The organism is Kamptonema sp. UHCC 0994 (assembly GCF_029167235.1).
GTDB lineage: Bacteria > Cyanobacteriota > Cyanobacteriia > Cyanobacteriales > Microcoleaceae > Kamptonema.
On record NZ_JARFTR010000035.1, the window covers coordinates 1 to 57671 of the forward strand.

The following is a 57671-nucleotide window of genomic DNA, read 5'->3' on the forward strand; positions in this document are numbered from 1 at the left end:
GGGGGAGCAGGGGAGCGGGTGAGCAGAGGGGCAGGGGAGCGGGGGAAGATGGGGAAGATGAGGAAGATGAGTAATTAGCAATTAGCAATTAGCAATTAGCCATTACCAATTACCAATTACCAATTACCAATTACCAATTACCAATTACCAATTACCAATTACCAATTACCAATTACCAACTAACAATGAAAATATTACTAATTGGATTAATTAAGGGCTACAAAATTTTAATTTCTCCTCACCTACCTCCTGCCTGCCGATTTCATCCAACTTGTTCGCAATATGCAGTAGAAGCAATAGAACGATTTGGGGTTTTGCAGGGCGGGCAAATGGCAATTAGTCGCATCTTGCGCTGCCATCCTTTCCATCCCGGCGGTTACGATCCAGTGCCTCCGAAGGATGAAGAATGAAGAAGAAGGAATCAGGACTCAGAGGGACAAAGCAAATTTTATTTCTTTGAGAACTTACATAACGCCGCTCTCTGGGCGGTGTCTTAACCGCCCCAGGGGGCGGCGTTACGGATATATACTCTAACATTCTGGTCTGTTGCGATCGCAATTACCACTTACCAATTACCCTTATCCGAACTGATGTGTCGCAGCCTGTAGGTATAAGACCCCCCAGAAAGGCTTCTACGCTCACCCACCGTAACTTCTCTTTGATTTCTAAGGATTTTTACTATAATTTTAAGTAATCTGCCCTACAATCTGTAGCAGTGTCTATTGACAATTTAAAGATTGCGTAAAGTTGGATTGCCAAATACTTAAAGTGTAAGTTAATATTTAAAAATAGGGGGAATTACACAGCTATCCTAACTTCAGTGATATTACCGATCTCCCGACATCTAATAAATAATAAAATATCAATGGAGTAAGAGGTTGTGGATTAATATGTCAGCCACCGCTACTGGGTGCAAGATGCTGTCCGATACCCTGGCTGTACTTAGCCAGAGGCGGGCTACTGGAAAATTGCTCCTAGAGCACGGGGAGCAAAAATGGCAACTTTACTTTTTTGACGGGTGTATGCTCTATGCTACCGGGGGATTGCACCGCTCTCGGCGCTGGTACAGGGCGATCGCGGATCATTGTCCTGATTTTCGGGTAAATCTTCACCAAATGGCTGCGGAGGAGCTTTGGGAATATCAACTCCTACAACACGGGATTGCTCAAAGAGAGATGAGCGTCGAGCAAGCCAAGGGTATTATCCGCAGCAGTATTTATGAAGTTTTCTTTTCCATCGCTAATCAGTCAGGCTTGAAAAGAAAGTGGCATCTCTACAAACAGCCTCTTTTTCCAATTAATCCCCGTTTGCTGATCTCAAAATTAGAAAGCGAGCAAATGCTTTTGGATAATCAAGAACTTTGCCAAAAGTGGGAAGCGATGGGTTTGTCGCACTTAGATCCTGATCTCGCACCGATTTTAAAACAGTCTGCGAGTTTGGAAAGTCGAGTTAGTTCTGATTCTTTGCTGGCTTTGAGCAACCACTTCAATGGTCAGAATACTCTCTGGGATATTGCTTTGAAGAAAAAGCAATGTTTGACAGTGGCAACTCGCACTTTATATCACTTTGTCAAGCAAGGTCTAATTGATTTCCGAACGGTACAGGATTTGCCTTCGCCGCTGGAACAGTGGCGCTTAGCGGCGGCGATCGTTCAGCCGGTGCGCCCTTTAATTGCCTGTATTGATGATAGCCGTGCGGTTTGCGAGTTTTTAGAGCAAATTCTGGTACCTGCTGGGTATCGAGTTGTGAAAATCCAAGACCCGATGAAGGGAATAGCGACTCTCGCCGAGCAAAAGCCTGCTTTAATTTTTTTGGATGTGATTATGCCGAAGGCTAGCGGTTTTACTCTGTGCAATTTTTTGCGGCAAACTCCTGCATTCCGGGACACTCCGATCGTATTTTTGACGGGTCAGGATGGTATTGTCGATCGCACGCGAGCTAAGTGGACGGGTGCGACGGATTTTGTGAGTAAGCCTCCTACTGCGGAAAAAGTTTTACAAGTGGTTGAAAAATATTTGAACCTAGAGGGCGATCGCAGTCAACAATTAAGCAATAATCCGTTAATGAATCCTAGCGGGTTGAGTTTGGCTGGCTCCTAATTACTGCATTTCTGTCTTCTGGTTGAGTAACAGCAGCTTTGGTGGGCGCTAGTGCGATGATATTTTTCTACGGTAAATGAGATGATGGTAGCGCCCAGTCTACAATAATTTGTCCTGCCTTAGCCTTCTATTTATGACACCTTTGGTAAGCGTGGTAATTCCCGCCTATAACTGCGCCTCTTATATTGTTCAAGCGGTGGAGAGCGTTCTCGCTCAAACTTACTCCCAGTGGGAGATAATTATTGTCGATGACGGCTCAAAAGACGATACGGTTTCAGTTTTGCAGCCTTACAGTTCCCACATCCGCTACGTTTATCAAAAAAATCAAGGAGTTTCTATTGCGCGTAATCATGGCATTCAGCTAGCGCGGGGCGAATTTGTCGCTTTTCTGGATGCCGACGATTATTTTCTCCCTGACAAATTAGCGGCCCAGATTGGAATGTTTGAGGCGCAACCTAACTTAGGAATAGTTCATAGTGGGTGGCGCAAAGTTAATAGTAAAGGTGAATTTTTGCAAGACGTTAAACCTTGGCAAAATGTCCCGAAATTGGATTTAGAGATGTGGTTGCGGTGGAAACCTGTGTTGCCAAGTGCGATGATGTTTCGCCGAACATGGTTAGAACGTGCGGGTGGTTTCGATCCTCGGTTTCCTCCGGCTGAAGATACGGATTTGGCTTTGCGTTTGGCTTTAATGGGGTGTGAAACTGAGTGGTTAAAGCAGGTGACTGTTTGCTATCGGCAGCACGAACAGAGTGCTATGTTTAAAGGTTTACCGCAGGCTAACTCTCTGGCAAAAGTGATAGAAAATTTCTTTGCTTTGCCGGAATTGCCAGGGAAAATACGGTTGTTAGAAAAGCCGATTAAGTATAGTACATTTGTCTGGATTGCTTGGTATTTGCACTCGAAAGGCCATCGCGCTGAAATGGTGCAGTTTCTACAGCGTTCTTGGGGTTATACGCCTTATTTGCCTGTGGAAACTGTTATTAACTGGGTGGAAAGTTTCGCAGAATTTTATGAGAATGAGAGAGATGATTTTGATGTTGATATGTTGGGGAAATCTGCGGAGTGGCAGCAGTTGATGCAGTGGGTAATTGTTGGTGGTTAGTTGTTAGTGGTTAGTTGTTGGTTGTTGGTTGAGTTAGGCAAAGAAACCGGGTTTCTATGAAAATCTTGGGTTCTTAACTAGGTATCTACAAAGAAACCCGGTTTCTGACCTCAGCGTGCGTAAGTTTTGATCCTAAATTCGCAACGCTTACCTTACTCTATTTAGCTGAAGTCTTTAGGACTATCTCAATTACTTGGGTATATCCCTTTTGTAATAAGGGCATTTTTTCAGCCAATGTTATCCAAGCAGAAGCGACTTGGGGCACTTCTAATAATAGAATAATCGCAAAGGTAATTAAGCAGTGGCGCTTTTGAGGATGAGAGGTTTCGCGGACTTGTTCTTTAACTTGGTTGTCTTGAGACTCAGATTTAAGCTGCAACATAAGATTTTTCTCAACTCGATAACAGCATCTTAAGAGATAGAAAAATAGACCTCAAGGGCAGTTAGGTTTAAGTGTAATTATGAACTGCCCTATTTTTTAGGGCAGATAGGGCAGACAGACAAAAACTATCTGCCCTTTTCAAGTTACAATAAGCTTGCTATAGTTGGAATATTCGCGGTAATAGCTAGAGATTTGCCATGCTTGAATCTGATAAAGTTCAATCGAGTGAACAAGGAAAAGCTAAACTTAGAGAAGCCTATAAAGAAGCAGGACTGACTATTGATAAACTTGCAAAAATGGCTAGTGTTAGTGAAGATACAGTTAAGCGGCTACTTGGGACAAAAGAATGTCCCAATGGGGTTGAAAGATTGGGAGTTAAAAATATTGCTAAAGCTTTGGGGATAGAGCCAACGGATATTATCGATCCGAAAGATTGGTATCCTCAATATGAGCTACCAGCAGAGTTTAAATCTGTCATCCAAGAAAAAATTAAGAAGTTTTGCGGCCGCCAATTTGTCTTTGATGAAATTGACCAATTCATCGGCAAAGAAACCAAAGGATATTTTACAGTTATCGGTGATGCCGGTATGGGAAAAACAGCCCTTGCAGCCAAGTTAATTTATGACCGCCAATACCCCTGTTACTTCAATATTTTAGCAGAGGGTCGCAATCGCCCGGAGCAGTTTCTTACTAGCATTCGAGAGCAACTAATTCAGCGTTACCAGTTGCAGAATACAGCGGCCGATGATTTACCAACTTTACTGGAAAAAGCGAGTCAAAAACTGGCAACCGGAGCACGGCTAATCATTGTTGTAGATGCTCTTGATGAAGTTGAGCAAGAACCCGGATATAACTTGTTATATTTACCGACGACACTGCCAGATAGGGTTTATTTCGTGCTGACGAGACGGCCTTACATACTGGAGAAAAAGCGGTTATTGTCGCCTGGAGTTCCCTTTCGCGAGTTGGACTTAAGGGAGGAAGAGTATATGAAATTGAGCTACATTGATATTAAAGATTATATTGGATTGTTTCTCCAAGATCCAGAGCATCAAGAGAATTTGCAAAAGTGGATTCAAGACCGCAACACGACGGCGGAGGGGTTTGTTGAGCAGGTGGCGGTTAAGAGTCAAAATAACTTTATGTACTTGCGCTATCTCTTGCCAGCTATTGCTAATGGTCAGTATAATAACTTGGAATTAAAGCAATTGCCTAATGGTCTTCAGGAGTATTATCAAAATCATTGGGTGAGGATGGAAATGGAGTCTGCACCCAATGAATTTAAGGTGATTATTCTCTTTATTTTAAAGGAGATTAAGACCCCAATTACTAGCAGTATAATTGCTGATATTGCTGAGCAAGATAAATATGACGTAGAAAAGCTTTTAGAGCGCTGGGTGGAATATGTACCGCCGGTGCAATTTTTGGGAGCGATGTGCTACAAAATCTATCACACCAGTTTTGCTGAATTTTTGGAAAGGAAAAAAGAATTGGAGCGGGAACGAAAGTTATTTAAAGAAGTAAATCGACGAATTGCTGAGTATTTTAGAAAGTACAGGCAGAGCAAAAAAGAGGCAGGTCAAAGCAATGGATGATTTGCTGGAAAAGGCTGTTTTTGAATGCGCTTATCTGGGAAGCTTTGCTCACAGTCTAGTATCGTCTGGGGAGTTAGAAGAGTATTGCGAACTTCTAACAGATTTTGATTTCTTGTCTGAGAAAATTCAGCACCCAGACTTTGGGGTGCAGGCGCTTATTGAGGATTACGATTTACTGAGCGAAGCAGAGGTATTGGCCCACCCAGAGTATCACGCAGAAAAAGTCAAGGCGTTGCAATTAATTCAAGGGGCGCTGCGGCTATCTGCTCATGTTTTGGCGAAGGATAAGACGCAACTACCGGGGCAATTATTAGGGCGAATGCAGGGATTTGAAATGTTAGAAATTAAAGCATTGCTGTCCCAGCCAAAGCAGACTAAAACGACTTGGCTACGCCCCTTGACTCCTAGCTTAACTCCCCCAGGCGGACTACTGCTACGCACTCTTGAAGGTCATAGCAACGAGGTTAATGCAGTGGCAGTCACCGCCGATGGCAAACGTGCCATTTCTGGTTCAAAGGACAACACTCTCAAAGTGTGGAATCTCGAAAATGGTGAGTTACAGTTCACCCTCGAAGGTCATAGCAATTGGGTTACAGCAGTCGCCGTCACTGCTGATGGCAAACGTGCCATTTCTGGTTCAGAGGACAAGACTCTCAAAGTGTGGAATCTGGAAAATGGTGAGTTACAGTTCACCCTCGAAGGTCATAGCAATTGGGTTACAGCAGTCGCCGTCACTGCCGATGGCAAACGTGCCATTTCTGGTTCAAGGGACAAGACTCTCAAAGTGTGGAATCTGGAAACTAGAAAGCTACAATTCACCCTCCAAGGTCATAGCAGTTTGGTTAATGCAGTCGCCGTTACCGCCGATGGCAAACGTGCCATTTCTGGTTCCTGGGACAGCACTCTCAAAGTGTGGAATCTGGAAACTAGAAAGTTACAATTCACCCTCCAAGTTCATAGCAGTTCGGTTGAAGCAGTCGCCGTTACCGCCGATGGCAAACGTGCCATTTCTGGTTCAGATGACCACACTCTCAAAGTGTGGAATCTCGAAAATGGAGAATTACAATTCACCCTCCAAGGTCATAGCGACTCGGTTAATGCAGTCGCCGTCACCGCCGATGGCAAACGTGCCATTTCTGGTTCAGAGGACAAGACTCTCAAAGTGTGGAATCTGGAAACTAGAAAGTTACAATTTACCCTCAAAGGTCATAGCAGTTGGGTTTATGCAGTCGCCGTCACCGCCGATGGCAAACGTGCCATTTCTGGTTCATTAGACAAGACTCTCAAAGTGTGGACTCTGGAAAGTAAAGAGTTACAATTTACCCTCAAAGGTCATAGCAGTTGGGTTAATGCAGTCGCCGTCACTACCGATGGCAAGCGTGCCATTTCTGGTTCATTAGACAAGACTCTCAAAGTGTGGAATTTGGAAACTAAAGAGTTACAATTCACCCTCCAAGGTCATAAAGGTTCAGTTTTTGCAGTGGCATTCACCGCCGATGGCAAACGTGCCATTTCTGGTTCATTAGACAAGACTCTCAAAGTGTGGAATCTGGAAACTGGAGATTTACAATTCACCCTCCAAGGTCATAGCAAATCGGTTAATGCAGTCGCCGTCACCGCCGATGGCAAACGTGCCATTTCTGGTTCAAGGGACAAAACTCTCAAAGTGTGGAATCTGGAGACTAAAGAGTTACAATTCACCCTCCAAGGTCATAGCAGTTGGGTTTATGCAGTGGCATTCACCGCCGATGGCAAACGTGCCATTTCTGGTTCAGATGACAACACTCTCAAAGTGTGGAATCTTCTGGAAACTGGTGAGTTACAATTCACCTTCCAAGGTCATAGCAGTTCGGCTAATGCAGTCGCCATCACCGCCGATGGCAAACGTGCCATTTTTGGTTCAAAGGACAACACTCTCAAAGTGTGGAATCTTCTGGAAACTGGTGAGTTACAATTCACCCTCCAAGGTCATAGCGACTCGGTTAATGCAGTCGCCGTCACCGCCGATGGCAAACGTGCCATTTCTGGTTCAGATGACAACACTCTCAAAGTGTGGGATTTATCCAGTGGGAAAGTTATTGCCAGTTTCACGGGAGAAAGTGCTATAACTTGCTGTGCCGTTGCACCTAATGGAGTGACAATTGTAGCAGGTGAAGCATCAGGAAGATTACATTTCCTACGCCTAGAAGGAATGGAGAAATCACCATGAACACCACCCCCATTCCCACCGCCTCAGAATTTCAGCAACACATCCGCGATAAGATTCAAAACTTTAGTCATCGCGCCTTCATCTTCACCCAAATTAACCAGTTCCTCACCCGCCAACCTCGCGGCTACTTCACCCTCATCGGCGCACCCGGCACCGGCAAAAGTGCTATCCTCGCCAAATATGCCGCCGAAAATCCCCACGTCATCTATTACAGTGCCGAACTGACAGGCAAAAATCAAACCGCTGAATTTCTCCTCACCCTTTGCACCCAATTACTGAGGGAAAGATTGAGTGCCAATGGCATCACCAATCAGGCCGGCGAAACCATCACCAACCTCCCCGATAATGTCACCGAGGGGAGTTGGTTTCTCTCGCTATTACTCCAGAAAATCAGCGACCAACTCGCACCCAATCAAAAACTAATTATTACCATAGATGGCTGCGACAGAATTGACCGCCACAGCCAACCCCCAGGCTCAAATTTATTTTATCTCCCCCGCTATTTGCCCAACCGTGTTTATTTTCTCCTCTCTCGCCGCCCCTTTCCCAGAGATAAATCGGGTTTGTTAATCGAAACCCCTTATCAAAGTTTGGATTTACAGGAATATCCCGAACAAAACCGCCAAGATATCCGCACTTATATTGAGAATTACCTAACCCCCTACCATTTAAACGAGGAACAATTCTGCGAAAGACTCACCGATGAAAGTGAAAATAACTTTATGTACCTGAGTCAAATTTTACCAGGAATTGCTAATAATATTTATCCCGAACCCTTCCACTGGCAACCGCTACCGCCGGGATTAGAAACTTACTATCAAAGTCATTTAGCGCGGATGAAAAACCCCGATTTATCTGCCATTGAATTAGGATTATTGAGGGTATTAGCCGCAGAGAAACAGCCTTTATCTGTAGAAACGATGGCGGCGGCAATTAATGAAGATGAGTATGATGTGGAAGAAGTTTTAGAAAATTGGATTGAATTTTTAATCGCGGAATTGATAGAGGGTGAAATTCATTATCGGCTTTATCATCGCCATTTTCAAGAGTGGTTAGGCGGCTTGTTCCCATTTTTATAGCTTCAAAAGAGCATCTCCTAAAGTGTGCTAAGCTCCGAAGAAATTGGGATTAAGTTCGATAGCACGGCGGTAAGCTGCGGCCGCTTCTTCCCATTTTTCTAGTTTAGAAAGAGCATCGCCTATATAATAGTAAGACGAAGCGAAATCAGAGTTAAGTTCAAGGCTAAATCGATAAGCAGCAAGAGCTTCTTCCCACTTGTCCAATTTAAGAAGAGCATTACCTAAATTGTAGTAAGACCAAAAGTAATCGGGATTGAGATCGAGCCCAAAGCGGTAAGTGGTTACAGCTTCATTTAAGAGTCCTTTTGCTTGCAGAGCGTTTCCTAATTTGTAGTATAATTCAGATATATCTGGCTGGAGTTGAATAGCTTTGCGATAGTGAGCGATCGCATCATCCCACTGTTCCAGTGAAGTTTCAATTTCTGCTAATTTATAATAAGCTTCGTAACAACTTGGATTCAAATAAATAGTGCGGAGGTAACAGATAACTGCTCTTTCTACTTTATTTTGCGCCATCAAGCTAGAGGCGACATGGAGAAATGTTTCACCCGTGAAATCTGGCTCTAACATCAGAGCAATATACCAGAAATCTGCGGCTTCCTCTGGCTTGCCAATTTGCTCAAATAGTCTAGCTAAGTTGCGATAAACTCCCGCAAACTTGGGTTGGAGAGTTAAAGCTTGCTGGTAAGATGCGATCGCCTCTTGCCACTGTTCGAGGTTAGCATAGAGACTGCCAAGGTTAGCGTGGACATCGGCTAAATTCGGATCGAGTGCGATCGCCTTATTGTACCATTGCTTTGCCTCTTCTAGCTGACCTTGAGTTTGCAGCACCTTACCCAAGATTTTACAAGCTTGGGCCGAGTTTGGCTCAATTTGTAGAGCTTGCTTGCACGAAGCGATCGCTCGATCTAACTTTCCTTCATTTAAATCTACTTCTGCCTGTCGCAGCAAATCAAGCACTTCTGTTTCTGGATTCACTATTCTGTTATCCTATAGAGTTGCAAACGTCAGTAAAATTGTATTCTACAAGCTAAACAGGGATAAAAAACCCGTATAGCACGTCTAGATCTGGGTTGTGCTGCTTTCCTCTTCCCAATTACTTCAGAAATTCATGTTAACGGCAAATTCGACACCGCGCGTCAGTGTAATTATCCCAGCATATAATGGCGATCGCTACATCGCGCTAGCGGTAGAAAGCGTACTGAACCAAACCTATAAAAATTTAGAAATTATCATCATAGACGACGGTTCAACGGATAATACTCGCGAAATATTACAGCCCTATTTTAACAGAATTCGCTATCTTTATCAAGAAAATCAAGGGGCCGCCGTTGCCAGAAATCGTGCTTGTCAGTTAGCGAAAGGAGAATTTTTAGCTTTTCTCGATAGCGATGATTTATTCTTACCAGACAAACTAGCAAAACAGATCGCTTGTTTCGATGCCAACCCCGCCTTAGATATGGTACAAACAGGTTGGTTTATCATGGAGGAAAAGGGAGAAAATATTTCTGAAGTCAAGCCTTGGCAACAAGCACCAAAATTAGATTTAGAAAGCTTTATTTTATATAAATGTGTACGTCCCAGTGCCATGATGCTACGGCGAGAATGGTGGGAACGCTTAGGCGGTTTTGATGGTCAACTTCCCACAAGCGAAGACTTAGATTTTGTCTTACGTTTATGTTTAAAAGGTTGCCAAGCTGTATGGTTAGAAGAAATACTTACAGGTTATCGCCAGCATAGTTCTAACCTAATGTCTAAGGGATTCGTCGTTATGAAAAACACAGAAACCGTGATGGAAAAATTTTTTACTAGACAGGATTTACCACTTCATATCCGCCAGTTGCAAAATCAAGAACGCTATGAATCTTTAAAGTGGATGGCATGGCGTATGTATCGAGACTCGCATCTCCCAGAAATGGTAGAATGTTTAGAGAACATCTTAAAATATACGCCATTTTCACCCACCGATACTATTTTAAATTGTTTAGATACTTTCCGCATAGTTTCTCAACAATATGGCGAAAATTTTGATACCAATACCTTCAGTAAGTTACCAGAATGGCAAAGTATTGTTTTGATGATAATGACTAATTCAGTCAAATCCCAACAGAGTTATCGTGCCAAAGAGCGCAAAAAGCGAGCGCACATTTTACTCTACAATACCGACGACCCAGGTGTGGGTGGATTAGCCCAATATAACCATACAATTCTCTGCCATTTAGCAGCATTAGGTTATCAAGTAACCTGCGTACAAACCAAACATTCTAGCCCCTTAGTTGAACGAGAAAAACGGCTAGGAATACAACACTTATGGCTAGATTTCAGTAGTCATCCTAATCTAGCCAGAGTATTAAGAAATACCGAAGATGCCACCGAGACTTTTACCATCAATAAACCCGATTTAATTATCTTTAGCGATGGCTGGCCATTTTCCAACTTTGCCGCTAAACAAGTAGCAATCCAGATGAAAATACCCTACATAATGGTAATTGGTTTAGTCATGCCAGAAAACGTAAATTTTTCTTACGGAGATGTACCTTATATAGAAGGAGTATTATATCAATGTTTGCAAGCTAAAGCCGTAATTGTTGGCGCTTACGAACATTTGAATTTATTGCATCAAGATTTCAAATTACCCAAAAATCTAGGACAAGTAATTTATTTAGGACGTTCTCCTGAATACTTTACACCTCCTAATACTACCGTGCGTCAACGGTTACGAAAAGAACTAGAAATTCCCGAAGATGGGATTATTTGTTTCACAGCAGCGAGATTAGCACCCATTAAAGGACATCGCTATCAAATCGAAGCAATTAAGCAATTAAAACAGTCTCCGGTGTGGGAAAAACTGTATTTTGTCTGGGCAGGAAATAGCATCGGTAGCTATCAAGATGTAGAAGCAGAATTGAAAGTAACAATTAAAGAATTAGGCGTAAGTGATAGAGTTAAACTCCTTGGACAACGTTGGGATATCCGAGACTGGTTAGATACTAGCGACATATTCATTTTAACCTCCCTTGGAGATGCAGCACCTTCCTATGCAGTTATGGAAGCAATGGCCAAAGGATTGCCCGTAATTGCCTCAGCCGCCGGCGGCATTCCAGAAGGACTTGGTGATACTGGAAAATTGTTACCAAATCCCAACATTGACCCAGAAGGAACAGTTAGAGAATTAGTAAAAATCATAGAAAATTGGGCAGTAAATCCAGAATTAAGGCGAGAAATTGGTCGAAATTGCAAACAGCGAGCCGAACAACTTTTCCAAGAAGAAAGAATGCTTAGGGAATCAGTAGCAGCCATCGAAAAAGCTTTAGTATCTGATGACAAAATAGATAAATCTGTAACGCCTAAAAATGCTCGATGGATGGCAAAAATAGAGAAAAGATTGCAATACAACTTTTTAATCTGGCAAGCTTGGCAAGCGTACTATAAACGAGATAACAGCGGAATGCAAAACCTCCTTCAAGAATCATTAAAATACACACCATTTTTAATTACCGAAACCCTATTAAACTGGGTACAAAACTTTACCAACTTTGCCACAGAAAACGGAGAATCCCTAAATACATATTCCCTAATTAACTCCCTAGAATGGCAACAGATAGTTAATTCTACATTAGGACTTGAACCAATATCTTCTCCCTCCTCAAATACTCCAATCGTGCTAAATCAAACCTAACATCACCCCCCTCCCTACCTCTTCCCTCTGCGTCCTCTGCGCCTCTGTGGTTAATCAAAAAAATCCATAGCACAAAAACCAACTCATAATGACAAATATAACACCAAGAGTAAGCGTAATCATCCCAGCATATAACGGTGACAAATACATCATCCAAGCAGTAGAAAGCATCATCAACCAAACCTATAAAAACTGGGAAATTATTATCATAGATGACGGTTCCACAGACAACACCCGCCAAGTCTTACAGCCTTATTTAGACACAATTCGTTATCTCCATCAAAGGAATCAAGGAGTCGCCGCCGCCCGTAATTGTGGCATCCGAGAAGCCAAAGGTGAATTAATTGCTTTCTTAGATCAAGATGACTTTTTATTCCCCAATAAATTAGCCGCCCAAGTTGCCATATTTGATACTCAAACTTCCCTGGGAATCGTCAATAGTGGCTGGCAAATTGTTAACGAAAAAGGCGAAACTATTTTCGATGTCAAACCCTGGGAATACTTGCCTAAACTTAACTTAGAAACTTGGCTGGTTTATATGCCTCTCCTTCCCAGTGCCATGATGTTTTCCAAGCATTGGTTAGAAACATTGGGCGGCTTTAATTCTCAGTATGATTCCGTAGATGATGCTGACTTAATTTTGCGTTTAGCCCTATCTGGCTGCGAAGCTGATTGGTTAAAAGAAGTCACAGTAGCCTATCGTCAACATGGGCAAAATGTGTCTATCCAGAGAGCGCTTAAACAAGCTAACCTTTCTATTCAATTAAAACGAAATATATTTAATAGAACCGATTTACCAGAAAATATCCGTCAATTAGAAAAGCCAGCTTTTTACGAAGGACTAACCTGGATGGCATGGCAACTTTACTATAGCGGACATCCCGTACAGATGGCGGAGTATTTGCAACAATCTTTGTCCTATACTCCATACTCAGTGATTAGAACTATCATAGATTGGGTAAAGCGCCTCACCGCAATTTCTCAAGCTTACGGTTGTGAAATTGATGGTTTTACCCTGAGAAACTTACTAGAATGGAAACAATTAATCGCTAATATTTTACCCTCTAAAAAAGTCAGAGTTAGTGTGATTATCAATGCTTATAATTGTGAAAGCCATATTGTCCAAGCCTTAGATAATATTCTTAACCAAACTTACCAAAATTGGGAAATAATTGTCATAGATGACGGTTCCACAGACAATACCCGTAAAGTTTTATCACCTTATTTAGATTTAATTCAGTACATCTATCAAGAACATCAAGGCACAGCAATTGCTAGAAATCGCGGTTGCCAATTAGCCAAAGGAGAATTTTTAGCTTTTCTGGACGGGTCTGATTTTTTCCTACCAGAAAAACTCGAAAAACAATTAGCTTATTTTGATACCGACCCCACCTTGGATATGGTACAAACAGGTTGGCTAATAGTCGATGAGAAAGGGAAAGATATTCACCCAGTAATGCCTTGGCAACGGTTGCCCAAATTAGATTTAGAAAATTTTATTAGCCATAAAAATATTCTTCCAAGCGCCATAATGCTGCGGCGAAAGTGGTGGCAAAAATTAGGAGGTTTTGATGCTCAATTTATTGTAGGGTCTGATTTAGATTTTGCTTTGCGTTTGGCTTTAAAAGGTGGAAAATCAGCCTGGTTAGAAGAAATCCTGATTTGTGTTCGTCAACAAAAAGATCAAATCATATATAATGAATCTAACTCGATCAAAAACATGGAAAAAATTATGCAAAAATTATTTACCAGACCAGATTTGCCTGAGAATATTCGCCAGTTAAAAAGCAAAGAACGTTATGAATCCTTAACCTGGATGGCTTGGCAAATGTATCGCGATGGTCATTTTACAGAAATGGCTGAAGCTTTAGAAAAATCATTATCCTATAGCTTTTTTACCCCAACAGAAACGATATTAAATTGGGTGGATGCTTTTAAATTTTATTACCTAGAATCTGGTCAAAACTTTGATGCAAACTCCTTAAGTTCTTTACCAGAATGGCAAGCAGCAGTGACAATGGCGATGAATCATCCCCATCAATCTACCTCCGCTACCAGTTTAACTTCTCACAAGCATCATCCCCATATTTTACTCTACACCGAAGATCACGGAGTCGGGGGAATGGCTCAGTTTAACCATGCACTTTTATGCAAATTAGCTACGGAAGGTTACGACGTAACTTGTGTACAAACCGAAACTTCTAATCCCTTAATTGTTAAAGAAAAAGAACTCGGTATCCGCCATATTTGGTTAGGCTTCGACACCATGAAAGAGTTTTCCCGCATCGCCTATAATCAAGCCGATGCTGAAAACATTTTCTCCCAATCTTTCCCAGATTTAATTGTATTTAGCGACGGATGGCCGATGGCAAATTTTGCCGCTAAACAGGTAGCAATTAAAATTGGTATACCCTATATAATTGCTTTAGGTTATATCGATCCTTCATATTCCAAATTCTCCCGATGGGATAAAGTTTCTTACGTAGATGCTGTCTCCTATCATTATGCTATAGCTAAATCACTTGTAGCCGTTTCTTCTGAGAATTTGAAATTATGTAGAAAAATGTTTAAAATGTCTCAAAATTGGGGTAAAGTAATCTATTATGGCCGGCCAGATAGTTATTTTACCCCCCCCATGCCGACAACTCGTAAACGCTTACGAGCAGAATTAGGCATTCCCGAAGATGCCGTAGTCTGTTTCACAGCGGCGCGTCTAACTCCAGTTAAAGGGTATCAGTATCAATTAGAAGCAATTGCCCAATTAAAACAGAGTCCAATTTGGTCACAAATTTACTTTGTTTGGGCTGGCCCCGGCGCAACAACTCACGACAATCTCGAACCAAAATTGAGGGAAACTGTCATAAATTTGGGAGTAAGTAATCAGGTGAAATTCTTAGGTCAACGCTGGGATATTTCAGACTGGCTAGATGCCAGTGATATTTTTATCTTACCATCAAAAGCCGAAGGAATGCCTTTAGCAATCATGGAAGCAATGGCCAAAGGATTACCCGTAATTGCCACTGCTGTCAGCGGTATTCCAGAAGAATTAGGGGAAACCGGGAAGTTATTACCTAACCCAAATTTTAACCCCGAAGGAACAGTAAAAGAGTTAGCAACCACCATAGAAGCCTGGGTAGCTAATCCCGAATTGAGGCAATCTGTAGGCGAAAAATGTAAATTAAGAGCCGAAACAATGTTCCGGGAGGAAAGGATGGTGCAAGAATATATTGATGTCATTGCCCAAGCTTTATTGCCGGATAAAACTGAGGATAAATCATCCTTAAATCCCCGATTGGCAGCACAGATTAAATTATTAGAAAGCCGATTACGTTACTGTTCTTTGGTTTGGACTGCTTGGCAAGCTCATAGTCAGGGAAATATTGCTGAAATGTTTGATAATTTAAAAGAATCTTTAAATTGTACACCGTTTTTAGCAACAGAAACTATTTTCTATTGGGTGCAAAACTTTGCCAATTTTTATGCGGAAATTGGCAAAGAATTTGATAGTTACTCTCTCATAAATTCATCAGAATGGAAAGAATTGGTAGCTACTGTATTTGGGGATTTAGTCCCCCTAAATGTCCCTTAAAAGCGGGACTTTTCTTGTTTACCCCTTTTTAGGTATGTAGTTGCGCTTCAGCGCTCTTTCATACTCTAAGAGCGCTGAAGCGCAACTACATACCTGTAATTTCTTGTCAAATTAAAATTCACTAAACGTAATATGCAAAGAAATACAATCATTAAATTTTTCGCCAAAATCCCCCAATTTTTGTTAGCTTTTGTCACAACTATATTAATAGTATATTTCTGGCAAAACCCAACTTTTGGACAGTCACAAGCTAACGTAATAGTTGATTTTGCTGCACCACAAGCCACTAATTCCGTTAGTGGTATGCTGCACGGCATCGACCCCCAAAACCCACCAGATAGTATGATTACACCCCTTAAACCTAAACTTTGGCGGGCAGGAAGACTGGATACTTACGATCGAGTTGTCAAAGCTGGTGCTGAGTTTCAATTAGTAGTTAGCGACCTCTGGGGATATGGAGCTAATCCGAATGGATGGCCCTATCAAAATTATCCTGCCTGGGAAGCTTTTGTGCGACAACTTGCTCAACAAAATAAAGGAAAAAAAATTCTTTGGGATGTCTGGAATGAACCTGACTGGGCAAATCCTTTTTGGGCTGGAACCAGAGAACAATTTTTTGAAACCTATAAAAGAGCTTATCAGGTTTTGCGTCAAGAATTAGGGCAAGAAGCAATAATTGGAGGCCCAAGCATTGCCATTTATAGCAAAGAGTATCTTACCGCTTTTCTTAACTACTGCAAAGCCAATAAACTTGAAGTTAATTTTTTATCTTGGCACGAACTGAATGATGATTACATTTTGTTTGTTGACGATCATTTGATTGAGGCTAGACGCAATTTCATCCAAAGTCCATCTTACGCAAGTCTAAAAATCAAAAACCTTTATGTGAATGAGATTGTCGGAGAGGTAGGACAGTATAGACCAGGAGATATTCTTGGTTATTTCTATAATTTGGAAAAAGGTCAAGCCGACGGTGCTTGCAGAGCTTGTTGGGGTAGCTTGGGGCCCAATAAAGTTAGTAATTGCTTTAATAATACTCTGGCTGGGATGGTGACACCTAATTCTTTTCAGCCTAGAGCAGCTTGGTGGGCGAATAAAGCTTATGCTGATGGAGCTAGTTCGCGAGTGCGAAGTCAGTCATCCTCTGAGAGGGTTGTAGCTTTGGCTAGCAAGTCAAATTCTAGCGGGAAAGCACAGGTATTATTAGGCTATTTCGATCGGAATAATTCCTCCTCAATCAGACTTAATGTTACTCTTGCAAACTTAAAACAGCTCAATGTTGCCCAGAATGGTAAAATCCATCTAAAATTAGAGAAAATTCCTAATGCTCAAGAGGCGGCTGTGCAGAAATTAGTGATTTTGAAGGAAGAGAATGTGTCTATTGGAAACGGAACATTGAAATATGTTATTCCTAATTTTGGTCTACATGAAGCCTATGTGTTGACTATTGGCTAAGTGATACCGTAATGATGTAATTAAGAATAGAATGTTGAGGTTTAGTTGTGATAAAAAGAGCGTTAATTTGTGGTATTTCTGGCCAGGATGGAGCTTACTTAGCTGAACTACTGCTTAAAAAAGGATATTTTGTCTGCGGAACTTCGCGAGATGCCCAAATGTCTGAGTTCCGAAACCTCTCTCGTTTAGGCATCCGCGACTCCGTGAAGATGGAATCTATGTCTTTGAATGATTTTCGCAGCGTCTTGCAAGTCTTGACAAAAATTCAGCCCGATGAGGTGTACAATTTAGCGGGTCAGACTTCGGTGGGACTGTCGTTTGAACAGCCAGTTGAAACTCTGGAAAGTATTGCTACTGGGACTTTGAATCTTTTAGAAGCGATTCGGTTTACTGGTGGCAAGGTGAAATTATATAATGCCAGTTCTAGTGAATGTTTTGGCAATACGAGGGGTTTGGCGGCGGATGAAAATACCCCTTTTCATCCCAGAAGTCCCTATGCGGTAGCGAAAGCAACGGCTTTTTGGGAGGTAGCAAACTATCGGGAAGCTTACAATTTATTTGCGTGTTCTGGTATTCTATTTAATCATGAATCACCGTTGCGACCAGAAAGGTTCGTAACGCAAAAGATTGTGGCGGTAGCTTGTAGAATCGCTGCGGGAAGTTCGGAAAAGTTAAATTTGGGGAATATTTCAGTACAACGGGACTGGGGATGGGCCCCGGAGTATGTGGAGGCGATGTATTTGATGTTACAACGGTCGGAGGCCGATGATTATGTAATTGCTACTGGCAAAAGTTATACTTTGGAGGAATTTGCAAAGGCAGCTTTTGCTTATTTAGATTTGGATTGGCGGGAACATACGGTGATTGATGAGAGTCTGTACAGACCTACTGAGATTTCTATTGGTCGTGGAAATCCGGGTAAGGCTAAGGAAAAGTTAGGTTGGGAGGCGAAGTATAAAATGCAAGATGTTGTCAGAATGATGGTGGAGGCGAAAATGGTTTAGTTCTTAAGGGCAAACAGATTTTTTAGCAATTTGAAAGTAAAAATACTTGGGCAATTTTCAGATTAATTAATGACCTTTAAAATCGTAAAAAAATGCAAGTAGTGATCTTAGCAGGTGGTCTCGGTACCCGTCTCCGAGAAGAAACAGAGTTTCGTCCTAAACCATTAGTGGATGTGGGAGGACACCCTATTCTTTGGCATATTATGAAAATATATGCCCATTATGGCTTCCGCGATTTTATTGTATGCTTGGGCTATCGCGGCAATATGATTAAAGAATATTTCCTCAATTATGAGGCAATGAACAATGACTTTACTATTTGCTTAGGCCGCCAAAATTGCATCACTTATCACGGGGAACATCAAGAGCAAGATTTTAATGTCACCCTAGCTGAAACTGGTCAAGAAACTATGACTGGCGGCCGGGTGAAGCGGATTGAGAAATACATTACTGACGATACTTTTATGGTGACTTATGGAGATGGAGTCACTGATGTAGATATTGGGGCGCTGGTTGATTTTCATAAATCGCATGGTAAGTTGGCTACTATTACCACAGTCCGCCCTATTTCTAGGTTTGGGATTTTGGATGTGGACAATCAGGGTACTGTGCAACAGTTTACGGAGAAACCGCAATTAGATGGTTGGGCAAGTGCGGGATATTTAATATTAAACCGCCGTATTTTTGACTATTTGGGTGGAGATGATTGCTTTTTAGAGCGAGAACCCCTAGAACGTTTAGCCGCTGAAGGTCAATTGATGGCTTACCGCCACGAAGGATTTTTCTTTGCGATGGATACCTACCGCGAGTATAAATATTTGAATGAGCTGTGGGATAATGGAGAAGCTCCTTGGAGGGTGTGGGAATGAGGGATTTTTGGTGCGATCGTTCGGTGTTTGTAACTGGCTGTACTGGTTTATTAGGTAGTTGGCTAGTCGCTGATTTAGTGCAACGAGGAGCGAGGGTAACGGGATTAGTTAGAGACTTAGTACCGCAATCTAGGCTCTACATGGAAGACTGGCATCAGCGTATTAATATAGTGCGCGGTTGTGTGGAAGATTTGCCAGCACTGGAGCGGGCTATCAATGAATATGAAATAGACACAGTATTTCACTTAGCTGCTCAAACTATTGTAGGAGTTGCTAACCGCGAACCACTGGCTACTTTTGAGACGAATATTAAAGGTACTTGGAACGTCCTAGAAGCTTGTCGCAAAGTGGGGGGAGTCAGTCGAATTGTGGTAGCATCAAGCGATAAAGCTTATGGCGACCAAGAGGTGTTACCCTACGACGAGACAACACCACTGCAAGGTGAACATCCTTATGATGTTTCTAAAAGTTGTGCCGATCTGATTTGTCGGACTTATTATGTTAGTTACGGCTTGCCAGTTTGCATTACTCGGTGCGGCAATTTTTACGGGGGGGGAGACTTAAATTTTAATCGAATTGTCCCCGATACAATTCGTTCAGCGTTGCGGGATAAGCCAGTTGTGATCCGTAGTGACGGTAGTTTTATTCGGGATTATTTCTATGCCAAGGATGGGGTTTTAGCTTATTTGCATCTAGCTGAGCAGATGGATAGGCGCGAAATCTGGGGAGAGGCTTTTAATTTCAGCAATGAGCTGCAAATTACAGTTGTAGAAATGGTGCGAAAGATTTTAGGATTGATGGATAAGAGTCATTTGGAACCGATTATTTTGAATCAGGCGAAGAATGAAATTATACATCAGTATCTTTCGGCGGAAAAGGCTCGGAGGTTATTGAATTGGAAACCGCAATATTCGCTTGACGAATGTTTGCGGGAGACAATAGAGTGGTACGAACATTTTTTCAATCTTGCCTCTAAACCATTAGCATTACTTATGCAAAAATAGAATTGATTAGCCTTCTATAAACTTTGATTTTGTTAGTAACTGATGCTAAACTAGGTAGGCTTCGTTACTAATCATGCTAAGGTAGTAAAAAGGTAATTCCAGGCACTGAAGCATCCGATTTAAAAACTACCTGCCTACTTACATCTTGGAGAATCATAATGACTCAATCTGCCCACAGCTCAGTTAAAGAAATTACTAAATGTCGAATTTGCGGTAATGAAAATCTCACCCCTGTTTTAAGTCTTGGCGAGCAATGCCTCAGCAGTGTTTTTCCAGCAATGGATTCCCCTAACCCATCTATTTCTCCTCTCGATCTAGTTCTGTGTGACGGCGATGATTCAAGTGATATTTGTCGGATGCTACAATTCAAGCACACCGCTAATGTATCAGAAATGTACGGGACGACTTATGGCTACCGTTCATCAACCAGTCGCACGATGCGTAGTCACTTAGAGTCAAAGATTAAACACCTGCTAGAACTTGTGCAACCCAAGGATGGCGACATTGTATTAGATATCGGTTGCAATGATGGCACAGTGCTGAATTTGTATCGGAATCTTGGGCTAGTTCGAGTTGGCATGGACCCATCCAGTGAAAAATTCGCTGATAATTTCGATCCTGATATTCAGGTTATTTATGATTTCTTTTCATCTGATCGTTTGCGTAGCATTATTGGAGAGAGTAAGTGTCGCATAATCACTTCAATTGCGATGTTTTACGACCTTGAAGACCCAGTAGGCTTCATGCGTCAAATTCACTCCATACTTGCCCAAGACGGGGTATGGGGCTTTGAATTGTCGTATATGCCGATGATGTTCACTAACCTCACCTACGATCAAGTTTGTCACGAACACATAACCTATATGGGTTTGCGTCAAATCTTTTGGATGGCTGAACGTGCTGGCATCAAAATACTGGATGTGAGCTTGAATGATATCAATGGTGGTAGTTTTTACCTGATTGCTGCCCGGAATGATAGTCCGATGGAGCCTAACCATCATAATATTAAGAAGCTCCTTGATTATGAAGAGCCACTGAGCACAATAGCTCCTTTTGATCGTTTCCGAAATCGCGTTCTTCAGCATCGTGATGAAGTGCGTAATTTTTTCGATCTAACCCGCGCTGCTGGCAAAAAAGTCTATGGCTATGGAGCATCGACCAAGGGAAATATTGTACTAAATTTTTGCAATATTACCACGCAAGACCTGGTTGCTATCTGTGACTTGCAACCTCAAAAACACGGTCTGGTTACACCCGGTACTCGCATTCCGATCATTAGTCAAGAAGAGCTACGGCGCAATCAACCTGACTATGTATTTGTCTTTATCTGGCATTTCCGTCGCGAAGTGATTGAGGATGAGATTGAATATCTGGAAAAAGGTGGAAAGTTAGTGTTTGACTTACCGCGTCTGCATATTGTCGATCGCGATAACTATAAGCGCTATTTAAGCGCTCCTTTTGAAGAATTAGCTTTTCCTTTGTAAATTAGGCTGATAAACCATGAAAAAAGTGCTAGTAACAGGTGCGACTGGTTTTATTGGTAGACACACGATCGCACCTTTAACTGCTGCGGGTTTTGAGGTTCATGCAGTCACCTCTAAAGTTCCAGTAAATTCAACAGATGTAGACGGGAAATGCTGTTGGCATACGATGAATTTACTAGAGCCCACGCAAGTTAAAAATCTGGTGTCTACCATCAAGCCAACTCACCTGCTGCACTTTGCTTGGTACAACATACCCGGACAATGCTTAGTAGCAGAAGAAAATTTCCTTTGGGTACAAGCTAGTTTAGAATTACTAAGACATTTTCGAGAACAAGGCGGGGAACGAGTTGTCATGGCTGGTAGCGCCTTGGAATATGATTGGAACTACGGTTACTGCTCGGAAGTTTTAACTCCCAGAAACCCCCATACAACTTACGGGGTTTGCAAAAATGCTTTGCAAGAAATGTTAAAAGCCTATGCAGAAATCACTAACCTTAGTAGTGCTTGGGGCCGTGTTTTTAACGTTTATGGTCCTTACGATCATCCTAAGCGTTTAGTATCATCAGTTATCTGTTCTCTGTTGCGTGGCGAACCTGCTTTGTGTTCTCATGGTAATCAACTAAGAGATTATCTTTATGTTGAAGATGTGGCTAACGCTTTTGTTGCACTTTTAGAAAGTAATGTTGCTGATGATATGAATATAGCTTCAGGAAAGCCTGTAGCTGTTAAAGAAATTGTCTTAAAAATAGCTGAAAAGTTGGGAAAACTTGATTTAGTTAAACTAGGGACTATACTTGCTTCTGCTGATGAACCACCGCTATTTGCTGCGAATATCTCTCGCTTATCAACAGAAATGGGTCTTTTACCAAAATACGATTTAGACAATGGCTTAGAGGAAACTATTGTTTGGTGGAAAAAAGAACTACATTTGTGTTAATCCTGCTAGTTTTGGGATGCTTTTTAAAGAATCTTTTGGTTATGGTTCTAATTAGTTAGATTGCTACTCAAATGGCTTGGCAATTAAATCTAAATGTACCCCTTTGCCATCATATTTCATTATAAAATCTGTATCAGATGCCTCAATTATGGACGAGTCATAATCAATTATTCCTAAACTATAACCATACTCTTTAATCTGCTCCAAATATTCTTGACCCACAATTTTTCGATGAAATTCTGTAATAATTATAGGACGATGTTTTTTGATAGTTTTATCCATGCCCCTTAGAGCCCAAGGTTCATGGTATTCAATATCTAATTTAATGAGATTGATTTGCTTTTCTTGGAGGAGTAAATCATCTCCCTTTATTGCAGAAACAAACATCTGATTATTGACAGCACTCACATTCCCCTCAGAAACCACATTCCCATTAGATGACTCTGTAGAAAATCCCAAGATTTGTTGAGAATCAGAAACAGCAAAGGGATAAACTGTAATATTACTAAAACGATTCTCTACAATACTAGCGTAGATTAGTTGTAAATTAAGTGGATTAGGTTCAAATGCTATTACTTTTCCTGAGTTTTGAAGAAGGCTTGATGCGAGCAAGGTATAATAGCCGATGTTAGCACCTATGTCTACAAAAACACTTCCCGGCTTGAGCAAATTTATCACAACAGTCTCCACATGAGGCTCCCACTTCTCATTTTGCCAAATATTAATACCCACCATAAGATCCGTTCTCATCAGATAGATCTTAAATTTCTGACAATCAACTAAAACCCGACGCTCGCTGATTACTCTAGCTATATTATCAAAGCGGACTGATATTTCTTTTTCTATTTGCCCAAGACTAATGCCACTCATTAGCATTACTTGACAATGGAATAGTTCCCAGTATAAGGGAGAGCGATATTGTACTCGCTGAAAGATATCATAAAGTTCTTGCTTATAATAGAAAGGAATTAGGTTTAGTATATGAAGGTAGAGTTGCACAGAGTCTTTTTTATGCCCTTCTTTTTCCATTTCCCTAGCTAAATTCATAGCATCTTCCAATTTTCCCTGCTGGATTAGGATAATCCCTAATTTTAATTTAGCTTCAGGGTAAACCCAATACATTTCTGTCTTCATTAATTCTTGTAATGAAGAAACTGCTTCCTCAAGTTTCTGCTGTTGAGCCAAACAATCTGCTAAAGCCAGATAAGCGTGAGGATGGGTAGGTGGATTTTCTATAGCTTTGTAATAAAAACTAATTGCTGCCTCTATATTTTTTTGGCGTAGTAGGTGCCCCATACGAGTGTAATAGTCTGAGTTTTTGGGAGATATTTCGCTTGCTTTCTGGTAATAAGCTATAGCTAAATCTGATTGCTTTTGTTGGAATAAAAAACTGGCTATAGCATCATAAATCTTCCCGTCAGAATTTTCAGCCGACTTGATTGGCAGGGCTTTTTGATAAAAACTAATAGCTAAATCAAGTTGGTTGTTCAATGATAGAGTTTCAGCTATTTGCAAGTAAATTAATTCATTGTCAGGTTGAGCTTGCAAAATTTGTTCGTAAACGGCGATAGCTTCTTCTAAGTTACCTTGTTCAAGTAACGACGTTCCAGTTTTAATTAATGATTCAGCGTCTTGCATTTTTTGATATCCGTAAAACTAGGTTTTTTACTCACCAACTGGCTAACTCAATAAATCAAAATCAAAAGATAAAATATTTAGCTAATAATCATTTAACACCAGCCATATTTAGCATTGCGCTAAGGGCAGTTACATCAATGATTGTGTCCTCAAAGCCATCAATTTCATAAACAAGATGTCGTAAATAGGTACAGGGGATTCCATCACCTATCAAGTAATAGTATTCTAGTCCCAAGTGATGACTCATTATATAGTAGCACATCCCTACATTATTAGGTGTGAAAATTTCTATAACCTTAGTCCCAGGATTACAAAATAGCAGATTAGTCCCTCCACCGCTATGCTGAGTTACTATAACTTTAGCACTGGACATCAATGAAATCTTTTCTGCTATCGAGATTGATTCGGCGGTAATAGTTACAAACCCCAATTTATCCAAGACTTCAATCACTTCAGCTTCATTGATAATTCTCCGATTCCCTACAATACGCCTACTAATATATATACGCTCTGGTTTCTCTAATTTTGACTTAGCTGCCGCAGATAAAAATTTGCTCCTGAGAAAATCAGTAGTCCATTTAGTCGGGCAACAAATTATGCCTGGGTAAGATGAAAGAACCAACCTATCCGCTTTCACATGAGGGTATTTACTACCATCTATAATTTTATTTTCGGGAATTCCCAATATATTTAGTGTTTCTTTGTGAAAGTCAGATTTATAATTGCGAACTACAAATTTGTCTATACTATCCAGTTCTATCCCACTCAATTCTATTAGACCCAATTTGGGAAGCGCATCAATTATCCAATGGTAGTATATCGCACTTGTATTACCTGATAAAACTGCTACTGTACCATTAACTTCGTGAATAGAGGGCAAACTTAGCTCTGATAAGTTTCCAGGGTTTATGAAACTAGAAACATCTAGCAATATCTGATTGTCAGCCGTGATGTAAGCAGTCTGCCTACCGTCAAGCTGACAGTACCTTCCTTCTTGTACTATAGCAGCAAAGGTGGCTGGCGATTCAAATTTACTCCAATTTTTCAACCCAGGATGAACATCTTCATCTAAAGTTTTCGGGAGCGGGATTTGAATTTGATGACTAGGATGTATATCTATATAGTTACTTGACTCCGAGTTGGATTTAACTGCCCACTCTCTAGTTGAAGGATAAAACCCTTGCGGAGGAGTTACTGGCTCTGCTTTTTGGAAACAAGCATTTGCCTCATCTATTTTACCTTGTTGCAGCAAAATATTACCTAAGTTTCTTAGAGCTTCAGGGTGATCGGATGGAATCCCTTGCTTGATTAACCCTTGTAAACAGGACACAGCTTCATTTAAATTACCTTTTTGAGTAAGGCAGTTCGCTAATCCTAGATAAGCATGGTAGTGGATATCAGGTTGTTGCAGGGCTTTTGTATAATACTTTATTGCCTCATCTATTTGATCAACTCGCGATAATATATGACCAATGTAAATGTAAGTATTTGTTGCATTAGGTTGCACATCAACGGCTTTTTTGTAAAATTTAATGGCTGCGTATAGTTGGTTTTGGACTGAAAGAATATGCCCAATATTTATATAGGCTTCACCTTTATTCGGATTGAGACTGATAGATTCTTTATAATATTTTATCGCTTCGTCTAACCGATTTTTTTGTTGTAGTAGCTGACCGATATTGATATAAACTTCGGCAAATTCTGGCAAATTTGGTTGAGGAATTAATAAGAGTGAATTTTTATATGCTTCTAGTGCTTCATCTACCCGACCTATTCGTGCTAAAAGTTTTCCTAAGCACGCATAGAATTCTGCTGAGTATGACTTATTGAGTAAAGCGCTGAAAAATTTGGCTCTAATCGCAACCTGCTCGTCATATTTATTCTCTAAAGCTATATGTTCAGCCCAACGGCTATAGGCTAAAGCTATCTCAGGTTTTAGTAAAACGGCCTGATGGAAAGAGACAAGGGCTTTATACCATTCCCCTTTTTGTGCAAAGAAGGTTCCCAATTGCCAGTGAACTTCCTCAAATGAAAGTGAGAAGAACTGTTTGTACCTTGATTGAAATTCCATTGATGGTCGGATGATTTCGGCGAGTGTTTGGTGACGAGTTCGACCACTTGAACGGATAACTTCAAGGAATGATGCAACTTCTTCTTCATTGAGAGAGCGTTTCAGATACAGCCGGAAAAGTTCTAGCACGAACTCTGCATCACTGAGGAGGCTAGTTTTTTGCAAAAAGGCTGCGTCGTCAGGGGGAAATTGCTCCAGATAACTGAGTTTAGCCAAGGCTTTCCCTAACTGCTCATCCGACATGAAAAATGGGTGAAGATCTATTGCTCTCCGGTATGAGACAACTGCTGCTTCTAGATCGCCGATTTGTTCTAAAGCTTCTCCTAAAAGGTTATGAATTAAAGCCTCTTGCGAGTTAAACTCAATTGCTTTTTGATATGTTTCAGTGGCCTCCCGCCAATTCCCCTGTTTCGCTAAAGCATTCCCCAAATCCAAATAAACTTCTAAGTTATCTGGCTGAAGATTTAGCAGGTTGCGGTATGATTGCACGTCATTTGGATTTAGTTGTACTGCATGGCGGTAGGAGGCGATTGCCCCTTCCAAATCCAATTTAGTTCGCTGTTCCAGAACCTCCCCCAACTTATGGTGAATCCAGTCCATTTCTGGGTTCAGATTTTTCGCTTGCCTATAAGCCGCGATCGCTTCATCTAGCTGACCCAGTTTAGCTAAGCTCTCGCCTAATCCCCAGTAAGAACCGAAATGTTGCGGATTGAGTGCAACGGCTTTACGGAAGGTCGCAGCGGCTTCCTCCGGTTGCAATTGTTGAGCTAGAGCATCTGCTAAATGGTGGTAAGACCAAGAGAAATCTGGATTGAGTTCTATAGCGCGACGGTAAGCTGCGATCGCATCATCCAGTTGACCCATTTTTGCTAAAGCTTCCCCTAAATGGTGGTGATACCAAGAGATGCCAGGATTTAACTCTATCGACTGACGAAAAGCCGCGATCGCCTCCTCTAGTTTCCCTTCCGCTAAAAGCTCTTTCCCTTCGTTAAAATATTGTGTTGCCGCTTCTGGTGTATTCATTTTAGTTTAATTATCTTTCCAAATAAATATTTTATTTCTAGCCTGATTGTGACTGTCTCTTGAGTTTAACTGAACTATTTCTTCAATAAAATCCATAAGTGAACTTGACAAGGATGCCACACTTTGCTACTCAAATCAAAAACCTCTGGCTTCTTGGTTGTTCCTAATTTCAAACTTTGTACATGATATCAGGCGATCAACACTTTGGTAAAGTTCCTGATTGAAACAAACTTAGACAATCTCAACTATATCAGTATACCAGGGAACACTCGATGTAATCTCAAGTCAACTAGCAAAACCTAGCCTAAGTTTGTCCGTAGATGTATTAGACTGATCAAGCACCAACCAGGCGATCGTCAAAAAAATTAGAGGTACTTGTATGAAAAAAGCACTCATTTGTGGTATATCCGGGCAAGACGGAGCCTATTTAGCCAAATTACTCCTAGATCAAGGGTACTCAGTCTGCGGCACATCGCGAGATGCCCAAATCTCCGCATTTCACAATCTCTCCCGCTTAGGCATCCGCGAAGCTGTGAAGCTAGAATCCATGTCTCTCAACGATTTTCGCAGCGTTTTGCAAGTCCTTGCCAAAATCGAGCCAGATGAGGTGTACAATCTAGCAGGTCAGACTTCCGTAGGTCTGTCCTTCGAGCAACCAGTTGAAACTCTCGAAAGCATTGCTACGGGAACATTGAATCTTTTAGAAGCAATTCGGTTTACGGGAGGCAAGATTAAATTATATAATGCTAGTTCTAGTGAATGCTTTGGCGACACGGGAGGCAAAGCAGCCGAGGAAAGCACACCATTTCACCCCAGAAGTCCCTATGCAGTTGCCAAGGCAACAGCGTTTTGGGAAGTAGCAAACTATCGCGAAGCCTACAATTTATTTGCTTGTTCTGGTATCCTATTTAATCACGAATCCCCTCTAAGACCGGCAAGGTTCGTCACCCAAAAGATTGTATCCGTAGCTTGCCGGATTGCGGCAGGAAGCTCAGAAAAGCTGCAATTGGGTAATATTTCTGTACAACGGGACTGGGGTTGGGCTCCCGAATATGTGGAAGCAATGTATTTGATGTTGCAGCAGTCGGAACCCGATGATTATGTGATTGCTACTGGGGAAAGCCATGCCTTACAAGAATTTGTTGTTCAAGCCTTTGCCACTTTGGGATTAGACTGGAAGGAACATACTGTTATAGATACCAGTTTGTACAGACCGACAGAAATTGCACTTGGTAAAGGCAACCCTGCTAAGGCTAAGGAAAAGTTAGGTTGGGAGGCGAAATATAAGATGCACGATGTAGTTCAGATGATGGTAAAAACAAGGCAAGAACAAATATAGTATATGAGTTTCAGTGAAAATCAGAAACCTAGACATATTCCTTAAAAATCCGATCCGGTTACATTCAATAAAATTAGGAGAACAGTATTGTAATGATAGAATTAATCTCAGTTCACATACCTAAAACAGGTGGAAAATCTTTTGGGTCTATTTTGTCACAAGTCTATGGGGATGATCAAATATATTTTGATTATGAAGAACAGTCAAGACCAAGAGTTTACCAGCCAAAAGAAATTCCATCTGAATTTCGAGTGATTCAAGGCCACTTCCCCATAAGTAAATATGAGCAGTATTTTCCTGATGCGAAAAAGATAGTTTGGTTAAGGCATCCAGTCTATCTCTTAATTTCCTTGTATTGCTATTGGTTGGGTCTTGAGTCTGTGCATCCTCAAACGGCTGGGATAGTTAAAAAAGTAAAAAACAATATGCAAATAGATGAATTTGTAGATCAGCCTGAAGTGAGAAACATATTGTGTCAAAATATTGCTGGAAAACCTTTAGAGGAGTTTTATTTTGTTGGAATACAAGAATTTTTTAGCGAAGACCTAGCAGAGCTAAAAACAAAGCTAGGATGGGGTCAATATACTTTACCTTATGAAAATATCAACCCACTTCGTAACTATCAAGAGGTTTTACAAAATGTATTTTCTAATTTAAAGCTTATGAAGAAGCTAGTGGAAAATAATTTAGAAGATATAGAACTTTATAATGAGGCATTAGCTCTTAGAGCAAAGCGGAGAAAAGAACCATTTTTTCTACAAAAAATCAGATCAGAAGGAAACCGTTTGTATAATTTATTAAGTTCCCAACAAGTAATTCAAGAACCTAGAGTTATTGATAAAGAAGGAGTTAGCAAGCTAAATGATGATAACGAAAAGCTCATTATAAAACAGTGGGACAGGACTTTTGTTTGCCAAGGTAAAAATTTATATTACAATCGCATCCAATATAACAATCCCTCGGAAAGAGCAGTTGAAGTGCCGATTGGATTTGACTTTCTGGCTAATGTTCCCAACTCTGCCCGGGTCTTAGAAGTGGGAAACGTACTATCCTATTATGAAAATTCCCTCAGTCAGCATACGGGAGTTATTTCCAGAAAGATTGTAGATAAATTTGAAATAGAGCTAGGCGTAGATAATGAAGATTTAATGTTACTTAGCTCTGAAGAAAAGTATGATGCTATAGTTTGTATTTCAACAGTGGAGCATATAGGACAGGGTGTTACACCGGTAGGCACTTATGGTGAAGTTGCACAAGAGCGAGATTTAGAAGCTCCCCTCAAGGCTATAGCTAAAATATACGATCTGCTCACTACTGGTGGAACTGCCTTAATTACCGTTCCTTTTGGAAACCTGACAGATGGTGAGTGGTATATTCAGTTTAGCGGTCAATACCTAAGTCTTTTAGAAAAGTACGGAATCCCTAAAGAAGCGGTTACTACCAATTTCTTAAAATTAGTAGATCGAGATCCGACCAAAGATAGCGTTAGAATGTTGTGGGAAGAAGTCGATGCTATTGAAGTTAGTAATGTAGAGTACAATCATCCATTTCCAACAGCTAATGCGATCGCGATCATAAAGCTTTTCAAAGTTTCTAATGATTTTCATTTAAACTTAAATGTTGAACCTACAACTATGTTTTATAATATGCCACACCAAACTAGATTAGATTTTAAACAAATTCAGTTACAATTTCAGCAAACCCAGGATGAGTTAAATAAGTCTAAGTTACAACTTCAGCAAACTCAGGGTGAGTTGAATCAGTCTCAGGCACAAATTCAGCAAACTCACGCACTTTTGGCACAATCCCAATTACAACTCCAGCAAACTCAAGGTGAGTTGAATCAGTCTCAAGATGAGTTAAGTCAGTCTCAGGCACAATTCCAGCAAACCCAAGGTGAGTTAAGTCAGTCTCAGGCACAATTCCAGCAAACCCAAGGTGAGTTGAATCAGTCTCAGGCGCAACTCCAGCAAACTCAGGCACTTTTGGCACAGTCGCAGTTACAACTACACGAAACTCAGGCTGAATTGGAGCAATCTCATTTACAACTGCACGAAACTCAGGCTGAATTGGAGCAATCTCATTTACAACTGTACGAAACTCAGGCTGAATTGGAGCAATCTCATTTACAACTGCACGAAACTCAGGCTGAATTGGAACAGTCTCAAGGGCAACTGTACGAAACTCAGGCTGAATTGGAGCAATCTCATTTACAACTGCACGAAACTCAGGCTGAATTGGAACAGTCTCAAGGGCAACTGTACGAAACTCAGGCTGAATTGGAGCGATCTCATTTACAACTGCACGAAACTCAGGCTGAATTGAAGCAATTAAGGTTTCAGCAAAGCATTGTTAGAAATAAAAATGTACAAGATCAGACACACTACACACTACTATTGTGGGAGGGCTGGTCTGCTTATCATAAAGGGGATCTCAAGGCAATGGCTCAGTTCTTAAAGCAATCCTTAAATGCTACGCCTTTCTCACATACAGAAACGGTTTTGAACTGGTTAGAAACTTTTGCCCGATTCTCTTCTGAAAGTGGGATTAACCTTGATACCAATTCACTGGTTAATTCAGAAGAATGGAAAGAGTTAATGCGTCGCAGAATTAATAGCAAGCATTCTCTGGTATTGCGTTAAATAACAAATTGCTAGCCAGCAATTTATTGTTTCTGAATTGAGAAGTGCAATAAAGAGAAAAACTTACTTTAAAAATGCCTTCTTGATAAATTTATCCTTCTAACAACCATTGAGTATAGAGTAATAATTGCTATGTTGAATAAAACACTAACTTCTTCTTTAGGCATTAATTTTGTAGGTCATGTAAGTGGCGAATATGGTCTAGGCGAAGGTGCAAGAGGTACTTTAAGAGCACTAGAAGCTGTAGGTATACCATTTACAATTAATGATATTAAAGTAGATTGGCATAGAAACTTAGATGATACCTACACCAATGTTTCTGATAAAAAGCAATACCCAATTAACTTGATTCATATTAATCCAGGCGACGGAATGATCGAAAACCTTGGCAGTGAATATTTCGAGGGAAAATATAATATTGGCTACTGGGCTTGGGAATTGCAAACCTTACCCAGCGTCTGGGACTATGCTTTTAATTTATTTGATGAAATTTGGACTTATAGTAATTACACGGCTGAAACAATTGCCAGAGAATCACCAATTCCTGTCCTTAAACTAGCACCTAGTATTGCTTTACCATCAACCTCTGTAGACAGAAAAGCATTAGGGCTACCACAAGAAAAATTCGTTTTTCTGTTCATGTTCGACTTCCATAGTACATTAGGACGCAAAAATCCCTTGGGGACGATTGAAGCCTTTAAGCGAGCTTTTGAACAATCAAATAATCACGATGTCTTGCTTGTCATCAAGTCTTCTAACGGGCATTTTCATCCTGAACAGAGAGAGAAGCTGAAAGAGCAAATAGAGGGCTGGCAGTCCATTCACTTAATAGATGGACATTTGAAGAAGGAAGAGCTTTATGGCTTAGTTAACAGTTGTAACTGCTATGTATCCCTGCACCGTGCTGAAGGTTTTGGGCTGACAATGGCAGAAGCGATGTATTACGGCAAACCAGTAATAGCGACAGCTTACTCATCTAACATGGAATTTATGAATGTAGGCAATAGTTTTCCTGTGAAGTACGAACTGGTAACACTTGCGGAAAATTATGGTCCTTACCCAAAAGGAAATATCTGGGCTGAACCAGATATAAATCATGCTGCCTCATTAATGCAGTATGTTTTCCAAAATTATCAGGAAGCGCAGCAAGTAGGATCTATAGCTGCTCAAGATATCAAATCTTTACTAAGTCCAGAGGCGGTAGGAAATAAAATCAGAAATCGTCTTGAGCATATTATGAAGATCAGGATTCCCCTAGAATTAGCAAAAGTTAATGTTCAAATACCTCTGTTTAAAGACGGAACTTTTTTGCAAGAAACTGAACACCTGAATGATGCAGATTTTTTAGAAATTGCTTACCGTACTTACCTCAAACGCAACCCTGATAAAGAAGGTAAAAATAACCACATTCAAGATTTAGGAAACGCCAAGAGAACGCGCCAGGAATTACTTACTATCATGCGCCAATCCCCTGAATTTGAGACGCTGTGGAAGCTCGTAGAGAAAAGCTTATTATCTTCATCTTTGGGTATGGAAATTATATCAATTCATGTTCCGAAAGCAGCAGGAACAACATTTAGCAAAGTTCTTCAACAACTTTACAGTGAAGAGCAAGTTTTTTGCGAAGATGCCAAATTGCCCTTAGCTTCCATCTTGGAACAACGTTTAATCACACTTAAAACTAAGGTGATTCACGGTCAATTTCCAGCTACGAGGTATAAAGAATGCTTGTTGTATTCTTCTCCAAAAATAATCACATGGCTCAGGCATCCGATCACTCGTTTAATTTCTTGGTATTGTGATTGTATTAGTAAGCCTTGTGACGAAAATAATAATGAATTTGAGGAATATGTGAATAAGAATAAGCCAGATTTGATTGAATTTTCTGAGATGTCTGATGCCCAAAATGTTATGTCTAAATACCTGCAAGGAATAGAAATAACAGAATTTTTCTTTATAGGTATCCAAGAATTTTTCAAGGATGAAATAAATGATCTAAAAGAGATGTTAGGATGGCAAAAAACAGTAGAAATTATTTGGTTCAATAAAAATAAATATCCAGAGTATCATGCCTATGTGAACAAAGTTTTGGCTGATAATAAACTCGTAGCTAAACTAGCACATATCAATCAGGAAGATATAGAACTTTACCAAACTGCCTTGAACCTGAGACAGAAGCGGAAAGACCAAATTAGAACAATCACACAACTCGATTAAACTTGGGTATGCGCGGTATTATGAATGAACAAAAGACTCCGACGACTACCATTAAGAGGCAACCGATTATTATCAATAAAGAGCCTAGTTTAACCAATCCCGTTTCCCAGATGGCAACTGAAGACCAGTGCCGCTCAGATGCCTTCGTATACTGGTGCAAAGAAATTCGTCTCCCCCATGAACCAATCTTCCATCGAAAGCTTTGGGAATATGCCTATATCCTCCAATGCCTATCTGAAACAGGTATGATGTCACCGGGTAAGCGCGGACTGGCTTTTGGTGTCGGCAAAGAACCTCTTGTCGCTGTAATGGCTGCACGCGGCAGCGAAATAGTTGCTACAGACCTTGACCCTGACGAAGCCACAAAGCAAGGATGGGCAGGTACTGGTCAATATGCACCAACCCTAGAAGCCCTTAACGATCGCGGCATTTGTCCTACTGAACGCTTTAATGCTAAAGTCAGTTACCGGGTAGTAGATATGAACAGCATAGATGCCGATTTAGTCGGATTTGATTTTGTCTATTCATCTTGTGCTCTCGAACATCTCGGCTCGATTGCAATGGGACTGCGTTTCATCAAAAATAGTCTTAACTGTTTGCGTCCGGGGGGAATAGCGGTACACACAACTGAATTCAACGTTTTTTCTAATGACGCAACAATAGACAACCAACAAACCGTACTTTTTCGACGACAGGATATTGATGGGTTGGCAAAAGAGTTGCTAGGTCAAGGTCATAGCCTTGTTCTTAATTACAATACTGGTAGCGGAACATTCGACCGTCATATAGACGTACCACCCTGGACAGGGATACACCTAAAGCTCCAACTAGAACAGTATGTCACAACATCATTGGGCTTACTAATTAAAAAAAGTTCAAAAATTAAATAGTTTTAAATTCTATCCAAATATTTTTACCAAGTAAAAAGCCAGACTAATGCTAAATAATACAGGAAAAAATAATTCTTTTGGTGTCAACCTTGCTGGTCATGTAACTGGTGATTTTGGCTTAGCCGAAGCCGCCAGAGGAAATCTCAGAGCCATAGAAGCTGCAAAAATTCCCTTTGCAGTTAAGGATCTAAAAATAGATTGGCTACCCAACTCCGATACTAGCTACAAAAAATTTTCCGACAATAATCCCTACCCAATTAACATTATCCAGACTAACCCTAATTGGGTTGAACAGATTTTAGCCGGATACTTTCCCGGCATTGGTTCTGAATATTTCCAAGGCAAATACAATATCGGTGTCTGGCTATGGGAACTTCCAGTTTTTCCCTCTGAATGGCAGTGGGCCTTTGATTTATTTGATGAAATCTGGACTACCAGTAATTTTTGTGCAGAAGCATTTGCCACTGTCTCCAAAGTACCCGTCCTTAAAATTCCAGTTAGCCTCGCCTTCCCTCAACCATTATTAACAAGAGAAAACCTCAACTTACCCAAAGATAAGTTTATTTTTCTCTTCATGTTTGACTTTGGCAGTTCCTTTGAAAGAAAAAATCCCTTTGCTACCGTTGAAGCATTTAAACGAGCTTTTGGTAAATCTAATCAAGATGTTTTACTCGTTCTCAAATTTGCCAATGCTCATCTTTTCCCGGAACGACGACAGGAACTTATAGATTTAGCAGATGGTTTTTCATCTCTTCATTTTATAGATGGACATTTGCAAAAAGAGGAAATTCACGGTTTAGTTAACAGTTGTGATTGTTACGTATCTCTGCATCGAGCTGAAGGCTTCGGTTTAACGATGTCGGAAGCCATGTACTACGGCAAACCAGTAATTGCTACTGACTATTCATCTAATATGGAATTTATGAATGTTGGAAATAGTTTTCCGGTTAAATACGAAATAGTCACAACAACTGAAGATTATGGAGCTTATCCGAAAGGCAGTGTCTGGGCTGAACCAGATATTGATCATGCTGCGTCTCTAATGAAATCTGTATTTGAAAATTATCAGGAAGCTCAGAAAGTAGGACAAATAGCAGCCAAAGAAATTAAGTCTTTATTAAGCCCTAAAACGGTAGGTGTAAAAATCAAAAATCGCCTTGAATTCATCATGGCAAACCTCAATCAATCCCAATTATCAAATCGGTTCCATGAGCTTCAGGCAGAAAGAGATTTATTAGCTCGTCAAGCCCAAGCTTGGAGGCAGACAGCATTACAGGTACAGAAAGAGTTAGCAAAATCTTCCTGATTTATACTACAAATTCGTTAAATTGTCAAGGATTGATTCTCAATTTTTCTTAAGTAGAAGACCAACAATGTTAAATCAAACACTAGATTCTAATTTCGGTATCAATTTCATTGGACACCTGAGCGGTGAATATGGTCTTGGAGAAGGTTCTAGGGCTACTCTCAGAGCCATTGAAGCCGCTGGTATTCCCTTTGCCCTCAAAGATATTAAGGTAGATTGGCATCGAAATTTAGATAACAGCTACACAAATTTTTCCGAGCAAAACCCCTATCCCATTAATCTAATTCACACTCTGCCAGAACCGGTTGTTTTCAACATGGTCGATCCCGAATTGTTTAAAGGTCGATACAATATTGGTTTTTGGGCTTGGGAACTGCCTATATTTCCCCCAGGATGGTTGTATGCTTTTTCTTTATTTGATGAGATTTGGACTTATAGTAATTACTGTGCTGAAGCGATAGCACCCGTATCGCCCGTACCTGTGGTGAAGATGATGTCTAGTCTCGAACTTCCTATACCATCTTATGATAGAGAGGAATTAGGATTACCCAAAAACAAATTTATTTTTCTGTTCATGTTCGATTTCCATAGTACAATAGGTCGCAAAAATCCCTTTGCTACATTGGAAGCATTTAAACAAGCTTTTTCTCAAGCAAATCAAGATGTTTTACTTGTCTTGAAATTTTCTAACGGCAACTTTTTTCCTAAAGAGAGAGAACAACTCAAAGCACAAGCAGCCGGCTGGCCCGTTCACTTTATAGATGGGCATTTAAAGAGAGAAGAACTTCATGCTTTAGTTGCCAATTGCGACTGCTATGTTTCCCTGCACCGGGCCGAAGGGTTTGGCTTGACGATGGCAGAAGCAATGTATTATGGTAAGCCTGTAATTGCGACTGGCTACTCATCAAATATGGAATTTATGAATGTCGGTAATAGTTTTCCCGTAAAATATGACATAGTGACGCTGACCGAAGATTATGGGCCTTATTTTAAAGGTAATTACTGGGCAGATCCCCATGTCGATCATGCAGTATCCTTAATGCAGTATGTTTTTGAGAATCCCCAGGAAGCGAAACAAGTAGGAGCGAGAGCATCTCAAGAGATGAAATCTTTACTGAGTCCTCAAATTTTAGGGGTAAAAATTAAAAATAGATTAGAAATCATTAAAAACAGAATGAAGAAATCTAACAACTGGTCAACCCGCATTCATCAGATGCAGCAAGAATCAGCTTTTTCTCAGTCCCAAACCCAAGTTTGGCGGCACACAACACAGCAAATTCGATCTGAAATAGCACAATACCAAAGCCTTGCTAATATTTGAAAAATTTAATTAATTTATTGTAGATATTTGTAATTAGGAGTTTAATGATGTTCAACAATGCCAATTTTAATTTTGGAGTTAATATTATCGGTCATGTTAGTGGCGAATTTGGTTTGGGTGGTGGCGTGCGAGGTACAATCAAAGCCATTGAAGCAGCGAATATTCCTTTTACAATTAGGGATTTGAAAGAAGATTCACAACGCAATTTAGATTCTACTTACACAAATTTTTCCAGCAAACCCTCTTATCCCATTAATATTGTTCATACAAACCCTCACGAGTCACTTTTGAATTCTATTGATACTGAATTTTTTAAGGATAGATATAATATTGGTTTTTGGATTTGGGAACTTCCAGTATTTCCTGATATTTGGATGGGAGCTTTTAATCGTTTTGATGAGGTTTGGACTTACAGTAATTACACGGCTGAAACCATTTCAGATGTCTCGCCTCTTCCGGTTGTTAAATTGCCCCCTAGCATTTATTTACCACCCAATACATTAGACAGAGAAGCTTTAGGATTACCCAAAGACAAATTTATTTTTCTGTTCATGTTTGACATGGGTAGTGGCTTTGAACGCAAAAATCCTTTTGCTACGATTGAGGCGTTTAAAAAAGCTTTTGATAAATCTAATCAAGATGTTTTGCTGATTATTAAGTTTCGACCTCATCCAGCTTATCAAAATCAGTACCAAGAACTAAAATCAATGACAGAGGACTGGCCATCTATTCAATTTATTGAAGGACATTTGAGTAAGGAAGAGGTTCATGGCTTAGTAGATAATTGTAACTGCTACGTATCCTTACATCGGGCTGAGGGTTTTGGTTTGACTATGGCAGAAGCGATGTATTATGGAAAGCCAGTGATTGCAACTGCCTATTCATCGAATACAGATTTTATGAATGTTGGCAATAGTTTTTTGGTGAGATATGAGTTAATAGCAACTACTGAAGCTTATGGTCTTTATCCAAAAGGGAGTATTTGGGCTGAACCAGATATCGATCATGCTAGTTATTTAATGCAGTATGTTTTTCAGAATTATTCTGAAGCACAGGAAGTAGGAGTGAGGGGCGCTAAGGAAATTAGGTCTTTATTTGATCCAGAGGTGATTGGTAAAAAAATTAGACATCGCCTTGAATACATTGGGAGGACAATAGAAGAGAAAAACTTTTTTGAATCCCAAGCGCAAGCCTGGAAAAAATCGGCTTTACAATCTCAGAGAGAACTAGATCGCTTAAAATTTAAAGTTTAATATTCAATCTGGCTAGAGCCGTCATTTTAAGAGCATTTAATTTTAGTAGTAGTATTATTATTATTTGAACTTATTAACTCAGTAACTATTAATATTTATCGACATTAAATATTTCTTCTGCTGATTATTATAAACCTACAAATCTTCTGCTCGCATACAGCAAATGTAAAAACAATAGGATTTATCAGGACTATCATTTAATTGTTGATTGTAAATAAATTCATGGTTGATAGTATTCTTACTTGATGTTTCTATTGACTTTGAAAGATCAATAATACCTTTTGTATCCAATATTTTAAAATTATGCTTCTCTAAGAGTTTACACAAATCATCGAAATAGTATTCTAGCTTGTGTTCAGGATGAATATAATTATTGGGAAATAGTAGCTTTGTAGCTTTTCTATTAGGAGTGTCAAGAGCAAATTTACCGCCAGACTTTAACAATTTATAAACTTGGTCAAATAGCTGTTCTGCTTCTTCTTTGGTAATATGTTCAATTGATTCTCCAGACCAAACTAAGTCAAAACTATTTTCTTGAAAGCAGCTTAAGTCTGTCATGCTTCCATAAACATATTCAATATTGCAATTTTGGTACTTAACTTGTATTGGCCACTCTTGTCCTGGAAACATCATTTTATCTGGAGGCAAGTCTCTGATATAGATATTTTCTGGAAGATGAGGATATCCAAGCTGCAATAAAGCTCCTCTTTGATCTGATGCAGAATAACCTCCCAAATCTAAGATAACTTTAGCCGATGGTAGCAGTGTTCTAACCATTTTCATTCGAGCACTATGAAGTTTAGTATCCAACATAGAGTTGATATTTTCTTCAGTAGACCTATAATTGCTACTTTCTTCACCTGTCAGCTTTTGTTTAAATTCATTAGCTTCGACCATATTTTTGATAACATCAGCTCGAGAAGCACCTGTTTTAAGTTCGTTTAACCAACCTTCTAATCCATCTGGATCAGCTTCCCGCTCAAATATTACCCAATAGGCCATCCACAGATAGCTTTTGTCGCTTTTAGCGTGAGTAGCTAAAGTTTTTTGAATAGTTGCTTCCAAGCGTTTGGCTGCTTCGGGGTTCATACTACTTCCTCTAATTTTGATTAATTTATTCTAAGCTTAAATAATAGATCTGAGCCTGCATCAACTTACAAAATACAGGCTCAGTTTCATCAGAAATTAGAAAATCTTGGGTTCCAACTCTAAAGCATGGCGATAACAAGCACTCGCTTCATCAATTTGCCCTTTCTTGGTTAACATTTCCCCTAAATTATAATGGAACCAAGAGAAATCAGGCTTCAGTTCAAGAGCGCGACGGTAAGATGCGATCGCTTCATCCCACTGTCCTTTTTGTTGAAATAGATCCGCTAAATTGTTATAGGTATAGGGGTAATCTGGCTTCAACTCAATCGCGTGGCGGTAAAGTGCGATCGCTTGATCAATTTGCCCTTGTTTTGTCAAACATTCACCCAGATAGTAATGAGGCCAAAAAGAGTTAGGATCGCCCTCAATAGCACGGCGATAACAAGCGATCGCCTGCTCCCAATCATTCTTTTGTCCGAATACCTTACCTAACCCCAGATTAGCACCAACACAATCCGGCTGAATCTGCAACGCCATCTGATAAAAAACGATCGCCCCATCTAACCAACCCTGTCTCACCAAAGCATCGGCCAAACCCACATAAAGATCGGCATCATTCGGCGCAATCTCCAAGGCCTTATGATAAAGTTGCACATCATCCGGGTTATACTCAATCGCCTCCCGATAAAGCTTACTCGCCGCCTCTAAATCCCATTGAGCCCTCTGTCTAATCGCATCAGCTAATTTTTGAGGTAGCCAAGGCAAATCCGGCTGAATCTCAGCAGCACGGCGGTAAGACGCGATCGCCCGATCCCACTCTTCCTGATGCTCTAAAGCTTGCCCCAAATTGTAATGAGCCCAAGCAAAATCTGGGTTAAGTTCCAACGCACGCCTATAAACGGGAACCGCTTCCTCCCAACGTTCCAGCTCAATTAGAGCATCTCCTAAGTTATTTTGCGACCAGAAGAAATCCGGGTTAAGTTCAATTGCACGGCGGTAAGCTGCGATCGCCCCCTCCCAATCTTCCAGCTTCACCAAAGCCTCAGCTAAATTACTATGCGATCCAAAATGGTCAGAATTAAGCTCAATTGCCCGCTGGTACGCCGCCGCCGCTTCTTCCCAGCGTTCCAGTTTCAGCAGCGCATCCCCTAAATTGTTCTGCGACCAGAAAAAATCATTTTTAACTTGATTCGCGCCGTTGTAAGCATCCGCAGCTTCCGCCCACCTTTCCAACTTCACCAGCGCATCGCCTAAATTATTATGCGACCAAGAATGATCGGGATTTAACTTAATTGCGCTTAAGTAAGCAGGAACAGCCTCCTCCCACTGTTCCAACTTCATCAGCGCATCAGCTAAATTATTGTGCGACCAAGAATGGTCAGGATTTAACTCAATTGCACGGCGGTAAAAAGCAACCGATTCTTCCCAGTTCTCTTGATTTTTAAGGATTTCTGCTAACTCGTGGAATCCCCAAGAAGAACTAGGATTTAACTCCAATCCTCGACGATAACAATCAATCCCCTGCTCTACTTTCCCTTGTTCCAAGAAAGTTTTAGCTAAATTAATATATTCATCTGCTGTTGCCTTACTCGGATCGAGATTAAACCCTCGATACCAACATTCGGCTGCTTCCTGTGGCTTCCCTACCTGTGTCCAAAGTTTGGCAAAATTGCGGTAAGCCCCAGCAAAATCTGGTTTAATCGCGATCGCCTTTTGAAAAGCTGCGATCGCCGATTGCCATTGCTGCTGACCCCCATAAAGACTGCCCAAATTCGCGTAAGCCTCAGCAAAATTCGGGTTAATTTCTAAAGCTTTGAGATAACAGTTTTTTGCATCCTCTACCTTGCCCATCGCTTGCAAGGCATTGCCCAATAATTTGTATATTGCCGCATCCGGTTTAAGTTGTAGCGATCGCCTACAGGCCGCGATCGCTTGGGGGAATTTCCCCTGGGTTAAATACCCCTCCGCTAACATATTGTATGCTTCCGGGTCTTCTGTACTAATACCGAGCGCCGGTGCCGCAGGGCGCTGCTTAACAGTACCATTTGCCCTAGTTGCTGAAGGCAAAGTATCCATACCCTGACTTGCCGAAGGTAGAGTATCCACGCCCTGACTTGCCGAAGGCAAAGTATCTACACTCTGACTTGCCGAAGGCAAAGTATCTACACCCTGACTTGCAGTTTTGCCATTCATAGCCTTAAGTTCAATGGCTTTTCTATAGTAGGGGGCAGCTTGCTCCAAATTACCTGCTTGCTTGAGAGCATCCCCCAAATTTTGATAAGCTTGAGCCAAATTAGGATTTAATTTAATGGCGCGGCTGTAACAATTAACCGCCTCCTGTAGTTTCTGCTGCTGCAACAGGCTATTACCCAGATTTAGGTGTTCCTCTGCCGTTGCCTTTTCTGGTTCCAGAGTGAATGCCTGATACCAGCAATCTTGAGATTGGGCATCTTTACCAATTTGGGATAATACTTTCGCCAAATTCCGGTATACTCCCGCGAAATTTGGTTTCAGCGCGATCGCTTTTTGATAATGACTAATTGCCTCCGACCATTTTTGCCCAGCCGCGTAAATACTGCCCAAGTTGGCATAAGCTTCAGCAAAATTCGGCTGAATTTGAATTGCCTTAGCATACCAGTGCCTTGCCTCCTCAAATCGGCCTTGAGCCTGCAAAGCATTACCCAAAGTTTTTAGCGCCTGTGCAAAATCGGGTTTTACCTTCAGGGCTTGTTCGCAAGCAGCGATCGCTTCCTCTACTTTCCCTTGGGATAAATAGATTTCTGCCCGTTGGTTAAAATGAACCGCACTCGATTCGGCATTCACTGTCGATTGCATATTTGCACAAGCTCCAGAACCAGCAATAATTACTTATGACTTAGCAATATTAACTCAAGATACACGCCTTAACGCTGAAAATTTTGGCGATCGCGCGGGATGGTTGGTTATATTGACCTGTGGTGACGCTAACCCTTGCGCTCCTGTTCCCGGCTATTGGCTACAGCCTATACATATCTCTATAACAATGAATCAGGGAAGATTAGCGATCGCAACCATTAGAGGCGATCGCCACAAAATCAGAGTCACGAACGCAGTTAGCGCGATATCCGCCTCAGTCCGATAATTGTTATGATAGTAAAGAGATTTTTGGGAGAATGCCCGTGTCGCCTTGGCCTAGTCTAGTAACTGCCTCAGCTTTACTCATCTACTTAGTTTTCATCATCAACGTCGGGAGAGCTAGAGCTCAGTATAAAATGTCTCCGCCCCAGATGACAGGGAATCCCGACTTTGAGCGTGTGGTGCGGGTTCAGCAGAATACTTTAGAGCAACTTGTCATCTTTTTGCCCTCACTGTGGCTATTTTCCGAGTTTATCAGTCCAATTTGGGCTTCTGGAATTGGTGCATTTTGGTTGGTTGGGCGCATTTTATTTGCTTGGGGTTACTATCAAGCTGCGGAGAAACGTATGCTCGGTTTTGGAATTACTTCCTTTGCTAATTTTACTCTCCTTGCGGGTTCTTTAATTGGCATAATTTTGCAATTATTAAAGTCTTCACCATAGCTAGTAGAGTCAGATCAACTTAGAATTGCTATAGTTAAATAGCTTCCTTCCACCCTTAATTCTATTCCCTTCTTCCCTTCTTCCTTCTTCCTTCTTCCCTAGCCCCTAGCCCCTAGCCCCTAGCCCCTTCTTCACCCTAGCTATATTTAGGAGAAAATATGTCAGATAAAGAGAAAGAGAAAGAGAAAGTTAAATTTGAAATCAGCAAACGCCTCTTTGAACAGCTTTCTGAATGGCAAGATAAAATGGAAGCAGCAGATCGATTAGCCGATGAGTCAGAGAAAAGGGAACCAACTCAAACTGAAACTCATCCAGATATTTATGAAAGCCATCCAAAAACAGATAATTCCTAGTCTGGGAATTGCATTATTTTTAGCAGCAATCTCTGCGCCTCCTGCCTTGGCTAACCCACTCACCAGTAGTCAAATTCAGCAGGTGAATAGCGGTTTATTTCGGTCAAATTCTCAAGACTTTTTTGAGGAGGGTAGGCGTAAACTGGACAAAGAAATTGAAATTTTACTCCAAAGACTTTTAACCTCCGATCGAGAGATACTTGAGATTGATGAAAAACTGCGATCCGAGCTGTGCAGCGGGGAATTGAAAATATCAGCGCAACAGTTAGATAGAATGGACAATCACCAACTCAAAACTCTGAATGCAAGAGTTAAACAGATTTGTACGGCTAACCCCCATAAAGCCAAGGCTGGAAATTGATATGATATCACGTAGTAATGACGACGAATCGAGAAGAGATGGAAAAACTGAAATTATTAATGCTAGAAGCTGAAACTGCGGGTCAACTAGCTGCCTTAATTATTGACTTCACCCATGAAGAAATAATGCAGGTTTACAGCGAACTCGTACTGGAACAGCAAGCTAGAATTCAGGCAATTTGGAAGTATGTAGTGTTAACAATTAACACTTAACGGTTAACGGTTTTGGGATTGCTTCGGAAGCCTCGCAATGACAAGTACAGGATTTACGCTGGGATTAGAAACCGGGTTTCTTCATAATATCTCTAGTTTCCCAATATTGATTTTTCTGAGAAACCCGGTTTCTTTGCATATTAAAGCATTTTTTCCAGAAATTGCTTGGCGCGATCGCACTTCGGGTTACTGAAAAACTCCCTCGGCGGTTCATCCTCAGCGACTTTTCCGCCATCCAGAAATAATATTCGGTGGGCTACTTCCCGCGCAAATCCCATCTCGTGAGTGACAATTGCCATTGTAATTCCCGTCTGCGCTAAAGCTTTCATCACATCTAACACTTCTTTAACCATTTCTGGATCGAGTGCAGAAGTTGGTTCATCCATCAACAAAATTTCCGGTTCCATTGCCAAGGATCGTGCGATCGCCACCCGCTGTTTTTGTCCCCCCGACAGCTTAGAAGGGTAAACCTCCGCCTTATCTGACAAACCTACTTTTTCAAGCAATTCTAATCCCTTTTGATGCGCCTCACCCTTAGCAACCTGCTTCACCTTTATAGGCGCATAAATCACATTTTGCAATACCGTCATGTGCGGGAATAAATGAAAATGTTGAAACACCATCCCGACTTTCTGGCGAATTTTCAGAATATCTACATTCGCCGAAGTAATATCAACTCCGTCAATGTAGATATTCCCAGAAGTAGGAATTTCCAGTAAATTCAAACACCGCAAAAAAGTAGACTTACCGCACCCGGAAGGGCCGATAATAGCAATCACTTCTCCTTGATTAATCTCAGTGCTAATCTCGCGCAAAACCTTGAGATCGCCAAAAGATTTATAGAGCCTGTCAACCTTAACTGCTACTTTGGAGTCTGCGTTCGAGTACATTTGCCCCCCAAGTTAAACTAAGCACCATTAAGTAGTAAATTATCCCCACAAATATCAAAGGTTCAAAGTAAATATACTTCTCTGCCCCGACAATTGTGGCGCGACGTAGCAAATCTTCTACGCCAATTACTGAAACTAAAGCTGAGTCTTTCAACAAAGCAATACTTTCATTTACCAATGCAGGCAAAATATTTTTTAAAGCCTGCGGTAAGATAATATCCCCCATCATTAGTTTGTAGGGAACACCAAGGGATTCTGCTGCTTCCTTTTGCCCTTTATCTACTGCTTGAATTCCAGCGCGAATTGTTTCGGAGATATAAGCCCCAGAATTGAGGAAAAAAGTAATCACACCAGCTTGCAGCGCTGATATATTATACCCCGTAAGCTGTGGTGTTGCAAAGTAAACTAAAGTTAACTGCAAAATTAGGGGCGTTCCCCGGAAAATTGAAGTGTAGCCGTTGGCAAATAAGGAAAGCGGTTTGATGCTAGAAATCTTAAACAGAGATAGGACGATACCCCAGATAAATCCGAGAAATGCCGACAGCAGGGTAAATGTTAATGTTACCCAGATTCCGCCTAAGATAAAAGGCATATTCGGCAATATTTTGCCAAAATCTAGACCAAATTTTGGGGTAGGGGCTGGCTGATCTGTAGTCGGTTCTTGAGCTATTGGTCGAGAAAACCACTGAGTAGCGAATTCCTTAAGTTTACCATTGTCTTTCATTTGCTGGAGGACGCGGTTAAACTCTGGAACTAATCTCGAACTTTTGGGAAAGGCGATCGCAGAACCACTTTCTTCAGTATTAGGAATTACATTAAATTCTAGGTCAGGATTTGCTTCCGCATAACCCTTAGCAACCGTATCTTCAATTATCCCCGCAGTCAGTCGATTGGATTTAACTTCTTGAATGATATCAGCAATTTTATTCAGAGGAACCATCTCCACTCCCGCCATCTTTTTGACAGCTTCCTGCTGAATACTTCCCAGTTGTACGCCTACTTTTTTGCCTGCTAAATCTTCAGGTTTGGTCAGTTTGCTGCCTTTATTAGCGACAATTGTATTTTGAGCTTCGTAATAAAGAACGGAAAAATCAACATTTTTTTTCCGTTCAGGTGTGGGAGTCATCCCCGCCATTACAAAATCTGCTCGACCTGCTTGCAAAGCCGGAATTAAGCCGTTAAAATCCATACCTATGATTTGGAATTCATAGCCTAATTCTTTTGTAATATATTTGGCAATATCTACATCAAAACCGATAATTTCATTACCACTAACAGCCGTATCCTTAAATTCATAGGGCGGGTAATCTGGGGAAGTCGCCATTGTTAAAGTCTTGTTGGCGGTTTGGGGATAGCTAGCGATCGCAATCAATGAGAAGGCGATGGCGATCGCAACCACCAGCACTGATTTTAATTTTAAACGTTTCATGTCGAGCATTTCCCTTAAAAATCCCCTACCAAACTAGACCAAAAGTTCTCTGACGTAACGCCGCCGTCCCGGCGGTATCTTGACCGCCGGGACAGCGGTGCTACAAACAATTATAGTAAGTCTTGTTCAAGACAGATAATCCAGAACTTACGCAAAATTATTCGTAACGCCGCCATCCTGGCGGTAAAATAACCGCCAGGATGGCGGCGTTACGTAGAGCGTGCGTAAGTCCTGTAATTGCACCACAAGCTTACCTTTAGGGTACATAATTAATGCACCCTACTTATAGGGTTTAGAAAGTAAAGCTAGTTCGCAGAACTCCCACCCATGTTGTACCATTGTCCTCGTTGTGATCTGTATTGGTAATCACATAAACACCAGGGGTAACGCTGATAAAGTCACTCACTTGGATACGATATAGAGCCTCTACATGGAGAGAAGTAGCGTCGTCTCTATTACCTTTAATATCATTTTCAGTCACCTTGGGTGGTATGCCAACAATGATGCCACCAAGATTGCCTTCTTTAAACAAATCTGGGAAAGCAAAAGCGATCGCACCGTTCCAAATTCCGGCACTTGCATCTCCGCCTGACAACTGTTTAGCATCTACATATCCCACCCAACTCGCAAGGGCAAATCGAGGAGAAAGTTGCCAACTTGCCTCAAAACCGTAGTGGTTTCCTCTAGTAGCTTCTTGGCCAAAAGGTTCATTAGCATTATTGCTACCGGTACCTAGAGACAAGTTAACATCATTACGCCGGGAGTAACTTCGGACATAACTTAATGCCAGATCGATCTGAGGAGTTGGCGAATAGGTCAATTGAGCTAAAGCGCCGTAGCTACCATTAAAAAGTCCGTTACCTTCAGTAGGATCGGCAGCAGTATTAGCGAGATAGCTCAAAGTTAAATTCAGCTTATTTCCTAATCGGTGATTAATCGCAATTCCTGTTTCTCCAGGGGTGTTATAAATAGCCGGATTGAAGGCCCCAAACCGAGAAACAGCACCGTCAGCACTACCAGCGAAATAGGGGTTAATAATCGGGCCCACATCGTCAGAAGTAAGTCCTTTTGCCCCAATTTCAACAGTAGTGTTATTACCAAGGGGAAAGAGATAGCTTAATTTATCAAGAATGATTTGGGAACCGTCATCGCCGTCAAAGTTCGTGCGAGTCATTGGGGTTCCAGTTATGCGATCCAACCTCGCCATATTTCTCGCTTGCAACCTGGTTCTCAATCTGTCTTCGCCAGTGAAGCTAGTGTCGAAATTCAAGCGCACCCGATAGCCAAAGTTTGTATTAGTATTGTCATCATCAACAGCGCCGTCTCCGAAGGTATCGGTGATTGCCCAAATGGTTTCTCCGTTTAGCTTAGTAGTGGTTGAGAATTGATTGGCTTCGAGTTCCGTTGCCCGCGCTTCTAAGCTATCTATTCGACCTCGCAAGGTAGATAATTCGGCGGCAAATTCTTCTTGCAATCGTTGCAATATCGCTAAGTCTTCTTTGGTGACAAAGTTAGCTGTAGCTCCACCTATTAATCTGGTAATTTGGTCTAAGCAAGCGTTTAATCCTGCGGCAAATTCGTATCGAGTTAATGCTCTATTGCCGCGAAATGTGCCATCGGGATATCCCGCTATACAGCCGTATCGTTCTACGAGGGATTGTAGGGCTTGAAATGCCCAATCTGTAGGCTGTACGTCGGATAGTTGAGATACTGATGTCACCTGACTCATGGAGTTTGCATCTTGCGATTTAGATGCAGATTCTACCTGAGTAGGGAAATTTTGCTCTGGCTCAATTACGGTGGGTTGCGATTGGTTTACTTCGTTGGCAATGACGATGGGGGAAACTGAATTTAATGTGTTGGTAACATCATCAATTTCTGAGTCAAATTGCTTTACTTCGTTGGCAATTGTAATGGCATTTATTGCATCAGGAATTTGACTAACACCAGCCGTTGTTTCTGCGGCAATAGCTATGTTTTCTACTAGCAAGGTGTTGCCAATAAAAGCTAGGCAAAACCAGAAACTTTTTCCGAAAAATTTTGACATTGTTGCTACTCACACCTAATTATAACTAGGGACTAGGGGCTAGGGGCTAGGGGAAGAAGGGAAGCAATAGAGATAAGGACACGGCAATGCCTTCTCCCTACGGGGATCGATCGATTTGGGATTTACTTCAACCACTTGGAATTTGCTGTATGTAACCAAATTTGATTTGATTACCAAAATTCCACGATCGCGATCTTGAATAACTTGAATATTACTGCCTTATAAATTTTTTTCTGTCAAATTTGATATTTTTTAACGCTGGGAAGGAAAAAATTTACAAATCCTTTTCCTCCCTGCTTCTAAGGTAGCGACTCTAGGCATAACTGCCGGAAATCATCTCCTCGTTGCTCAAAGTTCTGGTATTGATCGAAGCTAGCACAGGCTGGTGACAGCAGGACAACTTTCGCGTTATACTCTTTAGCAAGTTCTGAACTCCGGGAAACGGCTCGTTCCATTGTTTCTACTATTTCCCAACTGCTATAATTAGCTTGTTGTAGACGCTTGGCGAAGGTGTCAGCAGCGTTACCAATCAACAAGACGGCGGCGGCTTTGGCTTGAATGGTTTCGATCCAGGCGAGATCGTCGCCTTCTTTGGCTTCACCGCCTGCAATTAGGATTGCTGGTGTCGCAACGGAGGCTAATCCGACTTCGGCAGCATCGTAGTTGGTGGCTTTGCTATCATTAATAAAGTCTATGCCGGCCCAAGTGCGGATGTGTTCGAGGCGGTGGGGTACTCCGGGGAAATTAGCAATTGCTTGGGCGATCGCATCTTTCTCAATTCCTGCTAAACGCGCCGCCGCTACAGCCATTAGTAAATTTTGCTGGTTATGAGATCCTACCATCCGCAAAGAATCAACGGGCAGAATTTTTTCACCCAGCGCGATCGCCCATCCATCCTCAATATAAGCACCCCGCGCCGGATCTCCTAACAATTCTGCTTTACCTTTAACACTTGTCCAGCAAGCTTTTGGCCAACTTTCAACCCCTTTTTCGCGTAAGTAAGGGTCATCTCCGTTAATCACTTGTAACTCGGATTGCTTGAGCAAATGGGCTTTAATGTTGTAATAATTTTCTAAGGTTTTGTGGCGGCTGAGATGATCGGGAGTAAAAGTTGTCCAAATACTAATTTTAGGCGCAATTGAGGGCGATGATTCAATTTGATAACTGCTCATTTCTGCAATTACCCAATCGGGAGGCTTTTCGCCCAAAGCTAACTCACAAGCAGCATAGCCAATATTGCCACAAGCCGGAGCGTAAAAACCCGCCGTTTGAAAGATAGCAGCGATTAGCGCGGTTGTGGTGGTTTTGCCATTAGTACCGGTGATCCCAATCCAAGACTGAGATTGCAGATGTCGCCACGCAAGTTCTACTTCTCCTATTGTCTCAATTCCGAGCTCTCTGGCGCGGATTAATGCTGGTAAATCCCAAGGAACGCCAGGGCTCACAACTATTAAATTTAGAGGTGTTGCTGGTGCAAATGAATGGCACAACTCAACTGCAATTCCTTCTGTTGCGAGTTCCTGTTGTTGCTGTTGTAAGATTGGGGAAGAGGCGCGATCGCTTAGCGTCACTGAGTAACCTTCCCGTTTTAATAGTCGCGCAGCGGCAATTCCTGATCTTCCCAGACCGATAATGTGAGCATTGAGCATATTAAAGGTAGCTTCCCTGGTTTGAGCAATCTTTATGTTACAGCAAAGCTAGCCCAAAACTTGCCAGCGATCGCAGATATTATCCCTGTGTCCTGAGAGCCAAAGACCGACAAAGGAGGACTTAAGCTATTAGACAAGGACTTTAGTCCCTGGCAGACCAAGCTCAGGTAGTTAACATCAGTAAGTTTTCACATATTCCTTAATTACAGGTTGAAGAGTGAAAAGATTTCGCTCTCCTTCCCTAATTTTTTCAATCAAATCGCGCCTTCCCAAAGATTGAATCGCTTTCAATAACTCAGAATGAGATAATTGTATACGCTCTGGAATTTGTGCCAGAGAAACAGGTAAATTTTCACTTGCCAACCAAGACATTACTTGTTTTTCCGACTCGGATAAGCGATGAAAAGATTGATGCAATACTGCTTCTAAATCTCCCAAAAATAGGGTATGATATGATAAGGCTTCGGCAACGCTACCGTTAAACACATCTTGAATCATCGTTGCCACTATTTTTAACCATAAAGGATTGCCTCCGTAGGGTTCAATTAGTTCTAACCATTTTTCCTCATCAGCTAATCCTTTTTCTCGTAGAATTCCCATTGCCTCGGCACCTAATCCGCTGAGTTCTAATGAGCGAACGGGTTGATTTTCGCCTTCTAATATAGATATTTCTTTGGGCTTCTCGGAACTTATTAATATTAAGCAACTGTGATGATATAGTTCTGCTATTTGTTTGAAGAATGTACCGTAATCTTCATATCCTGGTTTGTAGTTTCCCGCTAGTTGTCCGCTGCTGTTGAGGGTTTGTACATCATCAAGTATCAGGAGACAGCGGTATTTTCGCAGGTAATCTAGTAGGGGCAATCCCCCTGTGGTTGCCCTTTCTTCGGTATCTGGGGCGGGCACGCCGTTGGGATCTGGGGCGGGCACGGGGGCACCGCCCCTACAGAATTGGACTATATTTGTTTGGAGTGTTTTTAGGGGTGGGGAAGTGCTTAGACTTCGCCAGAAGATGTAATCAAATTCATGTTTGATTTGTTCTACTAGGTGAACCGCGATCGCGGTTTTGCCGATGCCAGTTATGCCTAATATGGCGACTAGGCGGGTGTTTTCGTGTAAAATCCACTGTTTGAGGGTGGTGAGTTGGGGAGTGCGATCGTAGAAACTCCCAAAATTAGGCATTTCACCTAAATATTCGCGCACTTTGGGTTTAGCATTGGCTTTATTGAGAGGTTCTTCATCGGGTGGTAAGTTGGGAACTTTTGGGGAACGTGAATTATTTTCACAGAAGTTAACATTATTAATCTGTACAAAGTCTTTTGTAAAATTTAAGACGTTTGAAAATTGTAACCTTTCCAAGGTAGCTCTAAAATTTGATTTATTGATTTCTTCGCCTGATACTTCTGAAAGTAGCTTCCATAATTCTGATGCAATATCCTTGATGTGACCTTCAGTACAGTGAGATTCTTCTGCTATTTTTGAGTATTTCTGACCTTGCAAAGTTCCCCGCAGTATCACCTCTTGCAGATTATCTAAGTGTTTTCCCGTATTGACAAAAACTAGGTCGTCGGCAAGTTTTAAGACTTCTTGAACGTCCATAGGTCGGGTAGATGCTGGGGTTTTGCCTATTATATCCTACTTTATCCGACTTTTTCCGGCCTGACAGAATTTGTCAGGCTTTTTCTGGCATGGGTAAATGGCAAATCATATAAAAGTGCCTACTTTATCCGACTTTTCCCGACTGGACAAGACTTAGGTTTTATAGTCACAATCATCTTTAACAGAAAAAATTACAGCTTTCTAAGATAAAAAAAATGACTACACAAGCATTATCCCTCCCACAAGCCAACTTAAAAATGGCTCTCTGGCAAGTAGATGCCGATTCAATGAGCAGTAGCGATTTGTATGTCTGGTTAAATGATAGCGGGTTGCCCTACGAAGTCAGCATCAGATTGCACGAGTTGGCTAGCTACACGAAAAAAGCTGGTAACAAAGTTTTGGCTGTAGGGAAAATTGTTCTGCTCAAAATTATCGAGTTTGTCAAGGCACATCCTAATTTAGCTACAGGCATTGCTCTAGGAGCTGCTGTGGGGCTATTGGCAAGTTCAGTACCAGTTATAGGCCCAGTGTTAGGGCCATTAGCAGCAGTGCTAGGTATAACTGTTGGTGCGATCGCTGGACATAGACTAGATCAAGGCTACCGTCAAGTAGATGGCATAGTTGGAGTAACACAAGACTTTATTCAAATCGCCCGATTGTTTTTTCAACTACTGATTGATGTTTTCAATGCAGTTTTCCGCAACGTTATTACTGCTTAAACAGAAAAACAACTCTAAACTTGAGGTCTGATATGTCTGGAAATAAATCTGTAGCTAAAGAGCAAATTCTTAAAGCGATTGAGCAATTGGAAAAAAATCCTAATGATAAGCTAGGAATCTTAGCTGATATTGGGATTGGTGTGGTAGGTGCTGGTGCTGCCGGTGCTGCTGTTGCAGCTTTCGGCGGTACATCCATCCATATTGTTTGGGCTAGTAGCACTTGCACCCCCAGTAGGATTGGTCGTTGGCGGTGCAGCATTAGGTGCAGCGGCTCTCGTTGGAGCAAAGAGAATCTTTTTTGATGGCACCTTCAACGAAGGGAAACAAGCAGAAATGCTCAAACAGTTAAAAGAACAGCAAAGAGAGATCGAAACAAAAGAAAGAGCATCTAAACTTGGAGACAGTGACAAGACAAAATTTATCGTTTCATTGAAAGAACCAGTTAGGCTTAATCTAATTAGCCCTAAAGATGCTCAGGATTTAATGAGGGCTGTCGAAAGTGGTCAAATGTCTATCAAAGAGGCAATTAAGATGGTTCAGGCTGTCGTTGAATCAGCTAAACTGCAATAGTCTTTTGACTTCACATTCTCAGAATACCAGGCACAGGCTATCTGGCTCTGGTCTTTCTGAGAATTGACTTAGCTGCTGAAACAGCGATCGTCCACAACACTTTATTATAGCGATCGCCCTTACTTTCCTAAAGCGCGATCGCTTCCAATATAATGCTATAATCCTATTTGGCAGTTTGAGTTATTTCATATTCTCTCCAGTATTTTTTAGCTTGGCTAATATCTTGCTCTAATCGCTCTAATATTGGATCTAAGGAAACATCAGTTAATGTGCCTTGAGACATAGCTTTTACAAAAATGATATTTTAAATAATACCATAGTTATTGCTGACGTATTTTGTAAAAATACGAATTTGTATTGCTGCTATCCCACCTACAAGGTTTTAACCTTTGACAATCTGACCAAAATCAGCTAATACCCGTGCATGATTCCGCAATAAACCCAATAAGTTTAATCGATTTTGCTTAATTTCTGGATTAGCATCCATCACTAAAACGCTTTCTGGCCCATCGAAAAAGTTGCTAACTGCCGGGGCAATTTCAGCTAAACTTTCTACCAATTGCTGATAATTTCTACTTTCCTTAGATGCCTGAGTTTTCGGTACTAACTGCACGATTGCATCATAAAAAGCTTGTTCCGATGACTTTTGGAATAGTTCAGGACTTATTTCTTCAGGTTCCAATTTCGTTTTATCGAAATCTCCTTGACCTGCTAAACGAGTCGATCGGTTAACAGTTTCGTAAATCTTATCTAAAGTGCCGTTATTGCGGATATTTTGCAAGAATATCGCTCTTTCTAACGCATCCAATAAATCCCGCAATGCCCGTAAAGTATATTCTGGATCTTTTTCTCCCAAAACTGCATTCACCAAGTCATAGTCAATGCCTTTTTCTTCTTGCAGTAACGTGCGGATACGTTGCAGGAAAAATTCATACAATTGTGACATCAAATTTGACGGTGCTATGGGGCTATTTTGGGTAAATTCATTTACAACTTTTAAGATTAATCCCTGTAAATCTAGAGGCAATTGTGCCGCCCAAGTTATGTTAATTATCGCATTCGCTGACCGCCGTAAGGCAAAGGGATCAGAGGAACCAGTTGGTATCATCCCTAAGCCAAAAATACTAACTAAAGTATCTAATTTATCGGCTAAGGCGACAACTTGACCTGTCAATGTTTGCGGTAAAATATCCCCTGCACCTCTGGGTAAGTAATGTTCAAAAATAGCGGTTGCTACTGCTTCCGGTTCGCCACTAGCTAAGGCGTATTTTTGCCCCATTATTCCCTGCAATTCTGGGAATTCGTAGACCATTTGGGTAACGAGGTCTCCTTTACAAAGTAAGGCGGCGCGTTGAATATTGCCGCGTTGTTCTTCTGTTACTTGCAATTGGTCAGCAATTAGGTTCGCTATTTTACTGAAGCGATTGATTTTATCTCTAACAGTGCCTAAATCTTCTTGAAATGTGACTTTTTCTAATTGCGGTAAATAGCTTTCTAAGGGTTTAGCTAAGTCGGCTTTATAGAAAAAGTCGCCGTCAGCTAAGCGAGCACGAACTACTCGCCCGTTACCAGTGGCAATTACATCAGATTTTGCTGGATCGCCGTTGGAAATTGTGATGAAATAAGGCAATAATTCGCTGGAAGCTTCGCTTTTCAGGATGGGAAAATAGCGTTGATTTTTGACAATAATTGTGGTAATTGCTTCCGGCGGCAATATCAAAAATTCTTCGTCAAATTTGCCGACTACTGCTGTCGGCCATTCGACTAAGTTTGTGACTTCTTCTAACAATTCAGTGGTAATGTCGGCTTTACCGCCTTGTTTTTTGGCGGCTGCTTCTACTTGTTCTCGGATTTTAGTTTGACGCTTTTCGGGGTCAACTTCGATGTAGGCGGAACGCAAAGATTCTAGATAATTCTCAGCTTTGGGAATGGTGACTGGTTGCGGGTGTAAAACTCGATGGCCTTGGGATATGCGATCGCTCTTTACTGTCTCTGAACCGTTGACTAATGTTATCGGCAATACGGCATCATCTAATAATGCTACCAGCCAGCGAATCGGTCGCGGAAATTTTAATTCTCCGTCTCCCCAACGCATTAATCTTTTACCTTCCAATTTGCTAATCCACTGGGGAATTAGTTCGGCTAAAATATCGGCGGTGGGGCGGCCGGGGATTTTTTTAAGGATAAAAATAAAGTCGCCTTTGTCGGTGGGACGAATTTCTAAGCTGTCGATTTCTACGCCTTGTTTTTTGGCAAAACCTTCTGCTGCTTTGGTGGGTTTACCATCTTTAAATGCTGTGGCGGCGGGTGGGCCTTTGATTTCTTCTTCGCGATCGCTTTGTTGGGTTGGTAGTCCTTCAATGACAACGGCTAAACGTCGCGGGGTTCCATATACATTAATTGCCTCATTTGTCAAGGATTGTTCGGCGATCGCAGCCGGAATTAGTCGCTGCCACTGCGCGATCGCTTCTTTGACAAAGGTTGCTGGTAATTCTTCTGTACCGACTTCTAATAAAAATGTCGCCATATCACTTATTGTTATTTTTGTCAAGAGCGTTGAGGACTTAACCATTAAAATCTGAAACTTCGACCCCCCCAACCCCCCCTTGTTAAGGGGGGGTTTTTGATTCCCCCTTGTTAAGGGGGGGCTTTTGATCCCCCCCTGTTAAGGGATTGATATCCGTCCTACTGCTGGTGATGCGAATACCCCCTGTTAAAGGGGCTTTTGATCCCCCCCTTAACAAGGGGGGTTAGGGGGGTAAGTCCTAAAGCAATGAATTTGCTAGTTCAAGGAATATCCAAAAAAGGCCCAAAAGTTGAGCATACCACGTAGAATCGGGATGAAACCAATCTTTCAAGACCCGATGACTTTGGCGGAAGAACTGGGACAAAAATGGAGTGCGCGACTCCAACAAGATTATCCCGATATGAGCGCGATCGCGATCGACAGTATTGTACGCTGGCTGTTGGGAGAAAAGCCAGAGCGATTTGATGCTCTAACTCCAGCTCAAAAGGCGATCGCTTCCCAAGCGATAGAATTTCAGTATGGGATTCTGCGACAGAGATATCTGGGAGTAACGCCCGAACAAGCTTACCGCAACTTGATCGGACGGTTGGGGGGTTTAGTCGTCTTGCGGGAGAAAATCAAGGCGTGGGTAGCATTAAGTCGCGATCGCCAGCGAAGTGCGGTAGAAGTATTACAAGAAGTAATTCAGGAAATGCTCAAAGGCGATCGCTACCTCCAGCAACAAATCGCCTGGATTGCTGAATGTACAGCCGATAATCGCCTCCGCAACGCCTTATTACTAGCGAATTTAGAAGAATATTGCTTGCGTCCGATTCGCAACCAACCGCTCTTAGTTTACCGTTTCGTTAACTACCTGCATCGCACCCAGCGAGGCGGCTTAACTCAAGTCCCAGCGGGGGATTGGGTGCGACTGGTATCCGAGGAAATTGTCCCCCAGGATGCTGATGATACAGTTAGCCTATTAGATGAACAAGCAGTAGAGCAATATCGAGAAAATCAAGCTTGGGAAGAGCAACAAGGACTTAGAAAGAAAGTACAAGTGGAATTTCAGGCTTATTTAGCGGATGAAGTCGATCCGATGGCGGCCGAATGGCTGCGACTTTACTTATTAGGACGTTCTCAGGAAGCGATCGCCCAAGCTTTAAATATACCAGTCAAGCAGATTTATCGGCTACGGGAAAAAGTTACATATCATGCTATTCGTAACTTTGCTGTCAAAGGCGCACCCGAATTAGTTGCAAGTTGGCTAGAAACTTCCTTTGAACACAACTTAGGTTTACCGCCAAAGCTGTGGAAACAATTCTGGGAAAGCCTGACACCCATTCAGAAACAATTGATCGAAGATTTGAAAGCAGGTAAAACTGTAGATGCGATCGCCGCTGAAATGAAAATCAAAACCAATCACGTCATCAGCGAATGGAGTCAAATATATTTAGCCGCCCAAAACTTGCGGAATGGGTAATTGGCGATCGGTAATGGATAACTGCAATCTTTAGGTGTAAGATAAAAGCAGCACTCCCAAATTCTGAGGATTTTCTACCCGCGACAGGCGTTAATTGTTTTGACACTGCACTCAACCGTACAAAAAGCTAGAGTGCCTTTCCCAGATCGAGGATGTCAAACTTAAAAAATACGGCTGCTAGTTCAACTAGAGCAGTTGAGCGCAAAGTTCTCAATTTTTGGTGCATCTGGTCGTCAAGGGAGTTGCAGCTTTTAGTCGTACAAAAGAGGTTGATTTGCCTGTAGAAGCGCGATCGCTCGCGTCTGTCCAAGACACCAATGGGCTAATGCTATCCAAAACTCAAACTGACTGGGCTGCTGAAATGGCTTCCGATCAGGTATTTTACCTGATTGATACCGTTCTGCCTTTTGAAGCCTGCCTCTACTATCAAGTTCTGCCTCTCTCCCTAGAAGGTAGCATTTTTAAACTGGGCATTGTCGATCCGCAAGATGACTTAGCCTTAGACTACGTGCGCCGAATTTTAGCTTACATGAATTGCTCAGTGGTGACACAGCCAATTTCCTCTGAAGCTCAGCGATCGATGCTTTCGGCTTACTTGTTCCACACCAGCCAGCCACAGGAAGCAACAACAAAGGGAAGTCAAGAGGGAACAACTGTCAGAACTGCTCAGAATGCTACTGAAACTGTCGCTGATGATTCCACTCTCATTGTGTCAGTTCAGGAGCGTGTTGATGGGTACAAACCTCCAACTCGGACAAGTGAAACATCCGCACCTGCAATAGCTAAACCGAGTAGATCTGAGGTTTCAGAATCGGAGACGCTGGATGTTTTAGATGTGCAAGCTTTATATTTATCCAGTCCCGTTGAAATTCTGGCTACTTTGCCACCAAAACAGTTATTACCAGAATTATTAGCTAGAGTTTTAGAGAAGGGAATTGGCCGACTATTTTTTGAGCGGCAGCAATTCCAAGGTAAGATTTTATGGAGTCAGGATGGGGTTTTAAAATCAGTATTGGA

At 41.4% G+C, this 57671-nt stretch carries 42 protein-coding genes (1 of these 42 running past the window's edge); 30 read left to right on the forward strand and 12 right to left on the reverse strand.

Translation table 11 applies throughout. From position 1 onward, the window contains the following. The first annotated feature begins 185 nt into the window (after positions 1 to 185). The 3 genes from yidD (at position 186) to PY364_RS02805 (ending at position 3204) form a co-directional block, all read left to right on the forward strand. On the forward strand, positions 186 to 410 hold the full coding sequence (gene yidD / locus PY364_RS02795) for a membrane protein insertion efficiency factor YidD (protein ID WP_275520344.1): 225 nt from the start codon (positions 186 to 188) through the stop codon (positions 408 to 410). A gap of 480 nt (positions 411 to 890) precedes the next feature. Continuing rightward, positions 891 to 2099 carry a response regulator gene (locus PY364_RS02800; RefSeq protein WP_275520346.1) on the forward strand — a complete coding sequence of 403 codons (1209 nt, stop codon included), beginning with the start codon at positions 891 to 893 and terminating at the stop codon, positions 2097 to 2099. 133 nt (positions 2100 to 2232) lie between these two features. Beyond that, a complete protein-coding gene (locus PY364_RS02805) occupies positions 2233 to 3204 on the forward strand; it encodes a glycosyltransferase (RefSeq protein ID WP_275520348.1) in 972 nt (323 codons plus the stop codon). A gap of 157 nt (positions 3205 to 3361) precedes the next feature. On the opposite strand, the gene PY364_RS02810 is transcribed toward PY364_RS02805, so the two are convergent. Further along, on the reverse strand, positions 3362 to 3586 hold the full coding sequence (locus tag PY364_RS02810) for a hypothetical protein (protein ID WP_275520350.1): 225 nt from the start codon (positions 3584 to 3586) through the stop codon (positions 3362 to 3364). A gap of 197 nt (positions 3587 to 3783) precedes the next feature. Between PY364_RS02810 and PY364_RS02815 the strand changes: the two genes are divergently transcribed. From PY364_RS02815 to PY364_RS02825, 3 genes are read left to right on the forward strand one after another with little or no spacing between them, the layout of a single operon-like run. Next, positions 3784 to 5181 (forward strand): NACHT domain-containing protein, encoded by a 1398-nt coding sequence (locus tag PY364_RS02815; protein ID WP_275520352.1) that lies wholly within the window; start codon positions 3784 to 3786, stop codon positions 5179 to 5181. After that, positions 5174 to 7390 carry a WD40 repeat domain-containing protein gene (locus PY364_RS02820; protein ID WP_275520354.1) on the forward strand — a complete coding sequence of 739 codons (2217 nt, stop codon included), beginning with the start codon at positions 5174 to 5176 and terminating at the stop codon, positions 7388 to 7390. Before PY364_RS02815 ends, PY364_RS02820 begins: the two co-directional genes overlap by 8 nt. Beyond that, entirely contained in the window at positions 7387 to 8469 is a 1083-nt protein-coding gene (locus PY364_RS02825) for an ATP-binding protein (RefSeq protein ID WP_275520357.1), read from the forward strand. Before PY364_RS02820 ends, PY364_RS02825 begins: the two co-directional genes overlap by 4 nt. 27 nt (positions 8470 to 8496) lie before the next feature. Here the strand turns inward: PY364_RS02825 and PY364_RS02830 are convergent, their stop codons facing one another. Then, entirely contained in the window at positions 8497 to 9447 is a 951-nt protein-coding gene (locus PY364_RS02830) for a tetratricopeptide repeat protein (protein WP_275520359.1), read from the reverse strand. A gap of 133 nt (positions 9448 to 9580) precedes the next feature. Here PY364_RS02830 and PY364_RS02835 point away from each other — a divergent pair, with 133 nt between their 5' ends. The 8 genes from PY364_RS02835 (at position 9581) to PY364_RS02870 (ending at position 22490) form a co-directional block, all read left to right on the forward strand. Continuing rightward, complete coding sequence (locus PY364_RS02835) at positions 9581 to 12148, forward strand: glycosyltransferase (protein WP_275520362.1); 2568 nt, start codon at positions 9581 to 9583, stop codon at positions 12146 to 12148. A gap of 88 nt (positions 12149 to 12236) precedes the next feature. After that, the gene (locus tag PY364_RS02840) at positions 12237 to 15737 is read left to right on the forward strand and encodes a glycosyltransferase (protein ID WP_275520364.1); all 3501 of its coding nucleotides are present in this window, start codon (positions 12237 to 12239) and stop codon (positions 15735 to 15737) included. A gap of 132 nt (positions 15738 to 15869) precedes the next feature. Further along, positions 15870 to 17192: a beta-xylosidase gene (locus PY364_RS02845; protein WP_275520366.1), complete on the forward strand. Its 1323-nt coding sequence runs from the start codon at positions 15870 to 15872 to the stop codon at positions 17190 to 17192. 50 nt (positions 17193 to 17242) lie between these two features. Next, on the forward strand, positions 17243 to 18196 hold the full coding sequence (locus PY364_RS02850; RefSeq protein ID WP_275520441.1) for a GDP-mannose 4,6-dehydratase: 954 nt from the start codon (positions 17243 to 17245) through the stop codon (positions 18194 to 18196). 92 nt (positions 18197 to 18288) lie between these two features. After that, positions 18289 to 19065, forward strand: coding sequence for a glucose-1-phosphate cytidylyltransferase (rfbF, locus tag PY364_RS02855; RefSeq protein ID WP_275520368.1), 777 nt, complete (start codon positions 18289 to 18291; stop codon positions 19063 to 19065). Then, positions 19062 to 20069: a GDP-mannose 4,6-dehydratase gene (locus PY364_RS02860; protein WP_275520371.1), complete on the forward strand. Its 1008-nt coding sequence runs from the start codon at positions 19062 to 19064 to the stop codon at positions 20067 to 20069. Before rfbF ends, PY364_RS02860 begins: the two co-directional genes overlap by 4 nt. Before the next feature lie 158 nt (positions 20070 to 20227). Further along, positions 20228 to 21553, forward strand: coding sequence for a class I SAM-dependent methyltransferase (locus PY364_RS02865; protein WP_275520373.1), 1326 nt, complete (start codon positions 20228 to 20230; stop codon positions 21551 to 21553). Between the two features lie 16 nt (positions 21554 to 21569). Next, positions 21570 to 22490 (forward strand): NAD(P)-dependent oxidoreductase, encoded by a 921-nt coding sequence (locus PY364_RS02870; RefSeq protein ID WP_275520376.1) that lies wholly within the window; start codon positions 21570 to 21572, stop codon positions 22488 to 22490. Between the two features lie 63 nt (positions 22491 to 22553). On the opposite strand, the gene PY364_RS02875 is transcribed toward PY364_RS02870, so the two are convergent. Together PY364_RS02875 and PY364_RS02880 are read right to left on the reverse strand one after the other, a co-directional pair. Further along, positions 22554 to 24128, reverse strand: coding sequence for an FkbM family methyltransferase (locus PY364_RS02875; protein ID WP_275520378.1), 1575 nt, complete (start codon positions 24126 to 24128; stop codon positions 22554 to 22556). Positions 24129 to 24216: 88 nt separating this feature from the next. After that, positions 24217 to 27222: a tetratricopeptide repeat protein gene (locus PY364_RS02880; RefSeq protein ID WP_275520381.1), complete on the reverse strand. Its 3006-nt coding sequence runs from the start codon at positions 27220 to 27222 to the stop codon at positions 24217 to 24219. Positions 27223 to 27601: 379 nt separating this feature from the next. Here PY364_RS02880 and PY364_RS02885 point away from each other — a divergent pair, with 379 nt between their 5' ends. The 7 genes from PY364_RS02885 to PY364_RS02915 all read left to right on the forward strand — a co-directional run bounded on the left by PY364_RS02885 (position 27602) and on the right by PY364_RS02915 (position 38190). Next, positions 27602 to 28561 (forward strand): GDP-mannose 4,6-dehydratase, encoded by a 960-nt coding sequence (locus PY364_RS02885; RefSeq protein WP_275520382.1) that lies wholly within the window; start codon positions 27602 to 27604, stop codon positions 28559 to 28561. Positions 28562 to 28653: 92 nt separating this feature from the next. Further along, the gene (locus tag PY364_RS02890) at positions 28654 to 31203 is read left to right on the forward strand and encodes a hypothetical protein (RefSeq protein ID WP_275520384.1); all 2550 of its coding nucleotides are present in this window, start codon (positions 28654 to 28656) and stop codon (positions 31201 to 31203) included. 132 nt (positions 31204 to 31335) lie between these two features. After that, positions 31336 to 33420, forward strand: a complete 2085-nt coding sequence (locus PY364_RS02895) for a glycosyltransferase (protein ID WP_275520386.1) — start codon at positions 31336 to 31338, stop codon at positions 33418 to 33420. A 20-nt stretch (positions 33421 to 33440) separates the two neighbouring features. Beyond that, a complete protein-coding gene (locus PY364_RS02900) occupies positions 33441 to 34310 on the forward strand; it encodes a class I SAM-dependent methyltransferase (protein ID WP_275520388.1) in 870 nt (289 codons plus the stop codon). A gap of 46 nt (positions 34311 to 34356) precedes the next feature. Further along, entirely contained in the window at positions 34357 to 35616 is a 1260-nt protein-coding gene (locus tag PY364_RS02905) for a glycosyltransferase family 4 protein (protein WP_275520390.1), read from the forward strand. Between the two features lie 67 nt (positions 35617 to 35683). Further along, positions 35684 to 36937 (forward strand): glycosyltransferase, encoded by a 1254-nt coding sequence (locus PY364_RS02910; RefSeq protein ID WP_275520393.1) that lies wholly within the window; start codon positions 35684 to 35686, stop codon positions 36935 to 36937. A 44-nt stretch (positions 36938 to 36981) separates the two neighbouring features. Beyond that, positions 36982 to 38190, forward strand: a complete 1209-nt coding sequence (locus tag PY364_RS02915) for a glycosyltransferase family 4 protein (RefSeq protein ID WP_275520395.1) — start codon at positions 36982 to 36984, stop codon at positions 38188 to 38190. A gap of 135 nt (positions 38191 to 38325) precedes the next feature. Here PY364_RS02915 and PY364_RS02920 read toward each other — a convergent pair whose 3' ends face one another. After that, positions 38326 to 39279: a DUF4214 domain-containing protein gene (locus PY364_RS02920; RefSeq protein ID WP_275520397.1), complete on the reverse strand. Its 954-nt coding sequence runs from the start codon at positions 39277 to 39279 to the stop codon at positions 38326 to 38328. Between the two features lie 96 nt (positions 39280 to 39375). Then, positions 39376 to 42114: a tetratricopeptide repeat protein gene (locus tag PY364_RS02925; RefSeq protein WP_275520399.1), complete on the reverse strand. Its 2739-nt coding sequence runs from the start codon at positions 42112 to 42114 to the stop codon at positions 39376 to 39378. Between the two features lie 317 nt (positions 42115 to 42431). Here PY364_RS02925 and PY364_RS02930 point away from each other — a divergent pair, with 317 nt between their 5' ends. The 4 genes from PY364_RS02930 to PY364_RS02945 all read left to right on the forward strand — a co-directional run bounded on the left by PY364_RS02930 (position 42432) and on the right by PY364_RS02945 (position 43762). After that, positions 42432 to 42836, forward strand: a complete 405-nt coding sequence (locus PY364_RS02930; protein ID WP_275520401.1) for an MAPEG family protein — start codon at positions 42432 to 42434, stop codon at positions 42834 to 42836. A gap of 158 nt (positions 42837 to 42994) precedes the next feature. Beyond that, positions 42995 to 43189, forward strand: coding sequence for a hypothetical protein (locus PY364_RS02935; protein ID WP_275520403.1), 195 nt, complete (start codon positions 42995 to 42997; stop codon positions 43187 to 43189). Continuing rightward, positions 43158 to 43550, forward strand: a complete 393-nt coding sequence (locus PY364_RS02940; RefSeq protein ID WP_275520405.1) for a hypothetical protein — start codon at positions 43158 to 43160, stop codon at positions 43548 to 43550. Before PY364_RS02935 ends, PY364_RS02940 begins: the two co-directional genes overlap by 32 nt. 17 nt (positions 43551 to 43567) lie before the next feature. After that, positions 43568 to 43762 (forward strand): hypothetical protein, encoded by a 195-nt coding sequence (locus tag PY364_RS02945; protein ID WP_275520407.1) that lies wholly within the window; start codon positions 43568 to 43570, stop codon positions 43760 to 43762. Between the two features lie 140 nt (positions 43763 to 43902). Here PY364_RS02945 and PY364_RS02950 read toward each other — a convergent pair whose 3' ends face one another. From PY364_RS02950 to PY364_RS02970, 5 genes are all read right to left on the reverse strand, one after another. Further along, entirely contained in the window at positions 43903 to 44652 is a 750-nt protein-coding gene (locus PY364_RS02950; protein WP_275520409.1) for an amino acid ABC transporter ATP-binding protein, read from the reverse strand. Continuing rightward, positions 44618 to 46081 carry an ABC transporter substrate-binding protein/permease gene (locus PY364_RS02955; protein ID WP_275520411.1) on the reverse strand — a complete coding sequence of 488 codons (1464 nt, stop codon included), beginning with the start codon at positions 46079 to 46081 and terminating at the stop codon, positions 44618 to 44620. Before PY364_RS02955 ends, PY364_RS02950 begins: the two co-directional genes overlap by 35 nt. 292 nt (positions 46082 to 46373) lie before the next feature. After that, positions 46374 to 48128 (reverse strand): iron uptake porin, encoded by a 1755-nt coding sequence (locus PY364_RS02960; protein WP_275520413.1) that lies wholly within the window; start codon positions 48126 to 48128, stop codon positions 46374 to 46376. A gap of 299 nt (positions 48129 to 48427) precedes the next feature. Next, positions 48428 to 49777: a UDP-N-acetylmuramoyl-L-alanine--D-glutamate ligase gene (gene murD / locus PY364_RS02965; RefSeq protein WP_275520415.1), complete on the reverse strand. Its 1350-nt coding sequence runs from the start codon at positions 49775 to 49777 to the stop codon at positions 48428 to 48430. 177 nt (positions 49778 to 49954) lie between these two features. Continuing rightward, complete coding sequence (locus PY364_RS02970; protein ID WP_275520418.1) at positions 49955 to 51376, reverse strand: NB-ARC domain-containing protein; 1422 nt, start codon at positions 51374 to 51376, stop codon at positions 49955 to 49957. 215 nt (positions 51377 to 51591) lie between these two features. Between PY364_RS02970 and PY364_RS02975 the strand changes: the two genes are divergently transcribed. Genes PY364_RS02975 through PY364_RS02985 form a run of 3 tightly spaced genes read left to right on the forward strand, consistent with a single transcriptional unit; the run spans position 51592 to position 52665 of the window. Beyond that, entirely contained in the window at positions 51592 to 52095 is a 504-nt protein-coding gene (locus PY364_RS02975; protein WP_275520420.1) for a hypothetical protein, read from the forward strand. A gap of 32 nt (positions 52096 to 52127) precedes the next feature. Next, positions 52128 to 52397, forward strand: a complete 270-nt coding sequence (locus PY364_RS02980) for a hypothetical protein (RefSeq protein ID WP_275520422.1) — start codon at positions 52128 to 52130, stop codon at positions 52395 to 52397. Next, on the forward strand, positions 52333 to 52665 hold the full coding sequence (locus PY364_RS02985; protein ID WP_275520424.1) for a hypothetical protein: 333 nt from the start codon (positions 52333 to 52335) through the stop codon (positions 52663 to 52665). The genes PY364_RS02980 and PY364_RS02985 overlap by 65 nt, the downstream gene beginning before the upstream one ends. Positions 52666 to 53047: 382 nt before the next feature. On the opposite strand, the gene glyS is transcribed toward PY364_RS02985, so the two are convergent. Further along, positions 53048 to 55192, reverse strand: a complete 2145-nt coding sequence (gene glyS, locus PY364_RS02990) for a glycine--tRNA ligase subunit beta (RefSeq protein WP_275520426.1) — start codon at positions 55190 to 55192, stop codon at positions 53048 to 53050. A gap of 313 nt (positions 55193 to 55505) precedes the next feature. Between glyS and PY364_RS02995 the strand changes: the two genes are divergently transcribed. Together PY364_RS02995 and PY364_RS03000 are read left to right on the forward strand one after the other, a co-directional pair. Beyond that, positions 55506 to 56654, forward strand: coding sequence for a HetZ-related protein 2 (locus PY364_RS02995; protein WP_275520428.1), 1149 nt, complete (start codon positions 55506 to 55508; stop codon positions 56652 to 56654). A gap of 325 nt (positions 56655 to 56979) precedes the next feature. After that, positions 56980 to 57671, forward strand: the 5' portion of a protein-coding gene (locus PY364_RS03000) for a hypothetical protein (protein ID WP_275520443.1). 415 nt of this gene lie beyond the right edge of the window; the window shows 692 of its 1107 coding nt (coding positions 1–692); the start codon lies at positions 56980 to 56982; its stop codon lies off the right edge, out of view.

Excerpts from the sequence above, each read along its gene's own strand:
- PY364_RS02895 (WP_275520386.1), top strand. The coding sequence starts at position 31,336 with ATGTTGAATAAAACACTAACTTCTTCTTTAGGCATTAATTTTGTAGGT.
- PY364_RS02835 (WP_275520362.1), top strand. The coding sequence starts at position 9,581 with ATGTTAACGGCAAATTCGACACCGCGCGTCAGTGTAATTATCCCAGCA.
- PY364_RS02910 (WP_275520393.1), top strand. The coding sequence starts at position 35,684 with ATGTTAAATCAAACACTAGATTCTAATTTCGGTATCAATTTCATTGGA.
- PY364_RS02980 (WP_275520422.1), top strand. The coding sequence starts at position 52,128 with ATGTCTGGAAATAAATCTGTAGCTAAAGAGCAAATTCTTAAAGCGATT.
- PY364_RS02915 (WP_275520395.1), top strand. The coding sequence starts at position 36,982 with ATGATGTTCAACAATGCCAATTTTAATTTTGGAGTTAATATTATCGGT.
- PY364_RS02955 (WP_275520411.1), bottom strand. The coding sequence starts at position 46,081 with ATGAAACGTTTAAAATTAAAATCAGTGCTGGTGGTTGCGATCGCCATC.
- PY364_RS02900 (WP_275520388.1), top strand. The coding sequence starts at position 33,441 with ATGAATGAACAAAAGACTCCGACGACTACCATTAAGAGGCAACCGATT.
- yidD (WP_275520344.1), top strand. The coding sequence starts at position 186 with ATGAAAATATTACTAATTGGATTAATTAAGGGCTACAAAATTTTAATT.
- PY364_RS02875 (WP_275520378.1), bottom strand. The coding sequence starts at position 24,128 with ATGCAAGACGCTGAATCATTAATTAAAACTGGAACGTCGTTACTTGAA.
- glyS (WP_275520426.1), bottom strand. The coding sequence starts at position 55,192 with ATGGCGACATTTTTATTAGAAGTCGGTACAGAAGAATTACCAGCAACC.
- rfbF (WP_275520368.1), top strand. The coding sequence starts at position 18,289 with ATGCAAGTAGTGATCTTAGCAGGTGGTCTCGGTACCCGTCTCCGAGAA.
- PY364_RS02995 (WP_275520428.1), top strand. The coding sequence starts at position 55,506 with ATGAAACCAATCTTTCAAGACCCGATGACTTTGGCGGAAGAACTGGGA.
- murD (WP_275520415.1), bottom strand. The coding sequence starts at position 49,777 with ATGCTCAATGCTCACATTATCGGTCTGGGAAGATCAGGAATTGCCGCT.
- PY364_RS02890 (WP_275520384.1), top strand. The coding sequence starts at position 28,654 with ATGATAGAATTAATCTCAGTTCACATACCTAAAACAGGTGGAAAATCT.
- PY364_RS02810 (WP_275520350.1), bottom strand. The coding sequence starts at position 3,586 with ATGTTGCAGCTTAAATCTGAGTCTCAAGACAACCAAGTTAAAGAACAA.
- PY364_RS02800 (WP_275520346.1), top strand. The coding sequence starts at position 891 with ATGTCAGCCACCGCTACTGGGTGCAAGATGCTGTCCGATACCCTGGCT.
- PY364_RS02820 (WP_275520354.1), top strand. The coding sequence starts at position 5,174 with ATGGATGATTTGCTGGAAAAGGCTGTTTTTGAATGCGCTTATCTGGGA.
- PY364_RS02880 (WP_275520381.1), bottom strand. The coding sequence starts at position 27,222 with ATGAATACACCAGAAGCGGCAACACAATATTTTAACGAAGGGAAAGAG.
- PY364_RS02885 (WP_275520382.1), top strand. The coding sequence starts at position 27,602 with ATGAAAAAAGCACTCATTTGTGGTATATCCGGGCAAGACGGAGCCTAT.
- PY364_RS02940 (WP_275520405.1), top strand. The coding sequence starts at position 43,158 with ATGAAAGCCATCCAAAAACAGATAATTCCTAGTCTGGGAATTGCATTA.
- PY364_RS02960 (WP_275520413.1), bottom strand. The coding sequence starts at position 48,128 with ATGTCAAAATTTTTCGGAAAAAGTTTCTGGTTTTGCCTAGCTTTTATT.
- PY364_RS02920 (WP_275520397.1), bottom strand. The coding sequence starts at position 39,279 with ATGAACCCCGAAGCAGCCAAACGCTTGGAAGCAACTATTCAAAAAACT.
- PY364_RS02945 (WP_275520407.1), top strand. The coding sequence starts at position 43,568 with ATGACGACGAATCGAGAAGAGATGGAAAAACTGAAATTATTAATGCTA.
- PY364_RS02935 (WP_275520403.1), top strand. The coding sequence starts at position 42,995 with ATGTCAGATAAAGAGAAAGAGAAAGAGAAAGTTAAATTTGAAATCAGC.
- PY364_RS02860 (WP_275520371.1), top strand. The coding sequence starts at position 19,062 with ATGAGGGATTTTTGGTGCGATCGTTCGGTGTTTGTAACTGGCTGTACT.
- PY364_RS02905 (WP_275520390.1), top strand. The coding sequence starts at position 34,357 with ATGCTAAATAATACAGGAAAAAATAATTCTTTTGGTGTCAACCTTGCT.
- PY364_RS02925 (WP_275520399.1), bottom strand. The coding sequence starts at position 42,114 with ATGCAATCGACAGTGAATGCCGAATCGAGTGCGGTTCATTTTAACCAA.
- PY364_RS02825 (WP_275520357.1), top strand. The coding sequence starts at position 7,387 with ATGAACACCACCCCCATTCCCACCGCCTCAGAATTTCAGCAACACATC.
- PY364_RS02970 (WP_275520418.1), bottom strand. The coding sequence starts at position 51,376 with ATGGACGTTCAAGAAGTCTTAAAACTTGCCGACGACCTAGTTTTTGTC.
- PY364_RS02840 (WP_275520364.1), top strand. The coding sequence starts at position 12,237 with ATGACAAATATAACACCAAGAGTAAGCGTAATCATCCCAGCATATAAC.
- PY364_RS02975 (WP_275520420.1), top strand. The coding sequence starts at position 51,592 with ATGACTACACAAGCATTATCCCTCCCACAAGCCAACTTAAAAATGGCT.
- PY364_RS02865 (WP_275520373.1), top strand. The coding sequence starts at position 20,228 with ATGACTCAATCTGCCCACAGCTCAGTTAAAGAAATTACTAAATGTCGA.
- PY364_RS02805 (WP_275520348.1), top strand. The coding sequence starts at position 2,233 with ATGACACCTTTGGTAAGCGTGGTAATTCCCGCCTATAACTGCGCCTCT.
- PY364_RS02815 (WP_275520352.1), top strand. The coding sequence starts at position 3,784 with ATGCTTGAATCTGATAAAGTTCAATCGAGTGAACAAGGAAAAGCTAAA.
- PY364_RS02870 (WP_275520376.1), top strand. The coding sequence starts at position 21,570 with ATGAAAAAAGTGCTAGTAACAGGTGCGACTGGTTTTATTGGTAGACAC.
- PY364_RS02845 (WP_275520366.1), top strand. The coding sequence starts at position 15,870 with ATGCAAAGAAATACAATCATTAAATTTTTCGCCAAAATCCCCCAATTT.
- PY364_RS02930 (WP_275520401.1), top strand. The coding sequence starts at position 42,432 with ATGCCCGTGTCGCCTTGGCCTAGTCTAGTAACTGCCTCAGCTTTACTC.
- PY364_RS02950 (WP_275520409.1), bottom strand. The coding sequence starts at position 44,652 with ATGTACTCGAACGCAGACTCCAAAGTAGCAGTTAAGGTTGACAGGCTC.